This window comes from Paraburkholderia oxyphila NBRC 105797 (assembly GCF_000685075.1).
Taxonomy (GTDB): Bacteria; Pseudomonadota; Gammaproteobacteria; order Burkholderiales; family Burkholderiaceae; genus Paraburkholderia; species Paraburkholderia oxyphila.
In genome coordinates, this window is sequence record NZ_BAYD01000009.1 from 1 (window position 1) to 56,741 (window position 56,741).

Genomic DNA, 56,741 nt, shown 5'->3' on the forward strand with positions numbered 1-56,741 from the left:
GGGGCGGAGGCCGCGGCAGCGGCGGAAGCGTCAGGGGCGGACGCGGACGCAGTGGGCGCGGAAGCGGCGGCGGGCGCGGACGCATCGTCGGCCAGCGCCGCGCCGACGCCGCCGGCCAGCAGCGAGCCGGCCATCAGCAGGGACATCAAATATTTGCGCATCTCGGTTTCCTCTTGTCTCTCTCGTATCGCTGTCTCAGGGACGCCGTCAGGCGATCACAGGGCGTCCGCGCCGGTCTCGCCGGTGCGGATGCGAATGACTTGTTCGATGGGGGTGACGAAAATCTTGCCGTCGCCAATCTTGCCGGTGCGGGCGGCGCGCTCGAGCGACTCGATGGCCTGCTCGACGATGTCGTCTGATACGGCCGCTTCGATCTTGACCTTGGGCAAGAAGTCCACGACATACTCCGCACCGCGATACAACTCGGTGTGGCCTTTCTGACGGCCGAAGCCCTTGACTTCGGTGACCGTGATTCCCGAGACGCCGATGGCCGATAGGGCCTCGCGCGCCTCATCGAGCTTGAACGGCTTGATGATGGCTGTGATCAGTTTCATTTAGTCCTCGCTGCGGTTGCTATTAATTGCTTTCATCCCGTTTTCAGTCTTGCAACGGGCGCCGGCGGAGCGGGTCTCGCCCCGCTGGCGCACCGCGAGCCAGCCGTTGTTCGGTGCGCCCGCAGTATTAGCAACACGCGTGCCAGTTTGTTCAGGCATCTTTTCTGACGCGCCTCGATGCACGATCCGCACAAGCCGTGGACAATGCCGGTCCACGCGCGCCAACCCGCACCACGCGGGCATGAGCGGCCGCCAGCGCGGTCCTGGCCGAACGGCCAGCGCTGGCGCTGCGCGGTGGCGGCGCCTGTCGATCGTTGCTAGAGTGTTTTCAGGCAGGCAAGCCCGGCGCTCAGGCATCGCACGCGCAGGCAAGGGCATGTGGGACAGGTGGCGGGCCGTATGCGCGTGTTGCGGCGCCGCAGGCACGTGGCAGCCGCACCGTGCACCAGTTGCGTTCATGGGCAATACACGCCTCGCGGGTCTCGCACCAAGATCGGTCACGATTCAAAGCGAGGCACAATCGAAACGAAGTCTGCACATTTTTTGTGCGGAGAATTGATGTAGTAAGGGGAACCGAATGAAACAACCGAACGATGTATTCAACGATCTGCAATCGAAGGTCAGCGAGCTCCTGAAGAATTCGCCGGCGCGCGACGTCGAGCGCAACGTGCGCGCCATGCTCTCACAAGGCTTTTCGAAGCTCGAACTCGTCACGCGCGAGGAATTCGACGCGCAGACGCAGGTGCTCGTGCGCACGCGCCAGCGCCTCGAAGAGCTCGAGCGCCGTGTGGCCGAGCTCGAACAGAAGCTGCCGGTGACTGGCCAGTCGTCCTGAACAATCCAATGCGCACCTGGGGCCCGTTCGCGCGAATGAATGGCCCCGAGGCAAGCGAGCCGTAACCGTTCCGCAATGGAACCGCAAAGGGGCACGCGCCTCACCAGCCTCGCGCATGAAGGGTGTCCGCGCCAACCACCCGCCGCTGACCGTTCATGCGCCCCCTTTCCGGAGATCTCCATGTCGCTTGCCGTGGTGCGCAGCCGCGCGCCGGCTGCTGGCCGCGCGCCCGATGTAACCGTCGAAGTTCATCTCGCCAACGGGCTGCCGTCGTTCTCTATCGTCGGCCTGCCCGATCTCGAAGTCCGCGAAAGCCGCGAGCGCGTGCGCGCCGCGCTTTCGAACTGCGGCTTCGAGTTTCCCGTGCGCCGCATCACCGTGAATCTCGCGCCCGCCGACCTGCCGAAAGAGTCGGGCCGCTTCGACTTGCCCATCGCGCTCGGCATCCTCGCGGCGAGCGGGCAGATTCCCGCCACGGCGCTCACGCATGTGCGCGAGTTCGCGGGCGAGCTCTCGCTCTCGGGCGCCGTGCGCCCCATGCGTGGCGCGTTCGCGATGGCGTGCGGGACGGCGCGCGCGCATGCCGGCGCCGACTCGGTATTGCAGCCGCCTGAATCGCATGGCTCGCCATCGGCACAGGTGCACGCCAGCGCTGTGGCCTCTTGCCTGCGTACGCCTGAGCTCTACCTTCCTGCCGACAATGCCGCCGAGGCCGCCCTCGTGCCTGGCGTCGATGTCTATGGCGTCCGCGACCTGCGCGCGCACTGGGCTTCTCGCCTCAGCAATGGCGCCGGCGGCCGTTTCGCGCACCGCACCATTCGTCCAGCGCGGCGGCGCTGATCGGCGGACGCAATCCGCCCCAGCCCGGCGAGATCACGCTCGCACATTCAGGCGTCCTATTTCTCGACGAGCTGCCCGAGTTCAACCGTCATGTGCTGGAGACCTTGCGCGAGCCCCTCGAAACGGGCGCCATCACCATTTCGCGCGCGGCGTGGCAAACCGACTTTCCCGCCGCTTGCCAGCTCGTCGCCGCGATGAATCCGTGCCCGTGCGGCTGGCGCGGCGACCCCTCTGGGCGCTGCCGCTGCACGCCCGAGGCCGCGGCGCGCTACCGCCGCAAGCTCTCCGGACCGCTGCTCGACCGCATCGACATCCAGATCGAGATTCCCGCGCTGCCGCCCGTCGAGATCGCGTCGCGCGCGAGCGCGCCCGGTGAGTCGAGCGCGGCCATCGCGGCGCGTGTCGCGGTGGCGCGCGAGCGCCAGATCGCCCGCCAGGGCAAGACCAACCGGGAGCTGAGCGGGCGCGAGACCGACGAGGTCTGCCACCCCGACGCCGCAGGTGAAGCCCTGCTGCGCGAAGCCGGCGAGCGTTTCGGCTGGTCGGCCCGGGCCTACTACCGCGCGCTCAAGGTGGCACGCACGATCGCCGACCTCGCAGGCGCGTCCACGCCAGAAGCCGCGCACGTCGCGGAAGCGGTGCAGTACCGGCGTGTGTTCAGTGATCAGTAGTGCGCACTAGCGGCGCGGGTCGACAGTTTTACGACGGCTCAGGCTCGCCATCGCCACGCATTGCGCGCGGCCGCCGCCGAATCCCGAATTCCAATCTTCAGATGGATCAAAAAAAGGAAGTCAAGACTTGACTTATGCACACATCGTCGTGTTGGCCTCATTTTCATGCACGATTCGCATTTAGCTTTGACGCAAAATGCAAGTCATTGATTTTTATACATTTAACGATTTGCCGGGAAACACGCCAAACTAACAAAAAGCCCACAGCGCCGCCATTTGCGGGCGACGAAGCCTCTTTTTCCACAAAGTTACCCACAGGGCCTGTGGGTAACCAGTAAACCCTCAATGAAATCCGGGTTTTAGCCCGTAAACCCAGGAGAACACATTCACTTCCGGCCGCAATCGGCTGTCGCTCCGTAATCCTAAGAGGCGCTCAATAGAGCTTGAACGATTGGAAGAACTGATCGACTTGCTCAGGCGCCGGCTGCTCGCGGCCCACGATCGCCAACTGATAGGCATGCGCCCCTTTGGCGACGAGCCGCGCATGGATCGTGCGTGGCTCGTCCTTCGCGCCCGCCTTGCCGGCGAGTTGCATGTCGACACCCTCGACAGAGCCGCCAGCCTCGAGCGGCACGGCCACCGTGTGCGCCTCGGGCGCGGCGCCTACGTTGCGCGCAAGTCCTGCGCGCAGGAACGCCAACGCCTTTTGCTGCGTGGCCGGCTGCGCGTCGGGCAGGTCGAGCGTGCCGATCACGAACACCGCGCCGCTCACCTCGGCGGTCTGGACCCGCATGAGCATTGGCGTGCCATCCACGTCGATGCGGCGCTCGTCGGCGCCGGGCTTGGCCGGCAAATCGACGCTATAGCCGCTCGCGCTATTCGATATCGTGCGCCAGTCGTAGGTGGGCGAACAGGCAACGAGCGTACCGAGCAGGCCCGCAAGCAGGCCCGCGGCCGCCGCGCGCGCGAGGGGCGCGCGCCGGGACGACGGCAGAATCTGCGAAAGATGGGCGCGGAAGAGAAAGTTGAAGACCATGGGGCGCGAGCGTGCCGGCTGAAAAGTGTGAGGAAATGGCTGCGCGGGACATTATCCTTTGCTTATGCCCGGCCGTGCCGCCGCAACCGCTATGCCGGGAAATTCGGCGCTACAATACTCCCGCTCATTTCCGCGCCCTGAGGCGCCCGAGGCTTCATCCATGTCCGCATCCCCGACTCCCCCGAAGGCGCGCTCCGGTGCGATCCGCACTATCGGCACCCTGGTCGTTGTCGCCGCGTTGGCGATTGCCGGCTACTTCGCGTTCTTCGGCAGCCAGCAGCGCGTGCCCGACGCCACCTTCACGCTGCTCTCCGGCCAGAAGGTCTCGACCGCCGATCTCAAGGGCAAGGTCTATCTCGTCAACTTCTGGGCGACGAGCTGCGCCACCTGCATGCAGGAAATGCCGCAGATGATCCAGACCTATAACCGCTTCAAGGGAGAAGGCCTCGAATTCGTCGCGGTGGCGATGAACTACGACGCGCCCATGTACGTCGCCAATTACGCGCAAACGCGCCAGCTGCCGTTCAAGGTGGCGATGGACGACGGCTCGGCGGCCAGGCAGTTCGGCAACGTCCAGCTCACGCCCACCACCTTCGTGATCGACCGCAACGGCAAGATCCTCAAGCGCTACGTGGGCGAGCCGAAGTTCGCGGAACTCGACGCGCTGTTGCAGAAGGCGCTTGCGACCTGACACCCTCGAGAGCCGCCCTTCGCGACACCCGGCGGCGTCTCAAGAGCAAACGGCAGCGGACAATCCGCTGCCGTTTTTGTTTGCCCCGCCTCACCGCATGGGTCATCACCCGCGCGCTTCGTTCTCCCCTCGCGCCACCAGCCCGTAGCGGCGCATCTTCTCGTAGAGCGTCGCCTTCGCCATCTGTAACCGCTCGGCGGCCTGGGCGACCGCACCGTGCGTCTGCTGCAGCGCATCGGCAATCAGCGCGCGCTCGTACTGCTCCACACGCTCCTTGAGCGGCAGCGCCTCGTCGGCGCCGCTCGCCGCCTGCGGCGCGACATCGTCGGGAATGCCAAGCACATAGCGGTCCGCCGCGTTGCGCAGCTCGCGCACGTTGCCCGGCCAGTCGCGCTGCGCGAGGCGCATGCGGTCGCGCTCGGTCAACAGCGGCGCGGGACGCTGATAGCGCACCGCCGCGTCCAGCAGGAAATGCTCGAACAGCGGCACGATGTCTTCGCGGCGCTCGGCGAGCGGCGGCAGCGCGATCGTCACCACGTTGAGCCGATACAGCAGGTCGCGCCGGAAAGTGCCCGCCGCGACGTGCTCCATCATGTCGCCCTTGGCCGCCGCGACCACGCGCAGGTCGACGCGCACCGGCTGGTTCGAGCCGAGACGCTCCAGCACGCCGTCCTGCAGCACGCGCAAGAGCTTGACCTGGAGCGCGAGCGGCATGCTCTCGATCTCGTCGAGAAAGAGCGTGCCGCCCGCGGCGTGCTCGAGCTTGCCGATGCGTCGCTTGGCTGCGCCCGTGAAGGCGCCGGGCTCGTAGCCGAACATCTCCGATTCGAACATCGGCTCGGGCAGCGCGCCGCAGTTCACGGCCACAAACGGCTTGTCGCGGCGCGGCGAGAGCTCGTGCAGGCTGCGCGCGATCAGCTCCTTGCCCGCACCGGTGTCGCCGTTGATGAGCACGGAAGCGTCGGTGGGCGCGACGTTCGCAATGAGCCGCCGCACCTGCTCGATCGCCGGGCTCTTGCCGATGATGCGCGGCGCGAGCGTGTTCTGCCCCGCCAGTTCGCGGCGCAGCGCGAGGTTTTCCAGCATCAGCGTGCGGCGCTCCAGCGCGCGCCGCACCGTCTCGATCAGGCGCTCGGACGCAAACGGCTTTTCGATGAAGTCGTAGGCGCCGTCGCGCATCGCCTGCACGGCCATCGAGATGTCGCCGTGGCCCGTGACGAGGATCACCGGCACGTCGGGCGCGCGCTCGTGGCATTGCGCGAGCAGATCGAGCCCGCTCATGCCGGGCAGGCGGATGTCGCTCACCACGACGCCGGCGAATTCGGCGTCCACGAGCGGCAGCGCGGCCTCGGCGTTCGCGAAGCCGGCCGCGTCGAAGCCCGCGAGCTGCAGGCTCTGGACGCCGGCGCGCCGCACCAGTTCGTCGTCCTCTACGTAGAGCACCCGGCCGGGCATCGAGCTGACCATATTCGTTCGTCCTCCTTATTTCAGTGCTGTGCGCCGTTCGCGGGCGGCGTCTGATATCCCGCCGACGAATTTCCCGCTGTCGCCGTGTTTCCTGCCGTATTCGCCGCGGCGGGCGACGTCGTGCTTCCGTTGGTGGCCGCGAGCGCTGCGTTCACACGCGTGCGGCGCAGCGTCAGCACGAAACAGGCGCCGCCATCCACCGCATTGTGCGCCGCGAGCGTGCCGCCGCAGTCGCGCGCGATCGACGAGGAGATCGCAAGCCCAAGGCCCAGCCCCTGCCCCATCTCCTTCGTCGTGAAGAAGGGCTCGAAAAGTCGTGGCATGACATCGGAGGGAATGCCGGGCCCGTTGTCGCCCACTGAGATCTCGATCGTCGCGGGCAGCGCGCGCACGTCGATCGCGATGCGCGGCGCGCTCGCTCCCGCCACCGCGTCGAGCGCATTGCCGATCAGGTTGATGAGCACCTGTTCGAGCCGCAGGTCGTCACACTGCGCAACCAGCTCGGGATACTCGCCGTGCGGGTCGAGCGGCGCGCTCGCGGCGTCGCCATCGGTGATGGCGAGCGCGATGCCCACGCCTTCGAGGCGCTTGCCGAGCAGCGCAAGTGCGTTGCGCAACGCGCGCGCCACGGGCGAGCGCTGGCTCTTCGGCTTCGCGCGGCCCACGAAGAGCTTGAGCTGATTGACGATCTTGCCCATGCGCTCGGTGAGCGAGCCGATCGCCTCCAGATTCTCGTGCGCCGCATCGTACTGGCCGCGCTCCAGAAACACGCGGGTGTTGTCCGAGAAGCTGCGCAGCGCCGCGAGCGGCTGGTTCAGCTCGTGCGTGATGCCCGCGGCCATCTGCCCGAGCGCCGCCAGCTTGCTCGCCTGAATCAGCTCGTCCTGGGTCGCGCGCAACTCCGCTTCCGTGCGCGTGCGCTCGGCCACCTCGCGCTGCAGCCGCTCGTTCGCCTGCGACAGGTCAGCGGTGCGCTCCGCCACGCGGTCGTTGAGCATCGCATAGGCCTTTTGCAGCATCGCGCGGCTGCGCAGCACCTCCCGCACGCGCGCGCGGCGCATGCGCCAGTAGAACGCCAGCAGGCACACCGAGACGTAGCCGAAGCCCGTCATGATCGTCACGTTGCGCGCGGCGTCCAGCACCGGATCGACCGGCGACATCGTCACGAGATGCCAGTCCGGTTCGCCGAGCCCGCGGCGCGTCTCGAGGTAACGCGGGGCGCGCAGGCCGCTGCCGATGCGCACGATATCGGCGCCTCCCTCCAGCACGCGCTCCACGCTCACCGGCAACGGCGCAATGTCCTGGCGCGCGTACTGGCGCGTCTCGTCGATGGACGCCACCACGTCCGCCGGCAGCGGGCGCACCGTGCGGTACTTCCATGCAGGCACCGAGGAGAGAAAAATCACGCCGTGATCGTCGGTGACGAGCAGCGGCTCGGAGGCGTCCGAGCCCGGAAACCATTCGAGATTGAGCTTGACCACGGCCACGCCGACGATCTTGCCGTTGCGCCGCACCGGTTGCGAAATGTAGTAGCCCGGATCGTGCGAGATCGTGCCGATGCCGAAGAAACGCCCCACGCCGCCCTTCGCCGCCTCGATGAAGTACGGCCGGAAGCGGTATTCCACGCCCACGAAGCTGTCCTGCCCGCGCCAGTTGCTCGCGGCGATGCACAGGCCGTCGGCGCGGATGATGTAGGTCGTGGTGGCGCGCGCGTGGCGGTTCACGTCCTCGAGATAGCGGTTCGCCTGCGCCACCCAGTCGGCTTTCGGATCGGCGAGCACGTCCTGCACGAGCGGATGCGCGCCCACCAGATACGGCAGCGACTCGTAGCGCTCGAGCGTGCTCTTGAGCGCGGCGGTCGTGCGGTCGTTGCGCACGGCGGCGTTGCGGCGCAGCGCGTCGACGCCGGTCTGCCAGGAGAGCGACCACGCGAGCAGGCACACCGCCGCGAGCCCGACGGCGAGCGCGAACAACAGGATGAGGCGGCGCGTCACGAATGAGGCTTCCGGATGATCGTGCGGGGATGGCTGGAATTGTGGCACACGCTTACCGTGCGAGGCGGCCTACGGTGAGAAACGGACGGTGCCGGGGAACAGGCTGGGGAAAACGGGAAGGAACAGGCGGGCGGATCGCCACAGCCGACGCAGGGAAAGCCGCGGGCGCCGCCCAGTGGCGCCCGCCGCGAATGCTGGAACGGCGGAGCTTGCAAGCGGCGGCGGTGCGGTGCGGTGCGGCGGCGCGATGCGGTGCGGCCCGGCGCGGCCCGGTGCAGCCCGGTGCAGCCCGGTGCAGCCCGGTGCAGCCCGGTGTAGCCCGGTGCGGCGGCGGCACGATGCGGTGCGGCCGCCGCCACCACCGCCACCTTGCACACCGCACCACCTGCACTTAAACACACGGGCTCAAACGCGTCGCCTTGAACGCACGGGCTTACGCGCCCGCGCTCTCCTTCATTTCTTCGGTCTGGCCCGAAAGCGCGGCGCGCAGCTTGTTGCGGTCGAGCTCCTTCTCCCATGCCGAGACCACGACCGTCGCCACGCCGTTGCCGACGATGTTGGTCAGCGCGCGGCACTCGCTCATGAAGCGGTCGATGCCGAGGATCAGCACCATGCCCGAGAGCGGGATGGTCGGCACCACGGCGAGCGTCGCCGCGAGCGTGATGAAGCCCGCGCCGGTCACGCCGCTCGCGCCCTTCGAGGTCAGCATGGTCACCGCGAGCAGCGTGAGCTGCTGGGTCCACGTGAGGTCGGTGTTGGTCGCCTGGGCGATGAACAGCACTGCCATCGTCATATAGATGTTGGTGCCGTCGAGGTTGAACGAGTAGCCCGTGGGCACCACGAGACCCACCACCGAGCGCGAGCAGCCGAGGCGCTCGAGCTTCTGCATCAGTTGCGGCAGCGCAGACTCCGACGAACTCGTGCCCAGCACGATCAGCAGCTCTTCCTTGATGTAGGAAACGAAGCGGATGATCGAGAAGCCCGTGAAGCGCGCGATCGCGCCGAGCACCACCAGCACGAACACGACCGAGGTCAGATAGAACGTGCCGATCAGCTTGAGCATCGGCACCAGCGAGCCCACGCCGTACTTGCCGATCGTGAAGGCCATCGCGCCGAACGCGCCGATCGGTGCGAGCTTCGTGACGATCTTGACGACGCCGAACAGCACGCCCGAGACGCTGTCGATGAACTCGGTCACCACGCGGCCGCGCTCGCCCAATTGCGCGAGCACTGCGCCGAACAGCAGCGCGATCAGCAGGATCTGCAGGATTTCGCCTTGCGCGAACGCCGAGAACATCGTGTCCGGAATGATGTGCATCAGAAAGTCGACCGTGCTCTGGCCGTGCGCCTTCTCCGCGTAGCTGGCCACGGCCTTGGCGTCGAGCGTGTGGACGTCGACGTTGAAGCCCGCGCCCGGCTTGAGCACGTGCGTGGCAATCAGGCCGAGCAGCAGCGCGAAGGTCGAGACGATCTCGAAGTAGAGCAGCGCCTTGCCGCCCACGCGGCCCACCTTCTTCATGTCCTCCATGCCGGCGATGCCGGTCACGACGGTGCAGAAGATGATCGGCCCGATCACCATCTTGATGAGCTTGATGAAGGCGTCGCCGAGCGGCTTCATGTCGATGCCGATGGCCGGCCAGTAGTGGCCGAGCACCACGCCGATGACGATCGCCACGATCACCTGGACGTAAAGGACTTTGTGCAGAGGTTTCTTCACGATGGAATCCCGCAAATAGGTTGAGCCGATGGCCGTGCAAGGCCGCGACAGGTCGAAACGGGGGATCAGCGAAACCGGGAATAGGGATCGGACATCGGCTGTCTCCTTACTGTTTTTTTGTCGCGGCTGGGGTAGCCGCGCGCTTTCTATTTCGCAAGGTTGATGCCAGCGACGCACAACGCCAACAGCCTTGATTTACAAGGCTTTTTTTGTCTCAGAAACGTGCGGTGAATCTGGGTTTCCAGAAATCCGGCCCGGGTGGCGTCCGGGTTTCCGGATTCTGGACGCGCAACTTCAGCCGCGCCCCTTCCACGGCACGAGGCGACGCTCGAGCGCGCGCATGCCGAGATCGAAGCCCCAGGCGATCAGGCCGATCAGCACGATGCCCATCACCACGACGTCGGTGCGCAGGAAGCTCGACGCGTTGAGCACCATCTGGCCGAGGCCCGCGGTGGCGGCCACCATCTCGGCGGCGACGAGCGTGGTCCAGCCAAAGCCGATGGCGATGCGCAGCCCCGTGAGGATCTCGGGCAGCGCGGCGGGCAGCACGACAAAACGCACGATCTGCGTGAAGCTGCCGCCGAGCGAGGCCGCCGCGCGCAACTGCTCGACGCTGGCGCTCTTCGCGCCGGCGCGCGCGGCCATCGCGATGGGCGCGAAGCAGGCGAGCCAGATCACGACGAGCTTGGCCGTCTCGTCGATGCCAAACCAGATCACCACGAGCGGCAGGTAGGCGAGCGGCGGCAGCGGCCGGTAGAACTCCAGCGGCGGATCGAGCAAGCCGCGCGCGACGCGCGACACGCCCATCAGGATGCCGACGGGAATCGCCGTCACCGCCGCGAGCGCAAACGCGCCGAACACGCGCAGCGTGCTCCAGAACAGGTGCTCGGAAAGCGGCAGGCCGCCCTGGATGCGGCCGTGCCAGGCGTCGACGAAAGCCTGCCAGACCGCCTCGGGCGTGGGCAGGAACAGCGGCGGCAGCCAGTGCAGATGCGTGGCCAGCCACCATAGCAGCGCGAGCGCGGCCACCGAGGCGGCGCTCAAGCCCGCGGTCGGGCCTTCGCCGGGCATGCGGCGGATGCTCGCGCGCCGGGTGGCGGGCGTGGTCCGCGGGCGATCAATGGACGTGCCCCGGTCGGCGGATGCCACCCGCGCACGATCTGAAGACCCCGCCAGAGCTTCGGCCTGGGCTGCGGCCACGGCGGCATCGAATGCCCCAACCCCGCTCGCCGTCAACGCGACGTCCCCAAGCGACTCCTGCGGCACGCTCATGATTTCACCTTTCTCTTCAACATATTCAGCAAGTTCGCGGCCCTGCGCACAGGGCGCCGGATTCACGATAGCGCCGGCTCGCCGGCATCGGCATGAAGCAGCCGCACGAGCCGCTCGCGCCATTCGATGAAATCGGGCGACGACTTCACCGCGCGCGCGTCGCGCGTGTGCAGATAGCGCCGCGCGAACGGCACTTCATACTCGTGCTCGATGCGGCCGGGCCCCGGCGTCATCACCACCACGCGCGTCGCGAGAAAGAGCGCCTCCTCGACGCTGTGCGTGATGAAAAACACCGTCTTGCGCGTGCGCGCCCAGACGTCGAGCACGAGCGTCTGCACCGACTCGCGCGTCATCGCGTCGAGCGCGCCCATCGGCTCGTCCATCAGCAGGACCTCGGGGTCGCTCGCGAGCGCGCGCGCAATGCCCACGCGCTGCTGCATGCCGCCCGAGAGCGCATAGACGCGCGAGCGCGCGTGGTCCTCGAGCCCGACGAGCGCGAGCTGCTCGCGCGCGATGCGCTCGCGCTCGGCCTTCGGCACGCGGCGAAAGCGCAGGCCGAGCGCGACGTTATCGAGCACGTCGAGCCACGGCAGCAGCGCGTGCTTCTGGAACACGACGCCGCGCTCCGCTCCAGGGCCGGCCACGCGCGCGCCGTTCACGCGCACTTCGCCCTGCGCGGGGTCGACAAAGCCCGCGATGCAGTTCAACAGCGTGGTCTTGCCGCAGCCCGAAGCGCCGAGCGCGACCACGAACTCACCGCTCGCCACCTCGAGATTGACGTTGGCGAGCGCCACGTTCGGCGCGTCGCCCCGGTGCGCGGCCTCATACACGACGCTCAGATCGCGGATCTCCAGTGTGCTCATCGTTGCCCCTCCTTCGCGTATCCGGCCGATGCGTCAGTGCGCGGCGGCGCGCTGCACGAATTGCGGATCGACGCCCACCGAGTAGTCGGGCAGCACGTTCTGGATCGTGCCCTGCGCCTTGAGGAAGGTCGCGGTCGCGAGCAGCGACTGCGCCGCGCCCGATTGCGCGCCGCCGCCAAGCCAGGTCTTCGAGGCCTGCTCGGCGGGCGTCGGGAAGGCGTAGAGCGCGAGGCTCGCCGGCACGTCCTGCGGGTTCGCGCCCGACACCTTCGCCACGGCCTGCACCTGCGGCGACGCCGCGTTCCAGGCGGCCCGGTGTGCGCTGTAGTCGGCATCGGCGGCGGCCAGCACCTGCACGAACTTCGCGACGAATGCTTCGTTATCCTTGGCAAAGCGCCGATCGACCACGAAGCCGTCGAAGGTCGCCTTGCCCGTGGCTCTCGCCACCTGCCCCGACGTGATCAGCACCTTGCCATTCTTCTTCACCTGCGCGAGCACGGGGTCCCAGATATAGGTCGCGTCGATGTCGCCACGCTGCCACGCCGCCGCGACTTCGGGCGGACGCAGGTTGACGATCTTCACCGCGGCGGGATCCACGCCCGCGTTCTGCAACGCGACGAGCGTGTGAAAGTGCGACGTCGACACGTAGGGCACGCCGATGGTCTTGCCCTTGAGGCCCGCGACGCTCGTCACGCCCGAGCCGTCGCGCGCGACGAGCGCTTCGGCGTCGTTGATGTTGTCGAGGATCCAGAAGAGCGAGAGGTTCACGCCCTGCGAAAGGCCCGCCGCGATGGGGCTCGAGCCGGCCTCGCCGAGCTGCACGGAGCCCGAGGCAAGCGCGCGGATCACATCGGCGCCGCTTGCGAGCTTGCGGTAGGTGACCTTGTAGCCGGTTGCCTGCTCGAGCGCACCGGTGGCCTGCGCGTAGCGCCAGGGCACCACCATGTCCTGATACGCGATCACGACCTCGTGCGTTTCGGCGTGCGCGCGCGGCGCGGCGAACGCGGCGGCCAGCAGGGCCGAAGCCGCGGCAAGCGCGGTGATGAGCGCACGGGAACGGCGCGCGGCGCTCACGCGCTCGAAGGCGTGGGCGCGCGTACGGTGCGGTGAGAAAAGGACGCGATGGCTCATCGGGAGACTCCGGCGGAACGACGTTCGAGTGATAGAAGGTTCCGACTATAGGGAGTCTGGCGGCGCGCGGTTCTAATTTATCCGCGATAGCTAATGACGCCGTTGGAGCATTGCTTTTCGTGCGGAAGTGGATGCAACGGACGAAAAAAAAAAAAGCCCGCTTTTCAGCGGGCTCCTTTATGTGCGATTCGGCGTTCGATTCGGCGTGCGATTCACCGGCGGCCAATCAGACCACGCCAGCCCCATGCGCCTGCACATCGGCGTGATAGCTCGAGCGCACCATCGCGCCAACTGCCGCGTGCGTGAAGCCCATCTTGTAGGCCTCTTCCTCGTACATCTTGAACGTGTCGGGATGCACGTACTCGCGCACCGGCAGGTGATGCTCGGAAGGCTGGAGATACTGGCCGATCGTCAGCATGTCGACGTCGTGCTCGCGCAGATCGCGCATGACCTGAAGAATCTCTTCCGGCGTCTCGCCCAGGCCCACCATCAGACCCGACTTGGTCGCGACCTCGGGATGCAGCGCCTTGAAGTCCTTCAGGAGCTTGAGCGAGTGCGCATAGTCCGAACCGGGGCGCGCTTCCTTGTAGAGGCGCGGCACCGTTTCGAGGTTGTGGTTCATCACATCGGGCGGCGCGGCGTTGAGGATCGAAATCGCGCGGTCCAGACGGCCGCGGAAATCGGGCGTGAGAATCTCGATGCGGGTTTCCGGCGACTGCTCGCGCACCTGGCGGATACATTGGACGAAATGGCCGGCGCCGCCGTCACGCAGGTCGTCGCGGTCCACGCTCGTGATCACGACGTACTTGAGCTTGAGCGCGCCGATGGTGCGCGCGAGGTTCGCCGGCTCGTTCGGGTCGAGCGGATCGGGACGGCCGTGGCCGACGTCGCAGAACGGGCAGCGGCGCGTGCACTTGTCGCCCATGATCATGAACGTCGCGGTGCCCTTGCCGAAGCATTCGCCGATGTTCGGGCAGCTCGCCTCTTCGCACACCGTATGCAGGTTGTGCTCGCGCAGGATGTTCTTGATCTCGTAGAAGCGCGAGTTGCCGGTGGCCGCTTTCACGCGGATCCACTCGGGCTTCTTGAGCTTCTCGATGGGGATGACCTTGATCGGAATGCGCGAGGTCTTGGCCTGCGCCTTCTGTTTCGCGGTGGCGTCGTAGGGAACGGCGTCGGCGGGAGTGCCTGCAGCAGGATTAGCAGCGGTGTTCGCGGTTACGTCAGTCATTCGTTTCGATCCAGTCAGGCCGCCTGGGTAACGCCGGCCTGCGGTTGATGCGGTTGCCCGCTTACTGCCGCCGATGCGGCCGTTTCCCTATCAGCCGCTTCGGCTGAAGGGTCTGAGGCAGCCGCTTCGGCCACCGAAAGCGTTGCTGCAAGGGTCGAATCCCAATGTGCGGCGAGATTCGCCTCGAGTCGGGCCGCCAGCGTGGCGGCCACGTCGTGCCAGGGCGCGTGAGCGCCCAGCGTGGCCATGTCGACGGTTTCGAGGCCTGCGTAGCCGCACGGATTGATCGCGAGGAACGGGCTCAAGTCCATCGAGACGTTCAGGCTCACGCCGTGGTAGCTGCAGCCGTGGCTGATCTTCAGGCCGAGCGCCGCGACCTTGGCGCCCACATGCGCTGCACTGAGCCCCGATGCACCTTCTGGCACGTAAATCCCGGGGGCTCCCGCCTTGCGCTCGCCCGCGAGATTATACGCCGCCAATGTTTCAATCACGGCCTGCTCGATGAGCGTGACGAGCTCGCGCACCATCAGCTTGCGGCGCCTGAGGTCGAGCAGCAGATAGGCCACGACCTGGCCCGGCCCGTGATAAGTGATCTGGCCGCCACGGTCGATCTGCACGAGCGGAATGCCGCTGTCGGCGATGAGCAGATGCTCGGGCTTGCCGGCCTGACCGAGCGTGAAGACGGGGGGATGTTCGACGAGCCAGAGTTCGTCAGGCGTTTGCGCGTCGCGCTGCGCGGTGAATTCGCGCATGGCGTCGAAGCTCGCCTGGTAGGCCTCGTTGCCGCGCCAGCGCACGATGGGCGGCGCGAAGCGCTCGCCCGGCAAGGCGGGGTCGGATGAAACTGGGGGGACTGAAACCGGGGTGGCGCACATGATCCCCGAAGTTTACCTAATTCAGGACAAGCGCGCCGAGCCCCTTGAGCGACCTTCAAGCACCTTAAACCACCTCAAGCCCGCTCAAACGGTCCGCCACCCGTCGCGCGCATGAATGCCCCAGCGCGCCGCGAGACGCGTGGCCCAATCGATCAGGCGCTCGCTCACACGCGCCGGTGCCGCGAACGCCACCCAGGCCGCCCCGCCCTGCTCCGCGCCGATCCACAGGCGCTCGCCGCGCCGCAGCCGCAGCGTGTGGCCCGGCTCGAGCCAGTAGTCGGCGGTGTCGTCGCTGCGCGTGACCCACACCGCGCCGCAGCGCACGGTCAGACGCGTGCTGCGCGCCACGAGCACCGAAGCGACCTGATCCGCGGCCACCTCAAAGGTGATATCCGAAGAAATCTCTCTCATTTTCGCCTCCGAAAGTCCTGCACCAATGGCTACAATCGTAGGCGCAGCAAGGGATCGGGCAAAACGATCAATTTTCACGGCTATGTGAGAAAAATTACGATGGATCTGCGCCAGCTTCCGGCGCTCAACGCCCTCAAGGCGTTCGAAGCCGCCGCCCGCCACGAAAGCTTCTCGCGCGCCGCCGACGAGTTGTTCGTCACGCACGGCGCGGTCAGCCACCAGATTCGCGCCCTCGAAGGCGAGCTCGGCATCGCGCTCTTTGCCCGCGACGGCAAGCGCGTGCGCCTCACCGACACCGGCCGCCGCTACGCGGGCCAGGTGCGCGACGCGCTCACGCAGCTGGCGCTCGCCACCCATGAGATCCGCGCGGGCGACCGCGACCGGCGCCTCGTGGTGTCGATGCTCTCGTCGTTTGCCGCGCGCTGGGTCACGCCGCGCATCGGCCGCTTCATCGAGGCCCATCCGCAATGGGACGTCGAGCTGCAATCGACGAATTCGCTCGTCGACTTCGCGCGCGACGACGTGGACGTGGCCGTGCGCTTCGGCTATGGCCACTATCCGGGGCTGCACGCCGAGCTGCTGCTCGACGAGATCTTCTTCCCCGCGTGCTCGCCGGGCTTCAACGGCGGCAAGCTGCCCGAGGATCCGCGCGAGCTCACGAAGCTGACGCTCTTGCGCTCCGACGACGAGCTCTGGCGCCCCTGGTTCGACGCCGCCGGCATGCACGATGTGGCCGAGCCCAAGCGCGGCGTGCTCTACCAGGATTCGTCGAATCTGCTGCAGGCCGCCATGGACGGCCAGGGCATCGCGCTCGTGCGGCGCTCGCTCGCCATGCACGAGATCACGCGCGGACGGCTCGTGCGGCTCTTCAAGGACATCGACGGGCCGAGCCCGTGGCGCTACTACTTCATCTGCACGCCGCAGCGCCTCGAGACCGAGCGCGTGCAGGCATTTCGCAACTGGGTGTTCGACGAGGTCGCGCGCTTTCGCAAGCTCTACGAAGACGCCTGCGAGGCCGGCCCGCTCATGACGGCCGCCGCTGCGGCGCTGCGCGTGCGCGAAGACGACACGCTTTGATTGCGCCGATCCGATCGTCGTGCCTCGCGCCGCACGAGAATGTACGTATCGACGCGTGCATCAACCCGTAAACGCAACAAGGGCCGCCCGAAAGCAGCCCCTGTGAGAACTCGCGCGCACACCCCCCGGCGGGCGTTACAGCACGATCTTCACCATCGGATGCCCGGTGAGCGCGCGATAGATATCGTCGAGATGCGCCTGGCTCGTCGTGCGCACGGTCACGGTCAGGCCCGTGTAGTTGCCGCCGCTCGACGGACGCGATTCGATGGTCGCCGCGTCGAAGGTGCCATCGAATTCTCGCAGCACCGCGACGATGGTGTCCTGAAATTCCGGATGCGTCTTGCCCATCACCTTGATGGGGAAATCGCAGGGGAATTCGATCAGAGATTCTTTTGCGGGCGGCTGAGCGCCACCATTCAGTTCAGATGCAGTCATAGTTTCACTTCCTGTAGCGAGGCTCGAGTTTACTTGCAAGCCGCTACCTGATCGCGCACCGCGAACACTGCGCGCGCCTCGCGCGCTTTCGCGCGCTGATAAGCCTCGTAGAGCGCGGCATAGACCGGGCCCGGCTTGCCGCTGCCCACGCCCTGTCCGTCGAGCTCGACCACCGGCAGGATCTCCTTGGTCGCCGAAGTCACGAGCAGCTCGTCGGCGGCGCGCAGCGCCGCTTCGTCGATCTCGCGCGCCTCGAAGCGAATTCCGCATTCCTGCGCCAACTCCTCGACGAGCCCATAGCGGATGCCTTCGAGAATCTTGTTGCTGCGCGGCGGCGCGTAGAGCGCGCCGTCCTTCACGACCCACACGTTCGACGACGACGCTTCCGTGAGCCAGCCATCGCGCAGCTGGATCGTCTCGAACACGCCGTGCTCCGCCGCGTTCTGCGCCATCAGCACGTTGCCGAGCAGCGAGGTCGACTTGATGTCGCAATTGAGCCAGCGGCGATCCTCGGCCGTGACGCAGGCCACGCCGCTCGCGCGCTGCGCGGCGCCCGGCATCACGAGCGGATTGACCATCACGAACACGGTGGGCGTCACGCCCGCCGGGAACGCGTGACCGCGCTTCGCGACGCCGCGCGTCACCTGCAGATAGACATTCGCGTGCGCGTCGCGCGCGAGCGTCCCGGCCGCCTCGTTGGCCTCGATCACGCGCGCGATGAGCGCGCGCCAGCCAGCCTCGTCGAACGGATTCGCAATGCCGACCTTGTCCAGCGAACGCGCGAGCCGCGCGAGATGCTGCGCGATGCGAAACGGCACGCGCAACTTGCCCGCTCCGGGCTCGGCGCCCTCGGCTTCGAGCGCATAGACGGGCACCACTTCATAGATGCCGTCGCCGAAGATGAAGCCACGGTCGAGCACCGGCACGCGCGCTTCGGACAGCGGCGTGAGCTCGCCATTGAGCCAGACGATGGGCTCTGCGGCTTCACCCGCATGCGGATTCGAAGTCGAGGTCGGTGCGTTCATTTACTTCTTCTTGTTGAACATGAGCATGAGCGAATCCCACACGCGGCCCGCGATGCCCGCTTGCGGCACCGGCTCGAGCGCGACGAGCGGGAACTGCGTGAGCACCTTGCCGTCCGCGCCGACGAACTTCGCCGTGCCGACCTGCTGGCCGTCCGCGAGCGGCGCGATCAGCGGGCTGGTGAGCTCGACCTGCGGCTTGGCCTTGTCGGCGGCGCCCTTGGGCAGCGTCACGTACTGGTCCTTCTTCACGCCCACCTTCACGGCGTCCAGCGCGCCCTTGTAGACGCGCGGCGTGGCCACGACCTGGTTGGCCCCATAGATGCGCGTGCTGTCGTAAGCGCTATAGCCGTAGCTCAGCAATTTCATGCTGTCCGCCGTGCGATCGCGCTCCTTTTGCTCGCCCATCACCACGGACACGAGGCGGCGGTTGCCGCCGCCCGCGAGCGGACGCTTGGCCGAAGCGATCAGGCAGTAGCCCGCGGCCTGGGTGTGGCCGGTCTTCAGGCCGTCGACGGTCGGGTCGATCCACAGCAGGCGGTTGCGGTTCGGCTGCTTGATCTTGTTATACGTGAACTCCTTCTCCGAGAAGATGCTGTAGTACTCGGGATAGTCACGGATCAGGTGCGCGGAGAGCGTGGCAAGGTCGCCGGCCGTCGTGTAGTGATTCGGGTCGGGCATGCCGTTCACGTCGGCGAAGTGCGTATGCGCCATGCCGAGCTTCTGCGCCTCGGCGTTCATCATGTTGACGAAGTTCGCCTCGCTGCCGCCCACGAGCTCCGCCAGCGCGATGGCCGCGTCGTTGCCCGACTGGATGATCATGCCGTAGACGAGATCGTGCACCGAGACCGGCTTGTCCGCCTCGATGAACATGCGCGATTCGTCGTTCTTCACGCGGCGCACGGCAACGCTCGGCGTGACGATCTGGTCCATCGAGATCTTCTTCGTCTGCAGTGCTTCGAAGACGAGATACGCGGTCATCAGCTTCGTGAGCGAGGCCGGCTCGACGCGCTCGTCGGCATTGCCCGAGGCGAGCACCTGGTTCGCGGTGGCGTCCACGAGCACCCACGAGCGCGCGTTCACCGCGGGCGGCGGCACCTGCGCGAAGGCCGTCGCGCTCGCGAGGAGCGTGGCAGGCAGCAGTGCGCCGAGCGTGACGTTGCGGACGATGGAGGAAGAGACGAAAGAGGATTGCTGGCCGGAGGAGAGAAAACGCATAGGTTCAGGTCGAGCGAATTGGGGTCGGGAGAACGTTGTGCGCCATGGGGCGCACGTGTCGGGGGCCGAACTGCGGCGCCTCGCTCACACGCCAGAACACAACGAAAACAGGCGCGGCGATGCGCGAAAAAGACCGCCCATTATACGCATCACGTGATGGCGTTTTTCGAACTGAGCACACGTTTGCGCCTACCTGTCGCGCATTTTTCACGTATGCCGCCCGGAAGACACGTGTTTTTGGCGTGTTTCTGCGCTTCAGCGCCAGGCGTCGACGATGATGCGCTTGAGAATATGCAGCTTGCGATGCAGGAAGTGCTCCGCCCCCGGAATCACGACGACGGGCAGCTCCTGCGGCCGCGCCCAGTCGTACACCGAGAGAATCGGCACGGTCTCGTCGAGCTCGCCGTGGATCACGAGCGTGTCCTCGCGCACGGGCGCGACTTCCCAGCGGCTAGCCGCGGTGCCGACGAACACCATGCGCTCGATCGCCCCGCCCGCTTCCTGATAGCGCTTCGCGACATGCGAGAGCACGAAGGTGCCGAACGAGAAGCCCGCGAGCACGAGCGGCATGTCGGCCTGGCCCGGCTGCGCGCGCATGTAGCCCAGGAGCTCGAGCAGGTCGTCCTGCTCGCCGATGCCGTTGTCGTGCGTGCCCGACGTCGTACCGACACCGCGGAAGTTCGAACGGTAGGTCACGTAGCCGAGCTGCACGAGCGTGCGCGCGAGCGTCTGCGCGACCTTGTTGTCCATCGTGCCGCCAAAGAGCGGATGCGGATGCGCGACGAGCGCGATGCCGCGCACCGGCGTGCCTGCGTCGGGCCTGTCGAGTGCGCATTCGATCTGGCCCACGGGACCGTCGATGTGGAATTTTTCGGTTTGTGCGTTCATCGTTGCGGCTCTTGCGGGTCCTTGCGTGGTTCTTTCGAGGTGCCTGAGTGGCGCTTTAGCGGTCGATCTTCAGGCGCTCGACCACCTGGCCGTTCTGCAGATGCGAGACGACGATCTCATCGATGTCGCTCTCGTCGACATAGGTGTACCAGGTGCCCTCGGGGTACACGACCACGGTGGGGCCTTCCTCGCAGCGGTCGAGGCAGCCGGCCTTGTTGATGCGCACCTTGCCCGGGCCCGCGAGGCCCAGCTCCTTCACGCGCTTTTTCGCGTATTCCTGCATCGCCTGCGCGTTGCAGTTCGCGCAGCTCGGACGATCGGCGCCTGGATCGCGCTGGTTCAGGCAGAAAAAGACATGGTGTTGATAGAACGAATCGGTCATGGCGGGGGTTACCGGTGAAGTGTCGGGCGCGGCGCGCAGGCCGTACGGCTCGCGTGTGCGCGACGCGGTCGATGCAATGCGGTTGAGGGGATGCTGTCAGTGCAATGCGGTCGATTATAGCGAGCGTGGCGTGAACGCTCCGTGTGCTGGCGGAGGCCGGCACGGCGTCCGCTGCGATCCGCATAGCGGGCCGTGTCGGAGCATGTGCCGGTCGCATTTGCCGGTCGCCTCAGCGGCCCGATCGCATCCGGCGGCGCGCGCGCCGTGCAAGCCACGCGCGCTCCAGCGAGAACGCCGTCCAGCCGAGCGCCGCCCATGGCCACGTCCACGCGAGCCAGCGCGCCAGCCCGTTGAAGTGCAGATAGCGGCCCTGGCGCCAGTCGGCGAGCAGGACGTCGAAATAGGGACTCACCGGCAGCACGTTCACGAGCACGAGCGAAACGGCCAGCGCCACCGTCGCGGCGGCGGCGCGTGCCGTGCGCGGCAGACGCAGCGCGACGAAAGCCGCCAGCGTGCCCCACGCGAGACCCACAAGCGCGCCTGGCGTCGCCCAGTCGAACAAGAGGCCGCTTTGCGATTGCAGGAAGGTCGCGCCGGCTTTCACCGCGAGCGTCGTCACGATCAGCAGCACGATGAGCCGCGCACGCGGCGCGCGAGCGCGCATCGGCAGCGAGGCGAACGCGGCGGCGGCAAACAGGTTGAGCGCGGTCACGAGCGCCTCCCAGTCGGTCTCCGGCAGACGCGCGGCCAGCGCGCCGGGCCACGCGCTCAACTGCCAGGCGGCGGGTGCCCAGGCGAGCACGGCGCCCTGCATCGATGCGTCGAAGCGCTCCCAGAGCGCGCGCGGCCAGTCGCCCATGCCGAACAGGCGCGGCACGGGAAACATCGTCGCGAACGGCCAGAGCGCGGCGAGCACCATCAGCGTGCCGGCGTCGCGCTCGAACCAGCGAAAGCGCAGGCGCCGCAGGAAGCCGCGTTCGAGCAGCGCGCCCGTGGCGGGCGCCGCGATGGCCGCGCCCAGCAGCGCGCCGAGTACGTTGGTGGCGAGGTCGAGATTCGAGGCGACGCGTGTGGGCAAATAAGTCTGCACCGCCTCCATCACGCCCGAGAGCAGCGTGCCGGCCAGCGTGGCGAGCGCGATCGCCAGCAAGCCGCGGCAGCGCGGCCAGACGGCGAGCACGGCCAGCGCGCCAAACGGCATGTAGCCGAGCACGTTCGTGACGACGTCGAAGACCGTCCAGTATTTCGGAAAGGGATCGCCGAGATAGTCGAAGGGGCCGAGCCCGAGCGAGCGCCAGCCCGAGAACGGATACCACGATGCGTAGACGATCAGCGCGGTGTAGAGCGCAAACGCCTGGCGCGAGAGCGTGGAGGCCTGACGCAGCGGCGTTTCGGATGTGGGTGGAGTGGCGCCGCGCTCCGCGTCGTCCGTATCACCCGAGCCTGCGCCGCTCATGCCGCCAGTCCCGCCTCTGGTGCGTCCGAAGCGCCGGGCGCCGCGTTGCTCAAGGCGTGCCGGCGAACGCCTGCGCGCCCAGCCACGCGCCAATCTGGCCCGCGAAGTCGTCGCTCGCTGCGCGCAGCGCCGCTACACCGCCTGCGGCGTCGGGCGTGCTCGCGGGTGCGCGCGCCACGAAGGCGCGCTGCGCGATCACCTTGCCACCCTGCATGAGGGTCGCGCGCGCGGCCAGCACGCCGGCGCTTTGCGTTGGCGTGTCGAAGACCTGCTCGAACTCCGTGAGCTCGACTTTCAGCATCGGCGCCTGCACGGCGTCGGCGCCCGAGAGCACGGTGGCACGCGAGGCGAGCGTGGTGCGCAGGCGCTGCGTGAGCAGGCGCGCGGGCGACATCGTCCAGCGGCTGTCCGCGTAGCGCCCCGAGCGCTGCGAGTCGCCGTTCAGGCGATAGAGGATGCCGTCGTTGTCGAGCGGCGGGGGCGCGCTCACTTCGAGCACCTTGAGCGGCGGCAGCGACGCCGATGCGCTCGCCGCCTCCTGCTGCGGCCCGAGGTCGTAGCGGATATCGGAGAGCGCGGCGGACCTGCCGGCGCACGCCGCCAGCGAGCCGATGGCGAGCGCCGCAAGCGCGGCGCGGCAGAGCCCCAGGAGCGAGCGTGACGAAGTGGCTTGGCGTGACATTGCGGTTCCTTCCTGCGATTCCTTCCAGTTGATGCGACTCATGCGGCGCTGGGTGCTTGCGTTGATGCCTGGCCAGCCGCAGCGCTACTTCGCGCCCGCGCCGGCGGGCCAGGCGAAGCCCGGCTCGCCCGGCCCCGGCGCGGGCAGCGGCGCGCCGCCGAACAGCAGGCTGCTCGGGCTCGTGCTGAAAGCGCCCGCCGCCTTGTCGACCGAACGCATCGCCGAGCGCACGTCGTCGGTCAGCGAGTCGACGCGCGGCAGCGTGTCGTAGCCCACGCGCGCCGAAAGGTCCTGGATCGACGCATCGATCGAGCTCAGTGCCTGCCCGGCCTGGGCCGCCGCCGTGCCGACCTTGTTCAGATTGGTCTGGAACGGGCCGTCCGGCCGGTTCATGCTCGTGATCAGCTGATTGGTCGATTGCAGCGTCTTCTGCAAGTCGGCGACCGCGCCCGGCAGGCGCTGGGTGGTCGGCTGCAACTGCTGCGCGAGCGCGTTCGCGCTGCTCGCGGCCTGCTGCAGGCTCGAGACGGTCGCCATGATCTGCTTGCGGTTCTCCTCGTTCAGCATCTCGTCGACGTCGCCGGCGATGTTGTCGAGCTTGCGCAGCAGCGCATCGCCGCGCCGCTGCAACTGGTCGAGCAGGCCCGGGCGCAGCGGAATCTCGGCCACGTGCTTTTCGGAAGAAGGCAGCGGCGAAAGATCGAGGCCATTGTCGTCGAGCTGGACGAACGCGATGCCCGTCACGCCCTGCAGTGCGAGCGTGCCGTAGGTGGAGCGCGTCATCGGCGCTTTCTGGTCGACCACCACGCGGATGCGGATCTGCCCCGGGTGGCTCGGATCGAAGCGGATCGACTGCACCTTGCCGACGTCGAGCCCGCGATAGCGCACGGCGGCATCGGGGTAGAGCCCGGTCACGTTGCTGCGCGAGATGAGGTCGTAAGGTACGCGCACGGTATGGTCGGCGCTGAAGAAGACGACCGCAAACGCGATCACGGCCAGCAGACCAAGCGTGAAGGCACCCGCCCAGAACGCATGCGCTTTGTTTTCCATCGTCAGATTCCCTCGTTGGGGGCCACGAATGCGGCCACACGCGCGGCTACGAATGCGGCCACGGGCACGACCCCGAATGCGGCCGCAAGCGCGGCTACACGCCCGGCCACCAGCGCGGCCGCCGACGCGGCGGCGCGGCGCTCGCGCGCGCAGTCTCGCGTGGCGCGCATCAACACGGCTTCGCGCCCACCGAAGCCGGCGCGAGCGCCGCCAGCGGCAGCTTCGCGCGCCGCTCGGGCGGCAGCGCCTGCAGCGCGCGCCGGCCGCGCATGCCCAAAAAATATTCGCGGATGAACGGATCGTCCACGCACGCGGCCTCCTCCACGGGGGCCGCCACCAGCACCTTGCGCTCGGCGAGCACGGCCACGCGCGTGGAGAGCGCGACCATCGCGTCGAGGTCGTGCGTGATCAGCACGACAGTGAGGCCGAGCGCGCGGTGCAGCGTGCTGATGAGCTCCACCACTTCGTCCGACGAGCGCGGGTCGAGCCCGGCGGTAGGCTCGTCGAGAAAGAGCAGCTCCGGCTCCAGCACGATCGCGCGCGCGAGGCCCACGCGCTTGACCATGCCGCCCGAGAGCGCGGCCGGCATCTTCGAGGCGTGCTTGCACGGCAGGCCCACCATCTCGAGCTTGAGCATCACGATGTCGCGCAACAGGTCGGCCGGCACCTTGCCGAGCTCGCGCACCGGCTGCGCGACGTTGTCGAACACCGAGAGCGAGGAGAACAGCGCGCCGTGCTGAAACAGCATGCCCGTGCGCGTGCGCATGAGGCGGGCGCGCTCGGGCTCGATCGTCGAGATGTCTTCGCCAAACAGCTTGATCGTGCCCGAAGTCGGTTTTTCGAGGCCGAGAATCTGGCGCACGAGCGTGGTCTTGCCCGAGCCCGAGCCGCCCACGATCGTGACGATCTCGCCGCGGCGGATGTCCAGGTTCAGGTGCTGATGGACGATGTTGCGCCCATAGCGCTTGCTGAGATTGCGCACCTCGATGATGGGCTCGCCGATGGCGGGCAGCGGCAAGTCCTCGGCCACCTCCTTGAGCGGCGTAGTCAAGGTGCCCGTCGTGGTCATCGCGCCTCGTGCGCCTATCGTGCCCGTCGTCGTACTCATGACAGCCCCACGTTCTGAAACAGGATGGCGAACACGGCGTCGGCGAGGATCACGATGGTGATGGAAGTCACGACCGAGGTGGTCGTGCCTTCGCCGAGGCTTTGCGAGTTCGCCTTGATGCGAAAGCCGAAGTGACAGCCGACGATCGCTACCAGCATACCGAATGCCACGCCCTTGCCGAGCCCGATCCACAGGTTCGCGATCGGCACCACGCTCGGCAGCGAGCGGATGAAGTACGAGATGTCGATGCCGAGCACGGCCTTGGCCGCGAGCGCGCCGCCCAACAGCGCGATGATGTCGGTCCACATCACGAGCAGCGGCATCGCCACGCCCAGTGCGATCACGCGCGGCAGGATCAGGCGCAGGCCGTGCGAGATGCCCATCACGCGCATCGCGTCGAGTTCCTCGGTCACGCGCATCACGCCGATCTGCGCGGTGATGGCCGAGCCCGAGCGCCCCGCGACCAGGATGGCCGAGAGCACCGGCCCGAGCTCGCGGATCACCGCGAGGCCCAGAATGTTCACGATGAACTGGTTCGCGCCGAACAACCGCAACTGCTGCGCCGACAAATACGACAGCACGATGCCGATCAGAAACGCGACGAGCGCCGTGATCGGCAGCGCGCGCGTACCTGCGTTATAGACGTTCGCGGAGATCTCCACCCAGGGCGTGACCTTCGGCTTGCGCAGCACGAGCAGCAGATCGAGCACCACGCGGCCGAGCATCGCCAGCCCGCCGTACAGGTGATCGCCGAACGCGAAGATCGCGAGGCCCAGCCTCGTGACGGGATCGACGCGCACCACGCGCTCGGCCGGCTCGCGCACCGAATCGAGCAGCGCGATGCGCTCGAAGATGTCGCGCTGCGTGTCGGAGAGCGCCACCAGATCGGCGGGCAGCTTGTGGCCCCAGACGCGCCAGAGCGCCTGGCCGCCCACGTGATCCATGCGCTCGACGCGCGAGAGGTCCCATTGGCCGATGCGCTCGCCATCGAGCGCGCGCAGGCGCCGCGCCGCGCCGCCGTGATCGCGGTCGCGCGCGAGCGCCAGCGCGGTCCATTGACCGGACAGGCGCACGATCTTTCCGTGGGTGCCGGCCGCGATTTCGAGGCCGGGCGGCATCTCTTGAGTCAAGGCGGGGCGCTCGGGCGGGAGGAATGATCAATCATTGTAACGAACGCGCCCCGTTTCGGCGGTCCGGGCGCGCACCCATTCGTCTGCTGGAGCAAAGCCCAGGTTGCGCCCCGGAGCGCTGTGGATAATTCTGTGGATGACCTGTTGGCAGCCTGTGGGCGCGCTGTGGAATGCGTAAGCCCTGAGTACGAGTCAGCGCAATACCGTCTGCATCCACCATGCCGGCCCCTGTGGATGATTCCGTGGATAACCTGTGGGCCGGCTGTGGGCTAGCTGTGAATTGCCTAAAGAACAGGCAAAATTTGGACGACTTCCGCGCAAGCGCCACCCCGGAGCACCTATCGAAAAAGCCGGGGAGCCACGCGGAACGGACAGGCGCCACGCCGATGGCAGCGCGCGGCGGCCTGCCTATTTGCGCCCGTCAGCGCCAGTGGCAGCCACTACAATACGAGACATGAATACTCCTACCCCAGATACCCCGAGCGCCGACGACTGGCGCATCGACCGCGAGCGCGCGGTGACGCTGTTCGGCCCCGCCGCGCACGACTGGCCCATCGAGATCGTCGAGGAGACCGGCTCGACTAACGCCGACCTGATGGCGCACCTGAAGGCACTGCCGCATCGCGCCGACGCCCTCGCGCGTCCGATCGTGCGCGTGGCCTATCTGCAGACGGCGGGCCGCGGCCGGCGCGGGCGCAGCTGGGTCGCCCAGCCCGGCGACGCGTTGCTGTTTTCCATCGGCTGCGTGCTGCCGCGCCCGGTCGAGGGGCTCGCGGGCTTGAGCCTCGCCGTCGGCTCGGCGCTCGTGGACGGGCTGCGCACGCTGCCCGTGGCCGCGCCCGGCCAGATCGCGCTCAAGTGGCCCAACGACGTGCTGCTCGAAGGCGACAAGCTGGTGGGGATCCTGGTGGAGAGCGCGTGGAGCACGGCCGACGCCTCGGCGGTGGTGATCGGCATCGGCACGAACGTGCGCCATCCGGAAGCGCTCGCCGCGAAGGTCGAGGCGCTCAACGCCGACCCGGCGAATCAACAGGCGGCGCCCGTGCCGGGTACGGTGCCCACCGCGCTCTCGCGCGTGTGGCCCGCCGCCAATCTCACCGACGTGCTGGCCGCCGAGCTCAACGCGCTCGAAGGCGCGCTGCAGCGCTTCGGCACGGCGGGCTTCGCGCCGTTCCAGGCGCGCTGGAACGCCTGCCACGCTTACGCGGGCCGCGAGGTCGCGCTCTACGAGCAAGGCGCCGAGCTGCTGCGCGGCGTGGCCGTGGGGGTGGACGAGCGCGGCCAGTTGCTCCTCGATACCGCGCGCGGCCGCGAGGCCGTCACGACCGGCGACATCTCGCTGCGGCTCGCAGGCAACGGCGCATGAGCCACACGAGCAGCGCCCAGCGCGCTTGCCCGCCGCCGTTTCTGCTGATCGACGCCGGCAATAGCCGGATCAAGTGGGCGCTCGTGGCCGCCGATGGCTCGCGTTTGCACGCCGGCGCGTCGAGCCACGACGCCGCCCCGGGCAACGCGGCGCCCGGCACGGCCGCCGCGACCAGCACTGCCACCGCCATCGCCGCCGCACGCGACTTCGCCGACTGGTCGGCGCTACCCGTGCCCGGCAGCGCATGGATCTCGAACGTCGCGGGTGCGGCCGTGGCGCAGCGCATCGACGCCGCGCTCGACGCTCACTGGCCCGGCCTCGCACGCACGGTGATCCGCTCGACCCGGCAGCAATGCGGCGTGACGAACGGCTATACGACCCCCGACGCACTCGGCAGCGACCGCTGGGCCGGCATGATCGGGGCGCGCGCGGCGTTTCCGGACGAGCCGCTGCTCATCGCCACGTTCGGCACCGCAACGACGCTGGAGGCGCTGCGCGCCGACGGCACCTTCGTGGGCGGCCTCATCGCACCGGGCTGGACGCTCATGATGCGCTCGCTCGGCGAGCACACGGCGCAGTTGCCAGTGCTCGATGCGCACCACGCGCGCGGCCTGATCGGCACGGCGCACGGCGAGCACAACGCTGGACAAGACGCGGGATCGATGGCGGGAACGGCGCTGGGAACGATGGCGGGAACAGCGACGGGAACATCGGCGGAATCGGCGGGAGCGTTGGGACTAGGCCCGCTCTTTGCCACCGACACGAAGCGCTCGATTTCGACGGGCTGCGCGCTCGCCCAGGCGGGCCTGATCGAGCGCGCCTGGGCCGATTTGCAAGACGCGTGGAAAATGCCGGTGCGGCTGGTGGTGAGCGGCGGTGCGGCCGCCGAAGTGACGGCGGCGCTGAAGGTGCCGCATACTCGCCACGACGCATTGGTGCTCGCAGGCCTCGCGCTGATCGCGACGCAATCCTGAGCGCGCCTTGGGCGCATGCCGCCGCACGGCGCGGCGGCGAACCTCACGAACGATATCGACGGAGTCTCACACGATGCTGCGCTGGCTGATCGCCATCCTGATTCTCGCCAACCTGCTCGCCTTCGGGGCGATCCGTGGCCTGTTCGGCCCCGCTCCCCTGACGGGCACGAACGGGCACAAGCAACTGAACCGGCAAATCCATCCGGAAGGCCTTACGGTGCGGCCGATCAAACCCTCGGAGTCCGTGGACGTGCCCGTGGTGGGCGGCCCGGTCGCCGATCCGGCCATTCAGGCCTCTACGCTCGCGCAGTAATCGCGGTACGCGGCGCAAGCGTTGCGCGGCGCGCATGAGCGACGCGTGAACGCTCGATTGCCGCGCGGGTCGAGCGCAGCGCTCCGGGTCGACGAAACCGCTCAGCCCTGCTGTTCGCGCACCTTCTGCAGCAGCTTCGTGGTCGAGCGGTCGTGCTCGAAGGCGATCGCGAGCGCGCGGCCGCCCCAGCTGCGCACGAGCGCCGACTCGGGCAGCGCATCCATGTCGTAGTCGCCGCCCTTCACGAGAATGTCCGGGCGCACGGCCTCGATCAGCTCGATCGGCGTGCGCTCGCCGAACTGCACCACCCAGTCCACGCTTTCGAGCGCCGCCAGCAGCGCCATGCGGTCGTTCTCGTTGTTGATCGGGCGATCGTCACCCTTGCCGAGCATCTTCACCGAAGCGTCGCTGTTCACGCCGACGATCAGCGTCGCGCCCAGCGCCTTCGCGTCGGCGAGATAGGTGACATGCCCGCGATGCAGGATGTCGAAGACACCGTTGGTGAACACCACCGGGCCGCTCAGCGAGGCGCGCCGTTGTGCGAGCGCCTCGCGGGTCGTGATCTTGCGTTCGAAGGAAGCGGGCATGGAATGAGGCTCGAGTGAAGCGCGGCGGACGGTGTCGTCGGAAGCGCCGCGCGAATGAAACATTCGGAACGATTGAAACCAGACAGCAATGGGCGCCGCCGACGAAAAAACAGCCCGTCACGCGTGAGCGCTCCGGGCCGTCGGGTTCGCCTCAGCGCCGCGAGGGGCGCGAGACGAACGAGCGGTGGGCGGGCATCAGGCCGGCTGCTGCGCGCCCTGTTCGCCCTGCAGACGCTGCACCACTTCCTTGCGGTAGCGGTTGAGCTCCTGCGCCGTGGTGAAGGTGCGCTCGAACAGGATCGACAGGTTGTGCAGGATGCGCTCGACCACCTTCTTTTCCCAGCCATCGTCGAAGCGGATCTGCTCGTCGAGCCAGCGCTCGAGCCATTCCGGATCGGGCAGGCGCGACTGCACGGTGTCGCGCGGGAACAGCGCCTGGTTCACGTGCAGGTTCGTGGGATGCAGCGGCTTCTCGGTGCGGCGCGCCGAGGCCATCAACACGCCGATCTTCGCGAACGCCGCGCGCGCGCCGTCGCCGAAATTGTTGAGCGCCTTCTTCATGTAGCGCAGATACGCGCCGCCATGGCGGGCCTCATCGCGCGAGATGGTTTCGTAGATGGCCTTGATGACCGGCTCCGTGTGCCACTCGGCCGCACGGCGATACCAGTGGTTCAGGCGGATCTCGCCGCAGAAGTGCAGCATGAGCGTCTCGAGCGGCGGCGCCGGATCGAACTCGAAGCGCACGGCGTGCAGTTCTTCCTCGGTGGGCACGAGCTCCGGCTTGAAGCGGCGCAGGTACTCCATCAGCACGAGCGAGTGCTTCTGCTCCTCGAAGAACCACACGCTCATGAACGCGGAGAAGTCGCTGTCATGATGGTTGTCGCGCAGGAACATCTCCGTGGCCGGCAACGCGGACCATTCGGTGATGGCGTTCATCTTGATGGTCCTGGCCTGCTCGTCGGTGAGGAGCGACGCATCGAACTTGTCCCAGGGAATATCCTTTTCCATATCCCATCGGACCGATTCGAGCGATTTGTAAAGTTCCGGATAAAGCATCGTGTTCATAGTCCCGCCCCTGTTCTGCGCATGACGACTTGTATCGTGCTGCCCGCGGCCGCGTCGGTTTGACATATCTCTACGGCACACAGGCTAAAACATTTAATTTTACGCGGTAACCGGCCGCCCGGACGCAATTACACCCCCGCTAAACAGATTACTTCCTGTCGAGCGGCAATCTGCAATGCCGGATTGGGAGGCGCCGTTGTGGATTCTGGGTAGTTGCACCATGCCTTGAATCCGGCTGCCGGATAAATTCGCGGGATTCCGCCCGCGTCGTTTGGCCGCCCGTCCGCCCCGTTCACGCGAGGCGCGGCGGCCCTGACGGACCGTTCGGCGAGCATCGCGTCAAGCTGCGGCAGATTGCCGCAGCTTGCAGCCAAACCACCGCTCAGCCGCCTCTCCCGCGCCCGCCGCCTGCCGCTGGCCCGTCCGCGTTGACGCGCTGGAGCCTCCGACAGCGGACGGTCGGAAAAACCTTACACGATGATAGCACGCCGATCTTTCAGTTCCGGGGCGCTTCCGGGTGCCCGTGCGCCACGCCGGAAGGCTCGTCCGACGGTTGTTTGAGCCATTCCAGAAGAAGCTCGCGTTGAGCCAGCGTGTCGCGGTAGCCGAGCTCGACCAGCTCCCGCGTAAATGCGCTCTCGAACAGCAGATAGCTCGCAAACGCCGCACCCGACGCGCGATTGCCGCCCACCGCCCCCAGCAGCGTGCGCACCGAGAGCGGCAGCTGCTGCAAATGACGGGCGGCGATCAGCTCGATGCGCTCGCTCGGCCCGATCGCGAGCACGTCGATGTGCCGCCAGCCGCTTTCCGGCTCGACGGTGTGCGGCAGGTGCAGCACCATGCGGTTCACGTGCTCGATGCGCTCGATGTCGGCGCCGAGCGCGTCGAGAAACACGCTCGCGAGCACCTGCTGGCCGATCTGCGCGAGCGTCGGATAGAGGTCGATGTCGGGGCGCGCGGCCGGCACCTCGGGCGCGCTCGCGTTGGCGCCGATCACGACGATGCGCTCCGCGCCGAAGTGGATGGCCGGCGAAAGCGGCGCGATCTGCCGGATCGAGCCGTCGCCGAAATATTCGTGATGGCCGTCGAGCTCAAGGCGCACGGCGGGAAACACATAGGGAATCGCCGCCGAAGCGAGCAGATGCGCGGGCGTGAGCGCGACCATGCGTGCCGTGCGCTGCGCGCGGCGCCACGCGCTGATGGGCTCGCTCGCCTGATAGAAGGTCAGATGCCGCCCCGACGAATAGCTGAGCGCGGTCACGGAGAGCGCATGCAGCAGGCGCTCGTCGAGCATCTGCTCGATGCGGTGGAAATTGAGCGTGCCTTCAAGGAAACGGGCGAGCGGCGCGTTGTCGAACAGCGTGCGCGGCGTGCGCCGCGCCGCGAGCCCGAAGGTGGCCCAGCCGAACGCGAGCGCGGCGAGCCAGCGCGCGCCCGCGGCCGCGACGCCGGGCAAGTCGGTGCGATAGACCTGGCTGGCGCTCAGATTGGACCAGATGTCGACGAGGCGCTGCGCGCCGTGCAAGAAGTGGTCGGCATGACTGGCGATCGAGGTGGCGTTGATCGCGCCCGCCGAGGTGCCGCAGATCACCGTGAACGGCATCGCGCGCCGCGCCGGATCGGCCTGCCCGGCGAGTTCCGCGAGCGCGCGCAGCGCGCCGGCCTGGTAGGCCGCGCGTGCGCCGCCACCCATCATCACGAGCGCAAGCCTCATGACGCCGACGCTCCCCGTGTGCTGCGTCCCGCAGGACAGATTGGCCTTCGACGACCTTTAATCGCTGGCGCCGACCGCTAATCGACGCGCCTCGTCACCGCTCCCGGCGCTACTCGGGCTGCGCCGACGAGCGCTTCGCGCTGCGCGCACCCGGCTTGCTACCCGCGCCGCCGCCGTTCGCGCCACCGCTACCGCCGCTGCGCTTCGCCGCCGGCTTCGCGCGCGGCGCAGCCGCTTCGGCCGCGGCCTGCGCCGCCTCGGTCGCCGCTTCGGCGGCCGCGGCGGGCTGAACCATCGCGAACTGCGCGAGCTGATTGAATTGCGACTGCAGCAGGTTCCACCACGCCGAGGCGTCGAAACCGGCCGGCGCCCCCGCTGCGGCATCGGCCGCTTCCGCGGATGCGGCGCCCGCTTGCGCGCGTGCGTCGCGCGGCTCGGGTTCCGGCGCGCTCTGCGTGCTCGACGGACTCATCGACTGCGCGAACGCGCCGAACGCGCGCAAGGTGGAGAGCGTCGCGCGCTGCACTTCGAGCGCCTGGATCGCCGACTGCAGCATGCTCAGGTTCAGCTTGAGCCACTGCTCGACGGCACGCAGATCGGTGATGCGCTTGTCGAGCTCCTCGATATTGGTGAGCGGCGTCATCATGTCGGACATCATCGAAAGCGACGGCCCGAGTCCCTGCGCCGCGCCCGGCTCGCTGCCGGGAAACGCGCTGCCGAACGGCGTGAGGCGCATCATCCCCCACATGCGGTCGAGCATCTCGGCGGGCGGAAAGCCGGGAAAGCCCGGGAACGGCGGCACGGTGCCTGCTGAATCGGTCATGCGGATTCTCCCTCGCAAAGTTGGTTGGCCACGCTGAACGGCCGGCTGGATGGCCGGCCGCGCAGATCAGGCGGGCCCTAAGGATGTGGCTTGCGCCGGCTTGCGGCTCGCAGCGACATGGCGTGTTCCGCTGCAGGCCGCCCGCACAAAAGCGCAGATGATTACGCTTCGATCATACCGCGCGGGCCGAGCCACCGGGCGCGCGAAGTTCAGGCCTCGCGCACTCGGCCAAAGCACGGCGCGCATGCGGTTGCCGGCGCGCTCGAGCAACGCGCGCCGCCACGGACCCGTTAGAACGGATCGCCGCCCGGAAATTCCGGCGCGCGCCGCTCGCGCAGCGATTTGACGCCCTCGTGCACGTCGGGTCCGGCAAAGCCCATGAATTCGAGCGCGAGCGAGGTATCGAAATTCGGCCCCGCCTGGCGCAGCCAATTGTTCAGCGCGTACTTGGTCCAGCGCAGCGCGGTCTGCGAGCCGTTGGCGAGGCGCTTCGCAACTTCGAACGCCTTGGGCAGCAAGTCGTTTTCGTCCACCGCGAGCGAGACAAGGCCGATGCGCTCGGCCTCCTCGCCGCTCACCGGCTCGCACAGCAGCAGGTAGTACTTCGCCTTCGCCATCCCGCACAGAAGCGGCCAGACGATCGCCGCGTGATCGCCCGCCGCGACACCGAGGCGCGTGTGTCCGTCGATGATGCGCGCCGACTTCGCCGCGATCGAGATATCGGCGAGCAGGCCCGCCACGAGCCCCGCGCCCACCGCCGGGCCGTGCATCGCCGAAACGATGGGCTTGCTGCAGTTGATCACGTTGTAGACGAGGTCGCGCGCCTCGCGCCAGACCCGCGCGCGCACGTCGAAGTGCGTGGCCATGTCCTCGACGAGCGCAAGATCGCCGCCCGCCGAAAAGCCCTTGCCCTCGCCGCGGATCACCGCGACGCGCGCGTCCGGGTCGTGGTCGACGTCGCGCCAGATTTCGGCGAGCTCGCGGTGCATATTGGCGTCGGCCGTGGCGAGGCCACTCTTGTTCGCGCCCTCGCCGCTCATCACGATCTCGACGATGCCGTGCTCGTGCCGCCGCACGCGCAGCGCGTCATAGTGGGCGTAAAAAGGATCGTTCATGGGCGGCTCCTAAATTGCTTCGGATTGCAGAATCATTGGACGATACATCAAGGAAACATCAATGCGGCTGGTAAACCCATTTGCCGTCCTGGATCTCGACCATCACGCGTGCACGCGCGTCGAGCCCCAGGTGGTCCGTAGCGCTCATGTTGACGATGCCGTTGGTGGTGTGCAGCCCGCGCGTGGACTCGATGGCATCGCGCAGCGCGTGGCGAAACGCTTTCGTGCCCGGCGCCGCCGACTGGAGCGCAATGGGAATCGCGCTGCCGAGCAACAGGCCCGCGTCCCACGTATAGGCGCCGAACGCCGAAACGGAACCGGCGCCGTAACGTGCTTCGTAGCGCGAAATATAGTCGAGCGCAAGGCGCCGCTCCGGCTCGCCGTCGGGCAGCTGCGCGGCCACGAGCACGGGGCTCGCGGGCAGGAAGGTGCCGTTGCAGTCGGCGCCGCACACGCGCAGGAAGTCGCGGTTGCCCACGCCGTGGTTGTGATAGATGAGGCCCCTGTAGCCGCGCTCCTTGAGCGCCTTGGGCGGCAGCGCGGCGGGCGTGCCGGCCGCGCCCACCACGACGGCGTCGGGCTTCGCGGCGACGATCTTCAGCGCCTGGCCCGTCACGCTCGGATCGGTGCGATTGAAGCGCTCGCTCGCGACGAGCTTGATGCCGCGCGCCTGTGCGGCCTTGGCGACTTCGACGTAGAACGCCTCGCCGAGCGCGTCGGCCTGGCCGATATAGGCGATGGTCTTCACGTTATGCGCGGCCGCGTGCTCGGCGATCGCGCCGGCCATCATCGCGTCGGTCTGCGGCGTCTTGAACATCCAGTGGCGCTTGTCGTCCACGGGCTCAATGATCTTCGCCGAGGACGCCAGCGAGATCGTGGGCGTCTCGCCCTGCGCAATCACGTCGAGCATCGCGAGCGTGTTGGGCGTGATCGACGAGCCGATGATGGCGTCCACGTGCTGCTCGTCGATCAGCTTTCTCGTGTCCTGGACGGCCTGGGTGGTATCGGAGGCGTCGTCGAGCACGATGTACTGCACCTGCTGGCCCGCGATCTGCGCAGGGAACATTGCCGCGGTGTCGCGCGCCGGAATGCCGAGCGACGCGGCCGGGCCAGTGAGCGAAAGCACGAGGCCGATCTTGATTTGTGCGAGAGCGAGAGTGGGCGCCAAAATGCCGAAAAGGCCAGCAAGTGCCGCACGCGGGGCGGCGACGCTGGATGCGAGCGAGCAGGCAAAACGACGTGGGCGAAAGGGCTTCACGGTGTCTCCAGACTATTGGTATGTCGAGCGTATTCTGCGTACGGCTTCGAATGCGGTCCGTGTACTGCCCATGATGCGCAGACCGCCTGCGCGCAAGCGTGAGCGCCTGAAGGCCCCACGCGCACGCGCGTTCGCCAGTGTAGCCGCACGCGGCGCATGCGGCATCCGGCGAAACCCTCTCGGACGGCTCAGCTGGCGCCCGGCGCCACGGCCTGATCGATCGCGCCAAAGATCGAGTGGCCGGCTTCGTCGAGCATCTCGATCTTCACGCTGTCGCCGAACTTCATGAACTCGGTGCGAGGCTCGCCGTGCTCGATCGTCTCGAGGCAGCGCTTCTCGGCGATGCAGCAGTAGCCGCGCTTCGCATCCTTGTTCGAGACGGTGCCCGACCCGACGATCGCGCCGGCGCGCAGATTGCGCGTCTTCGCGGCGTGCGCGATCAGCTGGCCGAAGTGGAACACCATGTCGGTGCCCGCGTCGGGCTGGCCGACCTTCTTGCCGTTCCAGTACACGAGCATCGGCAGATGCACGCGCCCTTCGCGCCAGTGCTCGCCGAGTTCGTCGGGCGTCACGACGACGGGCGCGAACGACGTAGCCGGCTTGCTCTGGAAGAAGCCGAAGCCCTTTGCGAGCTCGACGGGAATGAGGTTGCGCAGCGAGACATCGTTCGCGAGCGTGATGAGACGCACGGCCTTGAGCGCGTCCTCGGCGCTCGCGCCCATCGGCACGTCGCCGGTGATGACGGCGACTTCGGCTTCGAAGTCGATGCCCCAGGCCTCCGATGCGCAGACGATGTCATCGGTCGGGCCGATGAAGTCGTCGCTGCCGCCCTGGTACATGAGCGGATCGGTCCAGAACTCGGGCGGCATGGGCGCGCCGCGCGCGCGCCGCACGAGCTCGACGTGATTCACATACGACGAGCCGTCCGCCCACTGATAGGCGCGCGGCAGCGGCGCCATGCACGCGCTGGCGTCGAAGCTGAAGGCGTTGCGCGCGCGGCCATAGTTGAGCGTCTCGTAGAGATCGAGCAGTTGCGGCGCGTAGAAGCGCCAGTCGTCGAGCACACGCTGCAGCGTGGGCGCGATCGCGTCGGCCATGGCGGCGCTGCGCAGGTCGCGGGAAACGACGATCAGTTGACCGTCACGGGTGCCGTCCTTCAGCGTGGCGAGTTTCATGTAGTGGGACGTGGATGACGATAGAGGAAATGTATTCTACGATGGTGAATCGAAATCCGAACGCCAGGACCCGCACGACTCCATGCCGCCTTCCCGATCCGCCCGCCCCGCCACGACACCGGCCGCACTATCCGCGGCTGCCGCCCGCGACGCCGAAGACGCCGCCGACCTCGACGACGCCCACGAAAGCAGCGAGAGTGGCGACGCCGGCGAAGAAAAACTGCGCTCGGGCATCCAGTCGATCGAAGTGGGCTTCCGGCTGCTCGAAGTGCTGACCAACGAGCCGCGCGCGATGATGCTGCGCGACCTCGCGCAGCGCGCGGGCATGAGCCCGGCCAAGGCGCACCGCTATCTCGTGAGCTTCATGCGTCTCGGCATGGTCGCGCAGGACGCGCTCTCGGGCCGCTATGAACTCGGCGGCTTCGCGTTGCAGCTCGGGCTCGCGCGCCTCGCGCGCGTGGACGGCGTGAAGCTCGCGCGCATCGCGCTTGCCGAGCTGCGCGACGCGCTCGACATCACCGTGGGCATCGCCGTCTGGGGCAATCAGGGGCCGACCGTCGTGCACTGGATGGAATCGAGCCATCCGGCCAAGGCCTCGCTCAAGCTTGGCGACGTCATGCCGATGCTCAGCTCCGCCACGGGCCTGCTGTTCGCCGCTTACCTGCCGCGCAGCAAGACCGGGCCGATGATCGAACGCGAGCTCGGCAGCGCGCAGCACTATTCCTCGGGCTCGACGCCCCGGACCGCCGAGGAACTCGAGCGCGCGCTGGCCGAAGTGCGCGAGCATGGGGCCGCGCGCGTGGAAGGCATGCTGCTGCCGACCATCCACGCGTTCTGCACGCCCGTCTTCGATGCGACAGGCGATCTCGCGCTCGGACTCATCGCGCTCGGCCACGAGGGTGCGTTCGATATCGCCTGGAACGGCGCCGTCGATCGCGCGCTGCGCGCCTGCGCGCAGAAGCTCTCCTATGAATTGGGGTACAGCCCCGTCGAACGCTGACGCGTCACGGCAGTCGAGGCTTTCTGCAGCCAAGGCGCGTGTCGTGTCACAGTAACGGTCTCCCACATGCCAGCGCCTCTGCTTTAAGTCTTATTTGAGCCCGATGTCCACTTCCGCCGCCGACCACCAGGCCGATCGTGCCCGCCCCACGCCGCCGCGCCGCTCGCGCGCGTGGCGCTGGGTGGCTGTGTTCGTCGCGGTGAGCACGCTGCACTGGCTCGCGGCGGAATGGTTCGCGCGTCATCACGGCGCGCCGCCGCCGCTCGCTCCGGTGCGCGTGCCCGTGCAGGTGGCGCTGCTCAAGCCCGAGCGCATCGAGCAGCAGGCGCGGCCCGCTGCAAGCGCGCCGGCAAAACCGAAGCCCGCGGCACCCGCGCGGCCAAAGCGCGCGACGAGCGCGCCGCACACGCTCCAGGCTGTGGCGCCGCCCGCGCCGCGTCCCAAGGTCCCCGCTGCGCCTGAAGCACCGCAAGCCGCATCGAGTCCTTCTACTGAAACTGCGTCGGCAAGCACCGCGAATGGTGCAAGCGGTGCAGCGGCCACTGCCGCGCCCGGCAACGGCAGCCATCCGTCCGCGCAGGCCCAGCAAGCCTCGCATGGCGTGAAATTCTCCGTGCCGCCCTCGGGCGAGCTCCAGTACGACACATTCTTCAACGGCGCGCGCAATCAGCCTGGCACGATCCACTGGAAGAGCGACGGCAAGCGCTACGAGATGGTGGTGTCGATACCGCTGCCCTTCGTCGGCACGTTCAGCTGGACGAGTCGCGGCCACGTGGATGCCTTCGGCCTCGCGCCCGAGCAGTACATCGAAAAGCGCGGCCGCCGCCCCGAAGACTTCACGATCTTCAATCGCAATGAGAAGCAGATCGTATTCACGCGCACGCCCAACTCGCTCGCGCTGCCCGATGGTGCCCAGGACCGCTTCAGCATGGTGATGCAGCTCGCGAGCCTCGTGCGCGGCGACCCCGATGCCTACAAGCCCGGCGTCACGCGCGAGTTCTACGTGGCCGACAACGACAGCGGCGAGACCTGGCCCATCACCACCATCGGCGACGAAACGGTGAGCACAGATCATGGCTACGTGACGGCGCGCCACTTCATGCGGCTGCCGCGCCACGCAGGCGACAAGCGCCGTATCGACGTGTGGCTCGCGCCCTCGCTCGGCTGGCTGCCGGTACGGCTCGTACAGACCGAACCGAACGGCACCGAGGTCGAACTGCTGTGGCGCGGCGCGCTCAGCGTGCCGACTGCGTCGAATGATATGAGCGATGCGGCGCCGGGCGCGAGCGGCGCTGCGAATGGTGCTGCGAGTGGTGGCGCGAACGGCGCTGCAAGCGGTGGCGCGAACGGCGCCGCGAACGATACGACACAAGGCACGCCAACTAACGCCACGACTTCCTCGCCGGCGCCGCTCGAAATGACGCCGGCCCCAACGAACCCGGCACCGGCCGATCAGAACGGCGGCATGCCGCCAGCGGCATCACCGTCGGCAGCGCCTTCGCCCACGTCGCCATCGTCGGCGCAATCGACACCGCCATCGGCACCTCAAATGGAACCGCAACCGGGGACGCCTCTGCCTGCCGCCGACGCGCCGATGCATCCCTGAGCGCCCTGGCGCACACAAGCCCACAACAAAGTCGCCCGCGCACGACGATGACGGCCCTTCTGCCTACACGTTTGCGTGAAATGGCGCATACTGAAAATCATCGAAGCGCCGCGCATCAAAACGCTTGAAAGGCGGCGACGCATCACTCTTCGAAGCGGGACGGAACACCCGTGGCAATACGCTGCGGACGGCAAAGAACGAAACAACGAATCCACTGAGGAAAAGCTTCGAACGAATCCGCTGATGCGCCCGACACGAGACACCGCGCGCAGACAGCCCGGCAGCACATGACAATGCAACACGGATAGCGCCACGAACGTCGCGCGCCCGCACACACGGACCCTTCGGGCGTGCCGTTTGCGATGCAGGAACGACGTTCACGCAGGAACTCGCAATCGCCTGGACTCCCGACCCCAAGGTCAAGGAGGAACGCATGCAAGCGACTGTCAACGGCATCGATACGCGCTACGTCTTCGAAGACCGCAGCGGCGGCCCCGTGTTGACGTTCATTCATCAGCTCGGCGGCGACCTCACCGTATGGGACACCCTCGCGGGACATTTCCGGCATCGCTATAGCGTGCTGCGCTACGACGTGCGCGGCCATGGCGCAAGCGCCGTCTCTCGCGTCGCGTTCGGCCTTCGCGATCTCGCCGCCGATCTCGCCGCGCTACTCGACGCGCAAGGCATCGCTCAGACGCATCTCGTCGGCATGTCGATGGGCGGCATGATCGCGCAACAGTTCGCGCTCGACCATGCAACGTCCGACACCACACCGGGCACGCCAGCGGGCACGCATTCGCGCGCGCGCTCGCTCACGCTGTGCGATACCGCGAGCCGCACCGCGCCCGAAGCTCGCGCGACCTGGGACGAACGCGCCGAACTGGTTCGCCGCGAAGGTCTCCGGGCCCTCGCCGATACGACGCTGGCGCGCTGGTTGACCGCCAGCTTCCGTCTTACCCATCGCGATACCGCCGCACAAATATGTGACGTTTTATTACGGACGCCTGCGGAAGGCTATGCACGCGCATGCGAAGCGCTGCGCGATTTCGACGTTCACGAACAACTCGCGCAGTTGCGTGTGCCGACGCTCGCCGTGGCCGGACGGCACGACAGCGGCACGCCACCCGCGCTGACCGAGGCGCTGGCGCAAGCGATCCCCGGTGCACGCTTTGAATTGCTCGATGCCGCGCATCTGGCCCCGGTAGAGGAATCTCACAGTTTCGCGGCCCTGCTTGAAACGTTTCTTGGGCAGCATGTCTAAATGTTGCACCCGGTTTGTTGCACCCTGAAAAAGGAGAAAAAAGGAAATAGGGAAGGCGGTCGGAAAAAGAGGTGATGTGGGACCCACCCCTTGAATTCCCGAACGAACGCTCCATGTATCGATACAAGCAGTGAGGGAGCACAGGAAAAAGGAGTGTCGCCATGCAAATGATCTACAACAGTCCCAACTATTGCGTCGTCGAGTTTCCCCCGCAGGATGGCCATACCGCCATGCGCTCGGGTGGCTACGAGATCGTCGATAAAAATGCGCGGCGTGAAATATTCATCGACGGCGCGATGGCGGCACGTTTTCGCGAAGACGTGCAGAAACTGATGGATGAAGAACAGTCGCTGGACGAGGTGGATGAATTCCTCGGACAGTTCGACAGCCTCATGCAGCAACCCGTAGTGCTCCACTGACGCAGCCCGGCTCACGTTGCAGCGCAAGGGCTCACGCCAGCAGCACCCTCACCGTTAAACAGGCAACACCCCACTCAGGGAACCCCGTCCGGCCACCAGCCGCGCGGGGTTTTCATTTTGCGGGGCCGGCCACATCGGCGAGCGCGGCCACTGCACGATCACTGCGCGGCCATCGCGCGCCATCCACCCTCGCAACCACGTCAAGCGGCGCGCCAGCGCAGCGCCCCGGCTGCCGCTACAATAACGGGTTTCCCAGTCCAATCGGCGCTTTTGCCCGCCCGCCATCCATGAACCAGCCTGCCGAACACGCTTCGCGCCCCGCCGGGGCCGTCCCGGGCGCCACCCCGTACACGCGCGGCGCGGCGCTCCCCGCGCTGCTCGCTTCGCGCATCCTGATCCTCGACGGCGCGATGGGCACGATGATCCAGCGCTACAAGCTCGACGAAGCCGCCTACCGCGGCGAGCGCTTCAGGGACTATTCGCGCGACATCAAGGGCAACAACGAGCTGCTCTCGATCACGCAGCCGCAGATCATCAGCGAGATTCACGAGCAGTATCTCGCCGCGGGCGCGGACATCATCGAGACCAACACCTTCGGCGCGACCACCGTGGCCCAGGACGACTACGGCATGGGCGAGCTCGCCATCGAGATGAACCTCGAATCGGCCAGGCTCGCGCGCGCCGCGTGCGACAAGTACTCGACGCCGGACAAGCCCCGCTTCGTCGCGGGCGCCATCGGACCGACGCCGAAGACCGCGAGCATCTCGCCCGACGTGAACGATCCGGGCGCGCGCAACGTCACGTTCGAAGAGCTGCGCGCCGCGTACTACGCGCAGGCCAAGGCGCTCATGGATGGCGGCTCCGATTTGTTCCTCGTCGAGACGATCTTCGACACGCTCAACGCGAAGGCCGCGCTCTTCGCGCTCGATCAGTTGTTCGAAGATACGGGCGAGAATCTGCCCATCATGATCTCGGGCACCGTCACCGACGCCTCGGGCCGCATTCTCTCGGGGCAGACCGTCGAGGCATTCTGGAATTCGCTGCGCCATGCGAAGCCGCTCACGTTCGGCCTGAACTGTGCGCTGGGTGCGGCGCTCATGCGCCCGTATATCGCTGAGCTCGCGAAGCTGTGCGATACCTACGTGTCGTGCTACCCGAACGCGGGCCTGCCCAATCCAATGAGCGACACGGGCTTTGACGAGACGCCTGCGGATACGTCCGGTCTCCTGAAGGAATTCGCGACCGCTGGCCTCGTGAACGTGGCGGGCGGTTGCTGCGGCACCACGCCCGAGCACATCGCCGCGATCGCGAAAGCGCTCGCCGAAGTGAAGCCGCGCCGCTGGCCCGGGCAGTATCGCGACGCGGCGTAACGCCATAACGAAACGCCCACGCGCCGACTCACCACGACACTCAGACGATCCGGTCCCACGCCATGACTGACCATACCCTGCGACTCTCCGGCCTCGAACCCTTCAACGTGAACGAAGGGTCGCTCTTCATCAACGTGGGCGAGCGCACCAACGTGACCGGCTCGAAGGCCTTCGCGCGCATGATCCTGAACGGCCAGTTCGACGAGGCGCTCGCTGTCGCGCGCCAGCAGGTCGAGAACGGCGCGCAGATCATCGACGTCAACATGGACGAGGCGATGCTCGACTCGAAGGCGGCGATGGTGCGCTTCATGAACCTGATCGCCTCCGAGCCCGATATCGCGCGCGTGCCGATCATGATCGACTCGTCGAAGTGGGACGTGATCGAGGCGGGCCTGCAGTGCGTGCAGGGCAAGGCGATCGTCAACTCGATCTCGCTCAAGGAAGGCAAGGAACCGTTCATCCATCACGCGAAGCTGATCCGCCGCTACGGCGCGGCGGCCGTGGTGATGGCCTTCGACGAGCAGGGCCAGGCCGACACCTTCGAGCGCAAGACCGAGATCTGCAAGCGCTCGTACGACGTGCTCGTGAACGAAGTGGGCTTCCTGCCCGAAGACATCATCTTCGACCCGAACATCTTCGCGGTGGCCACGGGCATCGAGGAGCACAACAACTACGCGGTCGACTTCATCGAAGCCACGCGCTGGATCAAGCAGAACCTGCCGTACGCGAAGGTGAGCGGCGGCGTCTCGAACGTGTCGTTCTCGTTCCGCGGCAACGACCCGGTGCGCGAGGCCATCCACACCGTGTTCCTCTACTACGCGATTCAGGCGGGCATGGACATGGGCATCGTGAACGCGGGGCAGCTCGGCGTCTATGCCGATCTCGACCCCGAGCTGCGCGAGCGCGTGGAAGACGTGGTGCTCAACCGGCGGTCCGACGCCACCGACCGTCTGCTCGAAATCGCCGACAAGTTCAAGACCGGCGCCGCGAAGAAGGAAGAGAACCTCGAGTGGCGCAACCAGGACGTCGAGAAGCGTCTCGCGCATGCGCTCGTGCATGGCATCACGAACTTCATTGTCGAGGACACCGAAGAAGCGCGCCAGAAGATCATGAATGGCGGCGGCCGCCCGATCAACGTGATCGAAGGCCCGCTCATGGATGGCATGAACATCGTCGGCGACCTGTTCGGCCAGGGCAAGATGTTCCTGCCGCAGGTCGTGAAGTCGGCGCGCGTGATGAAGCAGGCCGTCGCGCACCTGATTCCGTTCATCGAGGAAGAAAAGCGCAAGCTCGCCGAAGCGGGCGGCGACGTGCGCGCGAAGGGCAAGATCGTCATCGCCACGGTGAAGGGCGACGTGCACGACATCGGCAAGAACATCGTTTCTGTCGTGCTCCAGTGCAACAACTTCGAAGTCGTCAACATGGGCGTGATGGTCCCGTGCAACGAGATCCTCGCGAAGGCGAAGGTCGAAGGCGCGGACATCATCGGCCTCTCGGGCCTCATCACGCCGTCGCTCGAAGAGATGGCCTACGTGGCCTCCGAAATGCAGCGCGACGACTACTTCCGCGTGAAGAAGATTCCGCTCCTGATTGGCGGCGCAACCACCTCGCGCGTGCACACGGCCGTGAAGATCGCACCGAACTACGAGGGCCCGGTGGTGTACGTGCCGGATGCGTCGCGCTCGGTGTCGGTGGCCTCGAGCCTGCTCTCCGACGAAGGCGCGACGAGGTACATCGACGAGCTCAAGGGCGACTACGACCGCATCCGCGACCAGCACGCCAACAAGAAAGCGCAGCCGCTCGTGACGCTCGAAGAAGCGCGCGCGAACAAGACGAAGATCGACTGGGCGAACTTCCAGCCCGTGAAGCCGAAGTTCCTCGGCCGCCGCGTGTTCAAGAACTACGACCTGAACGAGCTCGCGAACTACATCGACTGGGGTCCGTTCTTCCAGACCTGGGACCTCGCGGGCCCGTATCCGCAGATCCTCAACGACGAGATCGTGGGCGAGTCGGCGCGCAAGGTGTTCTCCGACGCCAAGTCGATGCTCGCGCGCCTGATTCAGGGCCGCTGGCTCCAGGCCAACGGCGTGATCGCGCTCTTGCCCGCGAACACGGTCAACGACGACGACATCGAGATCTACACGGACGAGTCGCGCACCGAAGTCGCGCTCACGTGGCGCAATCTGCGCCAGCAGTCGGTGCGTCCCGTCGTCGACGGCGTGATGCGCCCGAACCGGTCGCTCGCCGACTTCATCGCGCCGAAAGAGTCTGGCGTGGCCGACTACATCGGCATGTTCGCGGTCACGGCCGGCATTGGCGTGGACGTGAAAGAGGCGCAGTTCCAGAAGGATCTCGACGACTACAGCGCGATTATGCTCAAGGCGCTCGCCGACCGCTTCGCGGAAGCGTTCGCCGAGGCGATGCACGCGCGCGTGCGCCGCGACCTGTGGGGCTATGCCGCCAACGAAACGCTCGATAACGACGCGCTGATCGCCGAGAAGTATTCGGGCATCCGCCCGGCGCCGGGCTATCCGGCCTGCCCGGACCACCTCGTGAAGCGCGACATGTTCGAGGTCCTGCAGGCCGGCGAGGTTGGCATGAGCGTGACCGAATCGCTCGCGATGCTGCCGGCGGCGAGCGTCTCGGGCTTCTATCTCGCGCACCCGGACAGCACGTACTTCACGCTGGGCAAGATCGGCCAGGACCAGCTCGCCGACTTTGCGCGGCGCATGTCGCTCTCCGACCAGGACGCGCGGCGCGCGCTCGCGCCGCTGCTCTAAGGCACAGACAGGCACAGGCCGGGCGCGCCGGAGAGCCCGCCCAGCCCTTGCTCACGCTCCGCCGGCCCATCGCAAGCATCGCCGGCACAGCCCGACATACGGAAATCGATAGCCTGAATATTTGGCGCACGCGAATTCTCGGCGTTTTTTCGGCTTTGTAAGATGGCCGCGCAGCACCCAAGGCCCAACGCGGCACGCATCGTCCGGCGCCGCGCCGGCTTCATCAGCAAGTCCTTAATAAATTGCCGTCCTCCGGAGAAAATCGTATGAAGAAGCTGATGTTGATGTTGACCGCATTCGGCGTCGCAGCGCTCGCCCAGTCGTCATTCGCCCAGCCGGCATCCCAGCCCGCCGTCGTCCATCAGGAAGCAAGCGCCGTGTCGACGTATTCGGCGCCCACCCAGAAGCACGTGAAGAAGCCGAAGAAACAAAAGGCCAAGAAGGGTGCCGCCTCGGCTGCGTCGATGGCCGAGCCGGCTGCCGCCAGCCAGTAAGCTGCGCGACGGCGCGCGCCGCCGGGCGCGTGGATCGTGAGCACCAAAGCAAAGAGCCCGCACGGCTAACCGTGCGGGCTCTTTGCTATTCGGCATGCAGGTCTCGGCGCGCTGCCGCCACGCAGAGCCAGCGCGCGACAACGCGCGCTACCTGCTCCGCTACGAATCAAACGCCCCAGAGGACGTCGTTATCTTCCTGCTTCGCGAGGCGCAGCATGTCTAGGAACGGAAACGCGCGTTGCGCGAGGCCCGGGGGCAGTTCGTGATGGTCGTGGCCTTCCTCGCCTTCGTGGAAATGACCCTCGTGCTCGGCGCGTTCCTTCTTGTCGGTGGCGATGGCGGCTTCGAGCTTGCTGATGGCCGTGTCGAGCTCTTCGTGCGTGATGACGCCGCGCGGACCGAGCCGCTTGCCGATGATGCCGAGGAGGTACTGAGCGAGGTTTTCCAGCATCGTCACGTCGGGCGACGCATGACATTTGAATGTAACCAGCATGTCTGTTTCCCTTTCTGTTTTTTGAGGTCCGCTTTCACTCTCGAGCCCACCACGCGCCGTTGCGGACCGTGCTGCAACCGTGACAGGCGCCAGCGGCACCAGCGGCACCGGCGGCACATCGTGGCGCGCGGCCTGGCCGGGCTTCTCATTGCACATATTAGCACCTGCTAAAATCCGTCTGGACGGAATTACCCGCAGGGCGCGGCGGCGCGCCGGATGTGCAAAAAGCGGTGCCAGGCGCGATGCCGAAACGTCGCCGCCGGCCTTTGCCGGCCTTTGCCCGCCTTGCGCGCCGAGTCGCCCGGCAACGCCCGCGCGCGGCCCCGCCAATAAAACGGCGCAACCGCACGACGGCGCGCAGGCCGACCACGCCACCACGGCTGCCAGCCCGCCCCCATTACCCGCACAGGACCTGCAACAAGCATGCTGCCCGCACAGAAACTCACCCTGGAGACCCTGCTCGCCGACGCCGTCGCCCAGGTCGCCAACGCCACCGAAGGCGCCGCCGAAGCCGCATTCGTCGTTCCCGCCATCGCGCTCGAGCGCCCGAAGGTCGCCGCGCACGGCGACGTCGCCTGCAACGTGGCAATGCAGCTCGCCAAGCCGCTGCGCGCCAATCCGCGCGCGCTCGCGACGCAAATCGTCGATGCGCTCAAGGCGCTGCCCGCCGCAGTCGGCCTGATCGCCGACGCCGAAGTGGCCGGCCCCGGCTTCATCAACCTGCGCCTCACCGCCGACGCCAAGCGCGCCGTGCTCGGCGCCGTGTTCGCCGAAGGCGCAGCGTTCGGCCAATCGAAGCGCGAAGCCGGCAGGCACGTGCTGGTCGAGTTCGTCTCGGCCAACCCGACGGGCCCGCTGCACGTCGGCCACGGCCGCCAGGCCGCGCTCGGCGACGCCATCTCGAACGTGCTCGCCTCGCAGGGCTACGACGTGCACCGCGAGTTCTACTACAACGACGCGGGCGTGCAGATCGGCAATCTCGCGATCTCCACGCAAGCGCGCGTACGGGGCCTGAAGCCCGGCGACGCGGGCTGGCCAGAAGCGGCCTATAACGGCGAATACATCGCCGACATCGCGCGCGACTACCTCGCGGGCGAGACCGTCGCCGCGAAGGACGGCGAGCCCGTGAAGGGCGCGCAGGATCCCGAGGACCTCGAAGCGATCCGCCGCTTCGCCGTGGCGTATCTGCGCCACGAGCAGGATCTCGACCTGCAGGCGTTCGGCGTGAAGTTCGACCGCTACTACCTCGAATCGTCGCTGTACACGGAAGGCCGCGTCGAGAAGACCGTCGAGGCGCTCATCGCCTCGGGCCAGACCTACGAGCAGGACGGCGCGCTGTGGCTCAAGACCACCGACTACGGCGACGACAAGGACCGCGTGATGCGCAAGTCCGACGGCACCTACACGTACTTCCTGCCCGATGTCGCCTATCACGTGACCAAGTGGGAGCGCGGCTTCACCAAGGTCATCAACATCCAGGGCTCGGACCACCACGGCACCATCGCGCGCGTGCGCGCGGGCCTGCAGGCGCTCGGCGTGGGCATTCCGAAGGGCTACCCCGACTACGTGCTGCACAAGATGGTCACCGTGATGCGCGACGGCCAGGAAGTGAAGATCTCCAAGCGCGCGGGCAGCTACGTGACGGTGCGCGACCTGATCGAATGGTCGGGCGGCGCGAACCCCGGCAGCGAAGTCGCGCCCGACCTGCTCGACGAGGCGACCATCCGCCGCGGCCGCGACGCCGTGCGCTTTTTCCTCATCTCGCGCAAGGCCGACACCGAGTTCGTGTTCGACATCGACCTCGCGCTGAAGGAAAACGACGAGAACCCGGTCTATTACGTGCAGTACGCGCATGCGCGCATTTCGTCGATTCTCGGCGACTGGCAAGGCAAGCACGGCGGCAAGCTGGCCGCGCTGCCCAAGGTCGACCTCGCGCCGCTCGATAGCGAGCGCGCGCTCGCGCTCATCGCGAAACTCGCCGAATTCCCCGACATGCTCACGCATGCTGCCACGGAGCTCGCGCCGCACGCCGTGGCGTTCTATCTGCGCGAACTCGCGGCTGAGTTTCACTCGTTCTACAATGCCGAACGCGTTCTCGTCGACGATGCCGCCGTGCGCGACGCACGCGTCGCGCTGCTCGCGGCCACGCGCCAGGTGCTCGCGAACGGCCTCGCCGTGATCGGCGTCTCGGCGCCCGAGCGCATGTAACACGACTCGCGTGCCGCACGGTGCGCCGGGCGCGCAAGCGCTCCGGTGCGCCGTGCGCAGCAACACGAGGCAGCGCACGCAGCGACTGACGAAACCGCGCACGAAGAAGCAGCACGCGAAGCGACATGTTTGGGGCGCGTCCGCACGCGGACACGCGCCGTTCCAGAATTCTCTTGTTTGCAGGTGATTCAGACGATGGCAAAACCGCGCCGCACTACACAGCAGCAGTCGAAACAGTCCGGGGGTACCTTTCTCGGTGTCGTGCTGGGCCTGATTGTCGGCCTCGCGATCGCGGTGGTCGTGGCGCTCTACATCACGCGCTCGCCCACGCCGTTCGTCTCGAAGGTCGCGCCGCCCACCGATACCAGCCAGAGCGAGCAGTACGATCCGAACCGTGTCCTGCAAGGCAAGACGCCGGGCCAGCCCGTGACGCCGCAGGCCGCGCAAAGCACGCCGCCGAACACGGCGCCGGGCCAGACCACGAACCAGTCACAGTCCTCGGGCATGCTCGAAGAGCCGCAGATCGTCGAAGTGCCGCCTGCGGGCTCCACCGACAACGGTGCGGGCAATGAGGCCAACAATGGGGCCAACAACGCGAACAATAACGCCGGCGCAAACAACGGCGTCGCTGTCGCGCCGAGGCCCGCGACCAACAGCAACGCTACGGCCGCCGCGCCGAAGCCGCAGGCGCCCGCTCCTGCGCAGCAGCTCGCCAACAATCAGCCGCAGAAGGCCCCCAACGCCATCCCGGCGCCCAGCGCGAGCAACCTCAAGCCCGCGCAGCCCGGCGCGCCCACGGCCGCCGACGCCAACACCGGCTACTTCCTGCAAGTGGGCGCGTACAAGACCTCGGCGGACGCCGAGCAGCAACGCGCGCGTCTCGCCTTCCAGGGGTTCGAGTCGAAGGTGACGCAGCGCGACGCAGGCGGCATCACGTATTACCGCGTGCGCATTGGGCCGTTTTCGAAATTCGACGACATGAACTCGACCCGCCAGCATCTGTCTGACGCCGGTATCGACACCGCTGTCATCCGTTTCACGAAGCAGTAACCGTCGTTCGCCTCGCCCGCGCCCCGCGTGCTGCCCGCCCCGAGCGGCGGCCCGCGGGCAAAGGCCGGGCCCGCGGCGCGAGTCCGCACACAACGCAACACGAAACGCATCCCCAGGACGCAACCTCCGCGCGAGCACGCACATGACGCACTCGCGCATTGCCAGGCCGGACGCCGCCGGCCCCGTACATTGGAATAACACGCTATGAAACGACTTCTCGGAACGCTGTTGGTCTCGCTCTCGATGCTGGCCGGTGCGGCCCACGCCTCGCCCGCCGCGCCCGTCGCCGGCAAGGACTACACGGTCCTCCAGGCCGCACAGCCGCTCGACGTGCCCGCGGGCAAGATCGAAGTCATCGAGTTCATGTGGTACGGCTGCCCGCACTGCAACGAGTTCGACCCGTACCTCGAAGACTGGCTCAAGAAGCAAGGCCCGGACGTCGTGTTCAAGCGCGTGCCCGTGGCGTTCCGCGACGACTTCATCCCGCATTCGAAGATGCTCTACGCGCTCGACGCGCTCGGCCTGACGCAGAAGCTCACGCCGGCCGTCTTCCATGAGATCCACGTGAACAAGGACTACCTGCTCACACCGGAAGACCAGGCGAAGTTCCTCGCGACGCAAGGCGTCGATCCGAAGAAGTACATGGAAGCGTACAACTCGTTCTCGACGCAGAGCTCGCTCCAGCGCGGCAAGGCCATGGAAAGCGCGTACAAGATCGACGGCGTGCCGACCATCGCCATTCAGGGCAAGTATGAGACGGGCCCGGCCGCGACCAACAGCCTGCCGGGCACGCTCCAGGTGATGGACTTCATCATTTCGCAGATCCGCGCCAAAAAGATGTGAGCCCGCGCGCCGGAATGACACAGCCCCTGAAGGTCTTCATCACCGGCGCGTCGAGCGGCATCGGCGCCGCACTCGCCGCCGAGTACGCGCGGCGCGGCGCCATCCTCGGGCTCGTCGCGCGCCGCGCCGACGCCCTCGAGGCCCTTGTTGAGACCCTCAGCCAGTCCCACCCTCAGCACCCCGTTTCCCTCTATTGCGCCGACGTGCGCGACGCCGATGCGCTCGCGGCCGCCGCGCGCGCCTTCATCGCCGAGCACGGCCTGCCCGACGTGGTGATCGCCAACGCCGGCGTGAGCCGCGGCGTGCTGACCGGCCATGGCGACCTCGCCACGTTCCGCGACGTGATGGACACCAACTACTTCGGCATGGTCGCCACCTTCGAGCCGTTCGCCGAAGCGATGGCGCAAGCGCGGCGCGGCACGCTGGTGGGCATCGCGAGCGTGGCCGGCGTGCGCGGGCTGCCGGGCTCGGGCGCCTACAGCGCCTCGAAGGCGGCGGCGTTCGCGTATCTGGAGTCGCTGCGCGTGGAGATGCGGCCATTCAAGGTCAGCGTCGTGACGATCGCGCCCGGCTACATCCGCACGCCCATGACGGCGAAGAACCCGTACCGCATGCCGTTCCTCATGGATGCCGACCGCTTCGCCGCCAAGACCGCCGACGCCATCGCGAGCGGCACGGCCTTTGCGGTGTTCCCGTGGCCGATGCGCGTGGTCGCCGCGCTGCTCGGCGCCCTGCCGCGCTGGCTCTACGACCGCGCGTTCGAGCGCGCCCCGCGCAAGCCGCGCGCCGCCCAGCATTGATCCGCCTCCACTGATCCACCCCGGCGCCCCACTCGGGCGCCGCCCCCTCGCACGCCTTTGCCCAGAGCCGCCGCAGCGGCTCGCCCGATCGCGCCCTCATATGGGTATGCCGATTATGTTGTTGTCTGCGCAATGTCCCTTCGATAAGCTTGGCCCGCTATAAGGCCAAACGGAGACCCCATGCGCTTCTTCTCGCCCGCTCCCGTGCTCGCCGCCGCGCTCGCCTGCGCGGCCCTGCCCGTGCTCGCGAAACCGCTCACGGTGTGCACGGAATCGAGCCCGGACGGCTTCGACGTCGTGCAGTTCAACTCGCTCGTGACCACCAACGCGTCCGCCGACGTGATCTTCAACTCGCTCGTCGCCTACGACGAAGCGCAGAAAAAGGTCGTGCCCGCGCTCGCGCAGTCGTGGGACGTGAGCGCCGACGGCCTGACCTACACGTTCCATCTGCGTCCGAACGTGCAGTTCCAGACCACCGAATGGTTCAAGCCCACGCGGCCACTCACTGCCGACGACGTGGTCTTCACCTTCGGCCGCATGCTCGACCCCGACAACCCGTGGCACAAGGTGGCGGGCGCGAGCGGCTTCCCGCACGCGCAGTCGATGGGGCTCGCGAAGCTCATCAAGTCGGTCGAGAAGGTCGACGCGAACACGGTGAAGATCGAGCTCAACGAGCCGAACGCCACTTTCCTGCCGATCCTCACGATGGGCTTCGCGTCGATCTACTCGTCCGAGTATGCCGACCAGTTGCTCAAGGCCGGCAAGCAGGTCGACCTGAACGCGAAGCCCGTGGGCACCGGCCCGTTCGTGCTCAAGAGCTACACGAAAGACGCCGTGATCCGCTACGACGTCAACCCCACCTACTGGGGACCCAAGCCCAAGGTGGACCGTCTCATCTACGCGATCACGCCCGACGCGACGGTGCGCGCGCAAAAGGTGAAGGCCGGCGAATGCCAGATCGCGCTCTCGCCCAAGCCCCAGGACGTGGCCGACGCGAAGACCGACAAGGCGCTCAAGGTCGTTCAGACGCCCGCGTTCATGACCGCCTTCGTCGCGCTCAACACGCAGAAGAAGCCGCTGGATAACGCGAAGGTGCGCCAGGCGCTGAACATGGCGTTCGACCGCACGACCTATTTGAAGACGGTGTTCGACAACACGGCCACACCGGCGACCAACCCGTGGCCGCCCATCACCTGGGGCTACGACAAGTCGATCCAGGCGTATCCGCACGACATCGCGAAAGCGAAGCAACTGCTCGCCGAGGCGGGCGTGCCCAACGGCTTCGCAACGACGATTTGGGTGCGCCCGAACGGCAGCGTCCTGAACCCGAATCCGCGCGCGGGCGCGGAGCTGCTGCAGGCCGATTTTGCGAAGATCGGCGTGAAGGCGGACATCAAGGTGATCGAGTGGGGCGAGCTCATCAAGGAAGCGAAGCAGGGCCAGCACGACACGCTCTTCATGGGCTGGGCCGGCGACAATGGCGACCCCGACAATTACCTCTCGCCGCTCTTTAGTTGCAACGCGGTGAAGTCGGGCATCAACTTCGCGCGCTTTTGCGACCCGCAGCTCGACAAGCTGATCGCCGACGGCAAAGCGACCGCCGACCAGGCGCAACGCGCGAAGGACTATGAGGCCGCGCAGAAGATCATCCACGATCAGGCGCTGTGGATTCCGCTCGGCTATCCCACGGCCGCGGCCATCACGCGTACGAACGTGAGCGGCTATCAGGTCAGCCCGTTCGGGCGGCAGAACTTCGGGAACGTTGCGGTGCAGTGATGGATCGATGAATGCATGCTGCAAGTGTCACCCGCGTGCAATCGCGCGGCGCAGGGCGCGAACTGCCTGAGAGCCAGGCAGTTCGTACTCCGCGACCCGGTCACCAGATGGTCTTAACGTGTTTATAGGCGCGAATCTTTTCATCCCGAGTGACTAGCGGAACCGCCAGCTTGCGTGCCGTGGCCACGATCATGCGGTCGGCCGGATCTTTGTGGAATTCGCCCGGGAGCGCTACCGATGTATTGAGGACGATCATCGCGCCGCCTCCCACTCGACATCAACAGGCTCGGTGGGCGCGCTGTAGCGAACAACCGAGCCGCGCAATACTTCGAGTGGATTGCGCTCATTGCCTCGATACGGGCGAACCTCCAACGTCGGCTTACCGTGATCCGTCAGGATCACACTTTCGCCGGATGCCTCGACCTGGCGGAAATATTCAAGCGCTTTGGCCTTGAATTCAGACTTCGAAACCTGGCGGCCTTCCATCATCACCTCGCGTAGTCATGTGACCATGGTCATCACCAGAGCCCAAGAATGCGCTCGAAGGACGCTTCTCGATGTTGGGCTCAGGTCACCCCGTCTCATGATAGCCGGGTATGTTCCGCATCAAGGCAAGACCGACGTCCCCTTCACAAACCGCTTGAGCGCATCGGCCGCGTGCTGCCACCACAGCATGCCCACGCGCCGGCGCTCGCGCCAGGCGTGATCGTGCAGCGCCACGGCCCGCCATTGCTCCGCATGCGTGCGAAAGCGCGGCACGCCGAAGGTCTCGGGCGCCTCGTACAGATCGAGATACGCGCGCCGGTAATGCGCGACGAGCGTGCGTTCGTCGTAGTGCGTCTCCATCCAGCGGCGCGAAGCCAGCCCGATCTCGTCGCGCAGGCGCTTGTCGGCAAGCAGCCCGCGCAGCACCGGCTCCGCTTCCTCGAGCCGCACGTCCACCCAGGGCAGCTCCACCGCGCCCGTCATCGCACGCAGTTGCGCCTCTACGCGCGCATCGAGATGCCCGATGGTGGGTTTGCCCTGCGAGAGCGATTCGAGCCCACTCAGGTGATAGTTGCCGGTCACGCATTCGTCGACGGCCAGCGCCGCGCGCTGCTTCAGACGCAAGCACGCGTCGTGCGGCGTGTTCATGATCGTCTGCACGCGGCACAGGCCACGGCGTTCGAGACGGCGCAGCAGCGCCAGCGTCTGCGGCGCGCCCTTGGTCTCCCAGCGCGTCTTCCAGGCGCTCCGGCTGCCGCTCGGCGCGTACACGACGATGGGCGGGCCGTCGTCGGCTTCGGGTGCCGGCAGGTAGCGCGCGTCGTGGATCGGCACGAGGTTCGGCACCACGCGCGCGAGCGGATAGTAGCGCTCCGGCCCCTGCGCGATCACGAGCTGCGGCACCGGGTCGGTGATGATGCGCGTGAGCAGATCGGGATCGTGCCTCGCCCACAGCGAGGGCGCGGAGTGGTATTGCCGGATGAGCTTGCGCGTGCCGAAGCGGCGCGGCAGATCGGCGCCGAAGGTCTCGTCGAACGAGAAGTACTGGTGCAGGTGAATGACATCGGCGGCGTCGATGGCGGCTAGCGCCTCGTCGCGCTGCGTGCGCCAGTCGATATCGACCGCGAACGTGCGCGCGCCGTAGGCCGACGCGTCGAACACCACGTGGCGCGCTTCGATGTCGGTGTGCCGGTTCAGCGCCGCGACGATGTTGCCGGGGCTGCCCGCCACGGGTGTGTTCGAAATATGGACGACGCGCATGAGGGTACGGGAACGTTTGCGTGGCGCTCAGGCGAGCGCGGACGCGCGAGCCGGCGTTGGGGCCAGTGTTGGGGCTGGCGCGAAGCCCGGTATGGCTTCGCGCAAAGATTCGAGCGCGCAAGCTCGCGCGGGCTCGCCTGCGCACGCGGCGCCTCGCACGAGCGTCTGCCAGCGCAGCTTGGGAAAGATGTCTTCACCAAGCGCGCTTTCCATCGAGAGGTTGCGCACGTCCACGCCGCGACGGCCCAGCAGCGCGGATGCGTGCCGAAACGACGGCTCGATGAAGTCGCGGAAGTTTTCGTCGAGATAGCTCGGCTGCATGTTCGACGCGTCCTCGTAAAAGCGCGGCGTGCGCTTTGCGGCGGCCAGGTCGACGCCATGCAGGTACAGACGCCTGAAGCCGAGCGAAGCGAGCACCTGCAGGCCCGTATAGGCGACCGTGCGGCCGTCGAAGACGCCGTGGCGGAGGTCGAGGCTGAAGCCGAGCGGCTGCGGCGCCTCGAAGAGCGCCAGCGCCCGCGCGTCGTACGTCGCGCGCAGCTCGGCCATGCGCGGCGCGCGGTGGCCGGCGGGAAACAGCATGTCGTCGACTAGAAACACGCGGCAACGGACGCGTTCGAGGCCGATGCGCTCGGCGATGTGCCAGAGCACGAGCGGCGTGGCGAACAGCGTGAGCGGCTCGCGCACGACGCGCTCGACGAGATCGGGCCGGCTGCGCACGAACCCCGTGTCGACGATGCAGTAGTAGTCGAAGCGCACGCCCTGCCGCTCGGTGAGCGCAATGGCGCCGTTCACGCCGAGCACCCGCGGCAGGTGCAGCGCGCGGTAATCGATGAGGTTCACGGAAGGCCCGGTGGCGATGAGGTGGCATTCCTGCCCCGCATCGTGCAGGTCGGGCGCCAGCGCCATCTGGGCGTTGACGCACGCGAGACGGTGCCCGCGTATGCACATGCCGGTGAGCCGCCCCGCTGCGTCGCGTTCGAGCGCCACCCCATGCGCGAAGCGCTCGTTGTGCCGCCACGCGCGCGTATGCGTGTAACGGTAGAGCAGCTTGAAAAAGGTGTTGCCGGCACGCCTGACCGGCGATGTCGATGCACGCGCACCTTGCTCCGCCTCGACGACAGCACACGACGAGTGGATGGCGTTGCCTTCGGAAACCATCGCTGAACCTTGCAACGAAGCGAAGCCGAAGCTTCGCGATACGGTAAAGCGCGAGTCTATGTTTTTAACTCGTTACACAGGTTACATACTCTGCAAAACAATATTACCGATACTTACAGGCTGTCTTTCAGCACGTTCGTGCCGCACACGTTACGCGCGCCAGAAATGCGCAACATCTTGCGTCCAGTCAGAACACACGCGTTTTTTCATGAAGCGTTTTTAATCTGCGTTCTGCCCTGCTTTCAGGGCTTTTTCGCTTTTGCGCAATGACACTCGACAGCGCGACAAGCACGCACCGCCTCGTGAGACCGAGACGATTGTTGCAGTTTCGTAATTCGCCGCGCCACGGCCCGCATTAGATTGGAGGCGTCCATTCAACGAGCCAAAGGAGCCTCGAATGAACGCGAAACTCACTGCCGCACTGGGTGCGGGCGCAACGATTCTCGCCGTCTCGCAAACCGCCACGGCCGGTGTCTCCGTGGGACTCGCCGTTGGCGCACCGGTGCCGGTCTACGCGGCACCCGCTCCGGTCTATGCGGCGCCGGCCTATGTCGGCTGGCGCGAAGACGATCGCCGCTGGGCGTACCACCGCTGGGAAGAACACCGCTGGGACGAGCATCGTTGGGGCCACGACCGCCGCTGGGACGACCGTGATGGCGACTACGGCTATCGCCGTTGGTGAGCGCGCGCTCAAGCCATGATGTGCGCGCCGCCGTCGATATAGACCGTGTTGCCGGTCAGGCGTCGCGCGTAGCGCGTCGCGAGATACGCTGTCGCGTAGCCGACGTCCATGATGTCGACCAGCTCACCTAGCGGCGCGCGCTCGACCGCGTCCGCGAGCATGCGGTCGAAATCGGGCAAGCCCGAAGCCGCGCGCGTCTTGAGCGGCCCCGGCGAGACCGCATGCACGCGGATCCCAAGCGGCCCGAGCTCGTAAGCGAGATAGCGGCAGGATGCTTCGAGTGCCGCCTTCACCGGTCCCATCAGACTGTAGTTCGGCACTACGCGATTCGCGCCGTCGTAGCTCATCGCGAAGAGCGTGCCGCCGCGCGGCATGAGCGGCGCGGCGCGCTTCGCCATGCGGATAAACGAGTGGCACGAAACATCCATCGCGTAGGCGAAGCCCTGCGCCGACGATTCGAGCAGGCCGCCCTGCAGATCGGCCTTCGGTGCATACGCGATGGAATGCAGCACGATGTCGAGCGAGCCCCAGCGCTCGCGCACGGTGTCGAAGACGGCGTCGAGCTGCGCATCGTCCTCGACATTGAGCGGCAGCAGCAGCGCCGCACCGAGTTCGTTCGCGAGCGG

52 protein-coding genes and 3 pseudogenes (1 of these 55 running past the window's edge) are annotated in these 56,741 nt (G+C 67.2%); 20 read left to right on the forward strand and 35 right to left on the reverse strand.

Translation table 11 applies throughout. The features are described 5' to 3' along the window. Positions 1-215 precede the first annotated feature (215 nt). On the reverse strand, positions 216-554 hold the full coding sequence (locus BO1_RS07995; protein WP_028217122.1) for a P-II family nitrogen regulator: 339 nt from the start codon (positions 552-554) through the stop codon (positions 216-218). A 577-nt stretch (positions 555-1,131) separates the two neighbouring features. Here BO1_RS07995 and BO1_RS08000 point away from each other — a divergent pair. Both BO1_RS08000 and BO1_RS50075 read left to right on the forward strand, forming a co-directional pair. Next, positions 1,132-1,389, forward strand: a complete 258-nt coding sequence (locus tag BO1_RS08000) for an accessory factor UbiK family protein (RefSeq protein WP_028217123.1) — start codon at positions 1,132-1,134, stop codon at positions 1,387-1,389. A gap of 180 nt (positions 1,390-1,569) precedes the next feature. Beyond that, positions 1,570-2,900, forward strand: a pseudogene (locus BO1_RS50075) (YifB family Mg chelatase-like AAA ATPase). Positions 2,901-3,333: 433 nt separating this feature from the next. Here BO1_RS50075 and BO1_RS08010 read toward each other — a convergent pair. Then, positions 3,334-3,936 carry a hypothetical protein gene (locus tag BO1_RS08010; protein WP_245643733.1) on the reverse strand — a complete coding sequence of 201 codons (603 nt, stop codon included), beginning with the start codon at positions 3,934-3,936 and terminating at the stop codon, positions 3,334-3,336. A 160-nt stretch (positions 3,937-4,096) separates the two neighbouring features. Here BO1_RS08010 and BO1_RS08015 point away from each other — a divergent pair, with 160 nt between their 5' ends. After that, a complete protein-coding gene (locus BO1_RS08015) occupies positions 4,097-4,627 on the forward strand; it encodes a TlpA disulfide reductase family protein (protein ID WP_028217125.1) in 531 nt (176 codons plus the stop codon). Positions 4,628-4,732: 105 nt separating this feature from the next. On the opposite strand, the gene BO1_RS08020 is transcribed toward BO1_RS08015, so the two are convergent. The 9 genes and pseudogenes from BO1_RS08020 to BO1_RS08060 all read right to left on the reverse strand — a co-directional run bounded on the left by BO1_RS08020 (position 4,733) and on the right by BO1_RS08060 (position 15,588). After that, positions 4,733-6,094 (reverse strand): sigma-54-dependent transcriptional regulator, encoded by a 1,362-nt coding sequence (locus BO1_RS08020; protein WP_028217126.1) that lies wholly within the window; start codon positions 6,092-6,094, stop codon positions 4,733-4,735. A gap of 122 nt (positions 6,095-6,216) precedes the next feature. Next, positions 6,217-8,136: pseudogene (locus BO1_RS50080) on the reverse strand (sensor histidine kinase); the annotation flags it as partial. A gap of 385 nt (positions 8,137-8,521) precedes the next feature. Then, positions 8,522-9,808 (reverse strand): dicarboxylate/amino acid:cation symporter, encoded by a 1,287-nt coding sequence (locus BO1_RS08030; protein ID WP_028217127.1) that lies wholly within the window; start codon positions 9,806-9,808, stop codon positions 8,522-8,524. A gap of 291 nt (positions 9,809-10,099) precedes the next feature. Further along, positions 10,100-10,876, reverse strand: a complete 777-nt coding sequence (locus BO1_RS08035) for an ABC transporter permease subunit (RefSeq protein ID WP_245643739.1) — start codon at positions 10,874-10,876, stop codon at positions 10,100-10,102. Positions 10,877-11,139: 263 nt separating this feature from the next. After that, positions 11,140-11,940 carry a taurine ABC transporter ATP-binding protein gene (locus BO1_RS08040; protein ID WP_028217129.1) on the reverse strand — a complete coding sequence of 267 codons (801 nt, stop codon included), beginning with the start codon at positions 11,938-11,940 and terminating at the stop codon, positions 11,140-11,142. Between the two features lie 33 nt (positions 11,941-11,973). Continuing rightward, complete coding sequence (tauA, locus tag BO1_RS08045; protein WP_084687820.1) at positions 11,974-13,071, reverse strand: taurine ABC transporter substrate-binding protein; 1,098 nt, start codon at positions 13,069-13,071, stop codon at positions 11,974-11,976. 226 nt (positions 13,072-13,297) lie between these two features. Continuing rightward, positions 13,298-14,302: a lipoyl synthase gene (lipA, locus tag BO1_RS08050; protein ID WP_028217131.1), complete on the reverse strand. Its 1,005-nt coding sequence runs from the start codon at positions 14,300-14,302 to the stop codon at positions 13,298-13,300. 14 nt (positions 14,303-14,316) lie between these two features. Beyond that, entirely contained in the window at positions 14,317-15,177 is an 861-nt protein-coding gene (lipB, locus tag BO1_RS50085; protein ID WP_084687821.1) for a lipoyl(octanoyl) transferase LipB, read from the reverse strand. Positions 15,178-15,261: 84 nt separating this feature from the next. After that, entirely contained in the window at positions 15,262-15,588 is a 327-nt protein-coding gene (locus tag BO1_RS08060; RefSeq protein ID WP_028217132.1) for a DUF2917 domain-containing protein, read from the reverse strand. A gap of 99 nt (positions 15,589-15,687) precedes the next feature. On the opposite strand from BO1_RS08060, the gene BO1_RS08065 reads away from it, so the two are divergent. Further along, positions 15,688-16,665, forward strand: a complete 978-nt coding sequence (locus BO1_RS08065; protein ID WP_028217133.1) for a transcriptional regulator GcvA — start codon at positions 15,688-15,690, stop codon at positions 16,663-16,665. A 135-nt stretch (positions 16,666-16,800) separates the two neighbouring features. On the opposite strand, the gene BO1_RS08070 is transcribed toward BO1_RS08065, so the two are convergent. The 11 genes from BO1_RS08070 to BO1_RS08120 form a co-directional block, all read right to left on the reverse strand. Then, positions 16,801-17,100 (reverse strand): DUF493 family protein, encoded by a 300-nt coding sequence (locus BO1_RS08070; protein ID WP_043284137.1) that lies wholly within the window; start codon positions 17,098-17,100, stop codon positions 16,801-16,803. Between the two features lie 29 nt (positions 17,101-17,129). Next, positions 17,130-18,125 carry a D-amino acid aminotransferase gene (locus BO1_RS50090; RefSeq protein WP_043284138.1) on the reverse strand — a complete coding sequence of 332 codons (996 nt, stop codon included), beginning with the start codon at positions 18,123-18,125 and terminating at the stop codon, positions 17,130-17,132. After that, positions 18,126-19,340 (reverse strand): D-alanyl-D-alanine carboxypeptidase family protein, encoded by a 1,215-nt coding sequence (locus BO1_RS08080; RefSeq protein WP_028217135.1) that lies wholly within the window; start codon positions 19,338-19,340, stop codon positions 18,126-18,128. A 255-nt stretch (positions 19,341-19,595) separates the two neighbouring features. Next, positions 19,596-20,228, reverse strand: coding sequence for an alpha/beta hydrolase (locus BO1_RS08085; protein ID WP_028217136.1), 633 nt, complete (start codon positions 20,226-20,228; stop codon positions 19,596-19,598). 55 nt (positions 20,229-20,283) lie between these two features. After that, positions 20,284-20,610, reverse strand: a complete 327-nt coding sequence (locus BO1_RS08090; protein WP_028217137.1) for a (2Fe-2S) ferredoxin domain-containing protein — start codon at positions 20,608-20,610, stop codon at positions 20,284-20,286. Between the two features lie 229 nt (positions 20,611-20,839). After that, positions 20,840-22,066 carry a VanZ family protein gene (locus tag BO1_RS08095; RefSeq protein WP_043284140.1) on the reverse strand — a complete coding sequence of 409 codons (1,227 nt, stop codon included), beginning with the start codon at positions 22,064-22,066 and terminating at the stop codon, positions 20,840-20,842. 49 nt (positions 22,067-22,115) lie between these two features. Further along, on the reverse strand, positions 22,116-22,748 hold the full coding sequence (locus BO1_RS08100; RefSeq protein ID WP_043284142.1) for an ABC-type transport auxiliary lipoprotein family protein: 633 nt from the start codon (positions 22,746-22,748) through the stop codon (positions 22,116-22,118). A gap of 84 nt (positions 22,749-22,832) precedes the next feature. Next, positions 22,833-23,798: an MlaD family protein gene (locus BO1_RS08105; RefSeq protein ID WP_028217140.1), complete on the reverse strand. Its 966-nt coding sequence runs from the start codon at positions 23,796-23,798 to the stop codon at positions 22,833-22,835. A gap of 2 nt (positions 23,799-23,800) precedes the next feature. Then, positions 23,801-23,968, reverse strand: coding sequence for a hypothetical protein (locus tag BO1_RS58895; protein ID WP_156992178.1), 168 nt, complete (start codon positions 23,966-23,968; stop codon positions 23,801-23,803). Next, positions 23,968-24,849, reverse strand: a complete 882-nt coding sequence (locus tag BO1_RS08115; protein ID WP_407669919.1) for an ABC transporter ATP-binding protein — start codon at positions 24,847-24,849, stop codon at positions 23,968-23,970. Before BO1_RS08115 ends, BO1_RS58895 begins: the two co-directional genes overlap by 1 nt. A 53-nt stretch (positions 24,850-24,902) precedes the next feature. Further along, positions 24,903-26,024 (reverse strand): MlaE family ABC transporter permease, encoded by a 1,122-nt coding sequence (locus BO1_RS08120; protein ID WP_043284145.1) that lies wholly within the window; start codon positions 26,022-26,024, stop codon positions 24,903-24,905. Positions 26,025-26,481: 457 nt separating this feature from the next. Here BO1_RS08120 and BO1_RS08125 point away from each other — a divergent pair, with 457 nt between their 5' ends. The 3 genes from BO1_RS08125 (at position 26,482) to BO1_RS08135 (ending at position 28,689) form a co-directional block, all read left to right on the forward strand. Then, entirely contained in the window at positions 26,482-27,402 is a 921-nt protein-coding gene (locus BO1_RS08125) for a biotin--[acetyl-CoA-carboxylase] ligase (protein WP_407669920.1), read from the forward strand. After that, positions 27,399-28,376, forward strand: a complete 978-nt coding sequence (locus BO1_RS08130) for a type III pantothenate kinase (protein ID WP_043284146.1) — start codon at positions 27,399-27,401, stop codon at positions 28,374-28,376. The genes BO1_RS08125 and BO1_RS08130 overlap by 4 nt, the downstream gene beginning before the upstream one ends. Before the next feature lie 73 nt (positions 28,377-28,449). After that, positions 28,450-28,689 (forward strand): hypothetical protein, encoded by a 240-nt coding sequence (locus BO1_RS08135; RefSeq protein WP_028217145.1) that lies wholly within the window; start codon positions 28,450-28,452, stop codon positions 28,687-28,689. 101 nt (positions 28,690-28,790) lie between these two features. On the opposite strand, the gene rfaE2 is transcribed toward BO1_RS08135, so the two are convergent. From rfaE2 to BO1_RS08170, 7 genes are all read right to left on the reverse strand, one after another. Continuing rightward, positions 28,791-29,276: a D-glycero-beta-D-manno-heptose 1-phosphate adenylyltransferase gene (gene rfaE2, locus BO1_RS08140; protein WP_028217146.1), complete on the reverse strand. Its 486-nt coding sequence runs from the start codon at positions 29,274-29,276 to the stop codon at positions 28,791-28,793. 195 nt (positions 29,277-29,471) lie between these two features. Beyond that, the gene (locus BO1_RS08145; RefSeq protein WP_028217147.1) at positions 29,472-30,341 is read right to left on the reverse strand and encodes a ferritin family protein; all 870 of its coding nucleotides are present in this window, start codon (positions 30,339-30,341) and stop codon (positions 29,472-29,474) included. Between the two features lie 496 nt (positions 30,342-30,837). Then, a complete protein-coding gene (locus BO1_RS08150; RefSeq protein ID WP_028217148.1) occupies positions 30,838-32,055 on the reverse strand; it encodes a patatin-like phospholipase family protein in 1,218 nt (405 codons plus the stop codon). A 109-nt stretch (positions 32,056-32,164) separates the two neighbouring features. Then, positions 32,165-32,878, reverse strand: coding sequence for a PhaM family polyhydroxyalkanoate granule multifunctional regulatory protein (locus BO1_RS08155; RefSeq protein ID WP_028217149.1), 714 nt, complete (start codon positions 32,876-32,878; stop codon positions 32,165-32,167). 290 nt (positions 32,879-33,168) lie between these two features. Further along, positions 33,169-33,993 carry an enoyl-CoA hydratase/isomerase family protein gene (locus BO1_RS08160; RefSeq protein ID WP_028217150.1) on the reverse strand — a complete coding sequence of 275 codons (825 nt, stop codon included), beginning with the start codon at positions 33,991-33,993 and terminating at the stop codon, positions 33,169-33,171. 58 nt (positions 33,994-34,051) lie between these two features. After that, positions 34,052-35,251 carry an ABC transporter substrate-binding protein gene (locus BO1_RS08165; protein ID WP_028217151.1) on the reverse strand — a complete coding sequence of 400 codons (1,200 nt, stop codon included), beginning with the start codon at positions 35,249-35,251 and terminating at the stop codon, positions 34,052-34,054. A gap of 188 nt (positions 35,252-35,439) precedes the next feature. Beyond that, entirely contained in the window at positions 35,440-36,426 is a 987-nt protein-coding gene (locus BO1_RS08170; RefSeq protein WP_028217152.1) for a fumarylacetoacetate hydrolase family protein, read from the reverse strand. An 82-nt stretch (positions 36,427-36,508) separates the two neighbouring features. Here BO1_RS08170 and BO1_RS08175 point away from each other — a divergent pair, with 82 nt between their 5' ends. The 7 genes from BO1_RS08175 to BO1_RS08205 all read left to right on the forward strand — a co-directional run bounded on the left by BO1_RS08175 (position 36,509) and on the right by BO1_RS08205 (position 45,356). Then, complete coding sequence (locus BO1_RS08175; RefSeq protein WP_028217153.1) at positions 36,509-37,426, forward strand: IclR family transcriptional regulator; 918 nt, start codon at positions 36,509-36,511, stop codon at positions 37,424-37,426. Positions 37,427-37,529: 103 nt separating this feature from the next. Continuing rightward, the gene (locus BO1_RS50095) at positions 37,530-39,032 is read left to right on the forward strand and encodes a DUF3108 domain-containing protein (RefSeq protein WP_063744669.1); all 1,503 of its coding nucleotides are present in this window, start codon (positions 37,530-37,532) and stop codon (positions 39,030-39,032) included. Positions 39,033-39,465: 433 nt separating this feature from the next. Then, the gene (locus BO1_RS08185) at positions 39,466-40,293 is read left to right on the forward strand and encodes an alpha/beta fold hydrolase (RefSeq protein ID WP_028217154.1); all 828 of its coding nucleotides are present in this window, start codon (positions 39,466-39,468) and stop codon (positions 40,291-40,293) included. A 161-nt stretch (positions 40,294-40,454) separates the two neighbouring features. Next, positions 40,455-40,712 carry a BTH_I0359 family protein gene (locus tag BO1_RS08190; protein ID WP_028217155.1) on the forward strand — a complete coding sequence of 86 codons (258 nt, stop codon included), beginning with the start codon at positions 40,455-40,457 and terminating at the stop codon, positions 40,710-40,712. A gap of 287 nt (positions 40,713-40,999) precedes the next feature. Continuing rightward, positions 41,000-42,082, forward strand: a complete 1,083-nt coding sequence (locus tag BO1_RS08195; protein WP_028217156.1) for a homocysteine S-methyltransferase family protein — start codon at positions 41,000-41,002, stop codon at positions 42,080-42,082. Between the two features lie 47 nt (positions 42,083-42,129). Then, a complete protein-coding gene (gene metH / locus BO1_RS08200; RefSeq protein WP_281179166.1) occupies positions 42,130-44,862 on the forward strand; it encodes a methionine synthase in 2,733 nt (910 codons plus the stop codon). A gap of 266 nt (positions 44,863-45,128) precedes the next feature. Then, complete coding sequence (locus BO1_RS08205; RefSeq protein WP_028217158.1) at positions 45,129-45,356, forward strand: hypothetical protein; 228 nt, start codon at positions 45,129-45,131, stop codon at positions 45,354-45,356. Positions 45,357-45,522: 166 nt separating this feature from the next. On the opposite strand, the gene BO1_RS08210 is transcribed toward BO1_RS08205, so the two are convergent. After that, positions 45,523-45,849: a DUF1840 domain-containing protein gene (locus BO1_RS08210; protein WP_043284148.1), complete on the reverse strand. Its 327-nt coding sequence runs from the start codon at positions 45,847-45,849 to the stop codon at positions 45,523-45,525. 423 nt (positions 45,850-46,272) lie between these two features. Here BO1_RS08210 and argS point away from each other — a divergent pair, with 423 nt between their 5' ends. The 5 genes from argS to BO1_RS08235 all read left to right on the forward strand — a co-directional run bounded on the left by argS (position 46,273) and on the right by BO1_RS08235 (position 52,526). Further along, positions 46,273-48,057, forward strand: coding sequence for an arginine--tRNA ligase (gene argS / locus BO1_RS08215; RefSeq protein ID WP_028217160.1), 1,785 nt, complete (start codon positions 46,273-46,275; stop codon positions 48,055-48,057). A gap of 195 nt (positions 48,058-48,252) precedes the next feature. After that, positions 48,253-49,107: an SPOR domain-containing protein gene (locus BO1_RS08220; protein ID WP_043284192.1), complete on the forward strand. Its 855-nt coding sequence runs from the start codon at positions 48,253-48,255 to the stop codon at positions 49,105-49,107. 204 nt (positions 49,108-49,311) lie between these two features. Then, positions 49,312-49,950, forward strand: coding sequence for a thiol:disulfide interchange protein DsbA/DsbL (locus BO1_RS08225; RefSeq protein WP_028217162.1), 639 nt, complete (start codon positions 49,312-49,314; stop codon positions 49,948-49,950). A 14-nt stretch (positions 49,951-49,964) separates the two neighbouring features. Further along, the gene (locus tag BO1_RS08230) at positions 49,965-50,750 is read left to right on the forward strand and encodes an SDR family oxidoreductase (RefSeq protein WP_028217163.1); all 786 of its coding nucleotides are present in this window, start codon (positions 49,965-49,967) and stop codon (positions 50,748-50,750) included. 180 nt (positions 50,751-50,930) lie between these two features. Further along, entirely contained in the window at positions 50,931-52,526 is a 1,596-nt protein-coding gene (locus tag BO1_RS08235) for an ABC transporter substrate-binding protein (protein WP_028217164.1), read from the forward strand. 100 nt (positions 52,527-52,626) lie between these two features. On the opposite strand, the pseudogene BO1_RS57195 reads toward BO1_RS08235, so the two are convergent. From BO1_RS57195 to BO1_RS50105, 4 genes and pseudogenes are all read right to left on the reverse strand, one after another. Next, a pseudogene (locus BO1_RS57195) lies at positions 52,627-52,764 on the reverse strand (PIN domain-containing protein); the annotation flags it as partial. A gap of 14 nt (positions 52,765-52,778) precedes the next feature. Then, on the reverse strand, positions 52,779-53,015 hold the full coding sequence (locus tag BO1_RS08245) for a type II toxin-antitoxin system Phd/YefM family antitoxin (protein WP_407669914.1): 237 nt from the start codon (positions 53,013-53,015) through the stop codon (positions 52,779-52,781). Positions 53,016-53,132: 117 nt separating this feature from the next. Beyond that, positions 53,133-54,272 carry a glycosyltransferase family protein gene (locus BO1_RS08250; RefSeq protein WP_028217166.1) on the reverse strand — a complete coding sequence of 380 codons (1,140 nt, stop codon included), beginning with the start codon at positions 54,270-54,272 and terminating at the stop codon, positions 53,133-53,135. Between the two features lie 27 nt (positions 54,273-54,299). Continuing rightward, a complete protein-coding gene (locus BO1_RS50105) occupies positions 54,300-55,433 on the reverse strand; it encodes a hypothetical protein (protein WP_052409395.1) in 1,134 nt (377 codons plus the stop codon). A gap of 397 nt (positions 55,434-55,830) precedes the next feature. Between BO1_RS50105 and BO1_RS50110 the strand changes: the two genes are divergently transcribed. Then, entirely contained in the window at positions 55,831-56,115 is a 285-nt protein-coding gene (locus BO1_RS50110; protein ID WP_043284150.1) for a hypothetical protein, read from the forward strand. Positions 56,116-56,123: 8 nt separating this feature from the next. Here the strand turns inward: BO1_RS50110 and fabI are convergent, their stop codons facing one another. After that, positions 56,124-56,741 carry the 3' portion of an enoyl-ACP reductase FabI gene (gene fabI, locus BO1_RS08265; RefSeq protein ID WP_028217167.1) on the reverse strand. 162 nt of this gene lie beyond the right edge of the window, so 618 of the gene's 780 nt are visible here — the last part of the coding sequence; its start codon lies beyond the right edge, outside the window; its stop codon occupies positions 56,124-56,126.

Coding starts and splice junctions, on each gene's coding strand:
- BO1_RS07995 (WP_028217122.1), bottom strand. CDS start 554: ATGAAACTGATCACAGCCATCATCAAGCCGTTCAAGCTCGATGAGGCG.
- BO1_RS08000 (WP_028217123.1), top strand. CDS start 1,132: ATGAAACAACCGAACGATGTATTCAACGATCTGCAATCGAAGGTCAGC.
- BO1_RS08010 (WP_245643733.1), bottom strand. CDS start 3,936: ATGGTCTTCAACTTTCTCTTCCGCGCCCATCTTTCGCAGATTCTGCCG.
- BO1_RS08015 (WP_028217125.1), top strand. CDS start 4,097: ATGTCCGCATCCCCGACTCCCCCGAAGGCGCGCTCCGGTGCGATCCGC.
- BO1_RS08020 (WP_028217126.1), bottom strand. CDS start 6,094: ATGGTCAGCTCGATGCCCGGCCGGGTGCTCTACGTAGAGGACGACGAA.
- BO1_RS08035 (WP_245643739.1), bottom strand. CDS start 10,876: ATGCCCGGCGAAGGCCCGACCGCGGGCTTGAGCGCCGCCTCGGTGGCC.
- BO1_RS08040 (WP_028217129.1), bottom strand. CDS start 11,940: ATGAGCACACTGGAGATCCGCGATCTGAGCGTCGTGTATGAGGCCGCG.
- tauA (WP_084687820.1), bottom strand. CDS start 13,071: ATGAGCCATCGCGTCCTTTTCTCACCGCACCGTACGCGCGCCCACGCC.
- lipA (WP_028217131.1), bottom strand. CDS start 14,302: ATGACTGACGTAACCGCGAACACCGCTGCTAATCCTGCTGCAGGCACT.
- lipB (WP_084687821.1), bottom strand. CDS start 15,177: ATGTGCGCCACCCCGGTTTCAGTCCCCCCAGTTTCATCCGACCCCGCC.
- BO1_RS08060 (WP_028217132.1), bottom strand. CDS start 15,588: ATGAGAGAGATTTCTTCGGATATCACCTTTGAGGTGGCCGCGGATCAG.
- BO1_RS08065 (WP_028217133.1), top strand. CDS start 15,688: ATGGATCTGCGCCAGCTTCCGGCGCTCAACGCCCTCAAGGCGTTCGAA.
- BO1_RS08070 (WP_043284137.1), bottom strand. CDS start 17,100: ATGACTGCATCTGAACTGAATGGTGGCGCTCAGCCGCCCGCAAAAGAA.
- BO1_RS50090 (WP_043284138.1), bottom strand. CDS start 18,125: ATGAACGCACCGACCTCGACTTCGAATCCGCATGCGGGTGAAGCCGCA.
- BO1_RS08080 (WP_028217135.1), bottom strand. CDS start 19,340: ATGCGTTTTCTCTCCTCCGGCCAGCAATCCTCTTTCGTCTCTTCCTCC.
- BO1_RS08085 (WP_028217136.1), bottom strand. CDS start 20,228: ATGAACGCACAAACCGAAAAATTCCACATCGACGGTCCCGTGGGCCAG.
- BO1_RS08090 (WP_028217137.1), bottom strand. CDS start 20,610: ATGACCGATTCGTTCTATCAACACCATGTCTTTTTCTGCCTGAACCAG.
- BO1_RS08095 (WP_043284140.1), bottom strand. CDS start 22,066: ATGAGCGGCGCAGGCTCGGGTGATACGGACGACGCGGAGCGCGGCGCC.
- BO1_RS08100 (WP_043284142.1), bottom strand. CDS start 22,748: ATGTCACGCCAAGCCACTTCGTCACGCTCGCTCCTGGGGCTCTGCCGC.
- BO1_RS08105 (WP_028217140.1), bottom strand. CDS start 23,798: ATGGAAAACAAAGCGCATGCGTTCTGGGCGGGTGCCTTCACGCTTGGT.
- BO1_RS58895 (WP_156992178.1), bottom strand. CDS start 23,968: ATGCGCGCCACGCGAGACTGCGCGCGCGAGCGCCGCGCCGCCGCGTCG.
- BO1_RS08120 (WP_043284145.1), bottom strand. CDS start 26,024: ATGCCGCCCGGCCTCGAAATCGCGGCCGGCACCCACGGAAAGATCGTG.
- BO1_RS08130 (WP_043284146.1), top strand. CDS start 27,399: ATGAGCCACACGAGCAGCGCCCAGCGCGCTTGCCCGCCGCCGTTTCTG.
- BO1_RS08135 (WP_028217145.1), top strand. CDS start 28,450: ATGCTGCGCTGGCTGATCGCCATCCTGATTCTCGCCAACCTGCTCGCC.
- rfaE2 (WP_028217146.1), bottom strand. CDS start 29,276: ATGCCCGCTTCCTTCGAACGCAAGATCACGACCCGCGAGGCGCTCGCA.
- BO1_RS08145 (WP_028217147.1), bottom strand. CDS start 30,341: ATGAACACGATGCTTTATCCGGAACTTTACAAATCGCTCGAATCGGTC.
- BO1_RS08150 (WP_028217148.1), bottom strand. CDS start 32,055: ATGAGGCTTGCGCTCGTGATGATGGGTGGCGGCGCACGCGCGGCCTAC.
- BO1_RS08155 (WP_028217149.1), bottom strand. CDS start 32,878: ATGACCGATTCAGCAGGCACCGTGCCGCCGTTCCCGGGCTTTCCCGGC.
- BO1_RS08160 (WP_028217150.1), bottom strand. CDS start 33,993: ATGAACGATCCTTTTTACGCCCACTATGACGCGCTGCGCGTGCGGCGG.
- BO1_RS08170 (WP_028217152.1), bottom strand. CDS start 36,426: ATGAAACTCGCCACGCTGAAGGACGGCACCCGTGACGGTCAACTGATC.
- BO1_RS08175 (WP_028217153.1), top strand. CDS start 36,509: ATGCCGCCTTCCCGATCCGCCCGCCCCGCCACGACACCGGCCGCACTA.
- BO1_RS50095 (WP_063744669.1), top strand. CDS start 37,530: ATGTCCACTTCCGCCGCCGACCACCAGGCCGATCGTGCCCGCCCCACG.
- BO1_RS08185 (WP_028217154.1), top strand. CDS start 39,466: ATGCAAGCGACTGTCAACGGCATCGATACGCGCTACGTCTTCGAAGAC.
- BO1_RS08190 (WP_028217155.1), top strand. CDS start 40,455: ATGCAAATGATCTACAACAGTCCCAACTATTGCGTCGTCGAGTTTCCC.
- BO1_RS08195 (WP_028217156.1), top strand. CDS start 41,000: ATGAACCAGCCTGCCGAACACGCTTCGCGCCCCGCCGGGGCCGTCCCG.
- BO1_RS08205 (WP_028217158.1), top strand. CDS start 45,129: ATGAAGAAGCTGATGTTGATGTTGACCGCATTCGGCGTCGCAGCGCTC.
- BO1_RS08210 (WP_043284148.1), bottom strand. CDS start 45,849: ATGCTGGTTACATTCAAATGTCATGCGTCGCCCGACGTGACGATGCTG.
- argS (WP_028217160.1), top strand. CDS start 46,273: ATGCTGCCCGCACAGAAACTCACCCTGGAGACCCTGCTCGCCGACGCC.
- BO1_RS08220 (WP_043284192.1), top strand. CDS start 48,253: ATGGCAAAACCGCGCCGCACTACACAGCAGCAGTCGAAACAGTCCGGG.
- BO1_RS08225 (WP_028217162.1), top strand. CDS start 49,312: ATGAAACGACTTCTCGGAACGCTGTTGGTCTCGCTCTCGATGCTGGCC.
- BO1_RS08230 (WP_028217163.1), top strand. CDS start 49,965: ATGACACAGCCCCTGAAGGTCTTCATCACCGGCGCGTCGAGCGGCATC.
- BO1_RS08235 (WP_028217164.1), top strand. CDS start 50,931: ATGCGCTTCTTCTCGCCCGCTCCCGTGCTCGCCGCCGCGCTCGCCTGC.
- BO1_RS08245 (WP_407669914.1), bottom strand. CDS start 53,015: ATGATGGAAGGCCGCCAGGTTTCGAAGTCTGAATTCAAGGCCAAAGCG.
- BO1_RS08250 (WP_028217166.1), bottom strand. CDS start 54,272: ATGCGCGTCGTCCATATTTCGAACACACCCGTGGCGGGCAGCCCCGGC.
- BO1_RS50105 (WP_052409395.1), bottom strand. CDS start 55,433: ATGGTTTCCGAAGGCAACGCCATCCACTCGTCGTGTGCTGTCGTCGAG.
- BO1_RS50110 (WP_043284150.1), top strand. CDS start 55,831: ATGAACGCGAAACTCACTGCCGCACTGGGTGCGGGCGCAACGATTCTC.